Here is a 55,003-nt window from a genome sequence, read left to right as displayed (position 1 = left end):
CAAGGATCGGACGCACCCACCATCAACCCTTCCAGGCATCACAGTGAGGCAACTTCCCTACCTTACCACTCCCCGCCAGAATGTCAACTCGACAGCTACCTGCCGAACCGACCTGATCGGTGAGTGGGGGTGTTAATCCTAAGCGCTGCAGCGAGCTGTTTCAAGCTCGAAAACTGCGGCTAAGCTCAGGATCTGGTCCCGCTTGAGGCCGGGGAGCTCTTCGGCTCTCCCGCACCTTTGGGGTGACAAGTAAGTACTTTACGCAGGGCGGATACGGCTCGCAAATCCGTCTTGTCGTCCGGGCGTGTCGCGCTTGACTTCGGTGTTTCAGGACCGCAGCGCCTGCTCCACGTCGGCCAGAAGATCGGCCACATCCTCGATGCCGACCGACAGCCGCACGATGTTGTCGGGCACCTCGAGCGCGGTCCCGCGTACGGAGGCGTGCGTCATCTCGGACGGGTAGCCGATCAGCGACTCCACGCCGCCGAGCGACTCGGCGAGCTGGAAGACGCGCGTCGACTCCGCGAAGCGGCGGGCCGCGGGCGCTCCCCCGCTCAGGGCGACGGAGAGCATCCCGCCGAAGCCGCTCATCTGCGCCGCCGCGAGGTCGTGGCCGGGGTGCGTCGGCAGCCCCGGGTAGTACACGGCGTCGACGCCGGCGTGGCCGACCAGGGCCTCCGCGATCGCCTGCGCGTTCTCGCTGTGGCGCTTCATCCGCACGTCGAGCGTCTTGATGCCGCGGACCGTCAGCCACGCGTCGAGCGGGGCGGAGACCGCACCCGCCGCGAACTGGATGAACTGCGCCTTCTCGGCCAGCTCCTCCCCCGCGAAGACCAGGGCGCCGCCGATCACGTCGGAGTGGCCGCCGAGGTACTTGGTCGTGGAGTGCACCACCACGTCGGCGCCGAACGACAGCGGCTGCTGCAGCGCCGGCGAGGCGAACGTGTTGTCGACGACGACCACCGCGCCGGCCTCATGCCCGAGCGCCACCAGCGCGGCCAGGTCGCTCACCTTCATCAGCGGGTTGCTCGGCGTCTCGATCCACAGCATGCGCGTGCGCTCCGTGGCGAGGGCCGTGCGCACGGCGTGGAGGTCGGCGAGGTCGACCGTCGTGTTCCGGATGCCCCACGCACCGTGGATGCGCTCGATCAGCCGATGGGTTCCGCCGTAGACGTCGTTGCCGAGCACGATGTGATCGCCCGGGGTGAGCGCCGCACGGATGAGCGCGTCCTCGGCGGCCAGGCCGGAGGCGAACGACAGCGCCCGCACGCCGCCTTCGAGCGAGGCCAGCAGGGTCTCGAGCGAGGTGCGGGTCGGGTTGCCGGAGCGGCCGTACTCGTACCCGCCGCGGAGGCCGCCGATCCCGTCCTGCACGAACGTCGAGGTCTGGTAGATGGGCGGGATGATCGCGCCGGTCGTCGGGTCGAACTCCTGCCCGACGTGGATGGCGCGGGTCGCGAAGCCGTCGGCGTGCTGGGCGTCAGTCATGGCTGTCCTTGTGTCTCGAGAGCGGAAGGGAGGAGCGCGCGGCTACTCGCTGAGGAAGTTGAGGAGGTCCTGCCGGGTGAGCACCGCCACCGGCTTGCCGCCGTCGGTGACGAGCAGGGCGTTCGCGGTGGCGAGCGCCGCCCGCGCGGCGGAGACCGGCTCGTTCACGCCGATCAGCGGCAGGGGCTCGCCGAGGTGGGCGCCGACGGTGTCGCTCATCTGCGCCCGCCCGCTGAACACGGCGTCGACGAGCGAGGTCTCGTCGAGCGCGCCGGCGACCTCCCCCATGACGACAGGCGGCTCGGCCGTCAGCACGGGGAGCTGCGAGACGCCGTACTTATTCATGATCTGGATGGCGTCGCGCACGGTCTCGGCCGGGTGCGTGTGCACGAGGTCGGGGAGGTCGCCGCGCTTGGTCTTGATGAGGTCGTGCACCGTCGCCTCGTCGGGCACCTCGCTGAAGCCGTAGGACCGCATCCACTTGTCGTTGAAGATCTTGCCGAGGTAGCCGCGGCCGCCGTCGGGGAGGATCACGACCACGACGTCGTCGGCGCTGAGCCCGGCCGCCGCCCGGAGCGCCGCGACGACCGCCATGCCGCTGGAGCCGCCGACGAGGATGCCCTCCTCGCGGGCGAGCCGCCGCGTCATGTGGAAGGAGTCGGCGTCGCTGACCGGGATGACCTCGTCGACGACAGAGGGGTCGTACGCGCCCGGCCAGAAGTCCTCGCCGACGCCCTCGACCAGGTAGGGGCGTCCGGTGCCGCCCGAGTACACCGAGCCCTCGGGGTCGGCGCCGACGATGCGGACACGGCCCTCCGACACCTCCTTGAGGTAGCGCCCGGTGCCGGAGATCGTGCCGCCGGTGCCCACGCCCGCGACGAGGTGGGTGATGCGGCCGTCGGTGTCGCGCCAGATCTCGGGACCGGTGGTCTCGTAGTGGCTGCGCGGGCCGTTGGGGTTGAAGTACTGGTTGGGCTTGAACGCGCCGGGGATCTCCGCCGCGAGGCGGTCGGACACCGAGTAATAGGAGTCGGGGTGCTCTGGCGGCACGGAGGTCGGGGTCACCACGATCTCGGCGCCGTACGCCGTCAGCACGTTGCGCTTGTCCTCGCCCACCTTGTCCGGCAGCACGAAGACGCAGCGATAGCCGCGCTGCTGGGCGACGAGCGCGAGCCCGACCCCGGTGTTGCCGCTGGTCGGCTCGACGATGGTGCCGCCTGGCTTGAGCAGACCCTCCTGCTCGGCCGCGTCGATGATGCGCGACGCGATGCGGTCCTTGGACGATCCTCCGGGGTTCAGGTACTCGAGTTTGACGAGCACCGTGGCCGCGATGCCCTCGGTGAGCCTGTTGAGCTTGACGAGGGGCGTGTCGCCGACGAGGTCGACGATGGTCTCTGCGTACTTCACCCGACCCACGCTAACAGCGCGCCGGGAGCCTGGGGGCCGTGTTACCGCGCCGCCTAGAATCCCGGTATGCCCGTCTCCGACCTCTCGTCCGTGGCGCAGGACTATCTCAAGCTGATCTGGTCGGCCACCGAGTGGGAGGGCGACCCGGTCACGGTGAAGCAGCTCTCCGAGCGGATGGGCGTGCGGGCCGCGACGGTCTCGGACGCGATCCGCCGGCTCGCCGAGCAGGGGCTGGTCGCGCACGAGCCGTACGGCGGGATCGAGCTGACCGAGACGGGCAGACGGCACGCGGTGCAGATGGTGCGCCGGCACCGCCTGATCGAGACGTTCCTCGTCGCCGAGCTCGGCTACGGCTGGGACGAGGTGCACGACGAGGCGGAGGTGCTGGAGCACGCCGTGTCGGACGAGCTCGTCGACCGCATCGACCGCCGGCTCGGCCATCCGGCGCGCGACCCGCACGGCGACCCCATCCCGACGCCTGACGGAGAACCGCGGCGACCGGACGCGGTTCCGCTGCTGTCGGCGCCGGCCGGGCAGCCGCTCACCGTCGCGCGCATCTCCGATGCCGACCCCGCCGTGCTGCGCTACCTCGGCGAGCGCGGGCTGCGCCTGGACGCCGTGCTGGAGGTGGACGAGCACCGGGCGTTCGCCGGCGACATCACCGTGCGGGTGGGAGACGCGACGCTGGTGCTCGGGGCGACCGCGGCGGCCGCGGTGTGGGTCTCCACCGCCTGAGGCCCGACGCCGCCGTCGCTGCCCGCGTCGATCGGGCGTACCGTCACGAACATGACCACGCTCGTGGGTGCGCCGCCGTCCCGTGCCGTCGTCGCGACCAGCATCGCCGCCCTCGGCGTCGTCTTCGGCGACATCGGGACCAGTCCGCTCTACGCATTGAAGACGGTCTTCCTGCTCGACGGCGGCGCCGTCCGGGCCGACCAGGCCGACGTGTACGGCGTGATCTCGCTGATGTTCTGGAGCATCACCATCATCGTGTCGATCAAGTACCTCGGCATCCTGATGCGCGCCGACAACGACGGCGAGGGCGGGGTCATGGCCCTGGCGGCGCTGGCGCAGCGGCTCTACGCCAAGCGCGCCGGCCGCGCCGGGATGCTCGTGATCACCGGCATCGTCGGCGTCGCGCTCTTCTACGGCGACTCGATCATCACGCCCGCGATCAGCGTGCTCTCGGCGGTCGAGGGCCTCCACGTGGCGGCGCCCGCGATCTCGCACCTCGTCATCCCGGTCGCGGTCACCATCCTGGTCGTCCTGTTCGCCGTCCAGCGCTTCGGAACCGGCCGGGTCGGCGTGCTGTTCGGCCCCGTGATGGTGCTGTGGTTCCTCGTCCTGGCCGCCGCCGGGCTCGTCGCCGTCGTCCAGCACCCCGGGGTGCTGCTCGGCCTGTCGCCGACGTACGCGGTCGTCTTCGTCGTGGCGCATCCCGCCATCTCGTTCATCGCGCTGGGGGCGGTGGTGCTGGTGATCACCGGGGCGGAGGCCCTGTACGCCGACATGGGGCACTTCGGGCGGTCGCCCATCCGGCGCGCCTGGTTCGTCCTGGTCTTCCCGGCGCTCACGATCAACTACCTCGGTCAGGCCGCGCTCATCCTGCAGCACCCGGCAGCGAAGGCCAACCCGTTCTTCCTGCTGATCCCCGAGTGGGGGCGCCTGCCCGCAGTGATCCTGGCGACCGCGGCCACGGTGATCGCGAGCCAGGCGGTCATCTCGGGAGCTTTCTCGCTCTCCCGGCAGGCGGTGCAGCTCGGCCTGCTCCCCCCGCTCACCGTCCGGCAGACCTCAGAGCGCGAGGGCGGTCAGATCTACCTGCCGGCGATCAACATCCTGCTCTTCGTCGGCGTGATCGCCATCACGCTCGCCTTCGGCACCTCGGACCGGCTGTCCACCGCGTACGGCATCTCCGTCACGGGCGCTCTCGTCGTCGACACCCTGCTGCTGCTCCTGGTCGCGCGACCGCTGTGGAACTGGCGCCCCTGGAAGATCGTGCTCACGGCCGTCGTGATCGGCGGACTGGAGCTGACCTTCCTCGCCGGCAACCTCCCCAAGATCCCGAACGGCGGCTGGGTGCCGCTCCTCATCGCCGCCGCGATCATCGTCCTCATGACCACGTGGCGGCGGGGGCGTCAGCTGGTGCAGGAGGACAGGAAGATCAAGGAGGGGTCGCTCGCCCGGTTCATCGAGGACGTCGGCGCGAAGGACCTGCCGCGCGTGCCGGGCGTCGGCATCTTCCCGCACCCGAACAAGGACAGCACGCCGCTCGCTCTGCGCGCGAACGTCGAGCACAATCACGTGCTCCACGAGCACGTCGTCATCGTGTCGGTGAAGGTCGCACCCGTGCCGCACGTCCCGCGCGAGGACGCGTTCGTCTACGACGACCTCGGGTACTCGGACGACGGCATCGAGCACCTGGGCATCCGCTTCGGGTTCTCGGACGAGCCCGACATCCCGCGGGCACTCCGGGACGCCTGCGAGGCGGGCATCCTCCCGCTCACGGTCGAGGACATCGACGGCGCCTCCTACTTCATCTCCCGCGGCGCCATCCGCACCACGCGCTCGAAGAGCATGGTCCGCTGGCGGCGGTCCCTCTTCGTCGCGCTGGCCCAGAATGCGGCCAATCCCGCGTCCCGGTTCGGTCTGCCGTCGCTGCAGACGGTGACGATGGGCAGCGACGTCGAGATCTGAGCCGGCTACGGCGCCAGGGTCAGCACCACGAGCGCCAGGTTCAGGAGGACCACGAGCGCCGCGATGGCGGCTCCGGCGATGCGCACCCACATCCGGTCGACGTGCTCGCCCATGACGGCCCGCGACCCGGTGAGCCGCAGCAGCGGGATCATCGCGAAGGGGATGCCCAGGCTCAGGAAGACCTGCGACAGCACCAGCGCCCACGTCGGCTCGACGCCGAGGGCGAGGATGAGGACGGCCGGGATCAGCGTGATCACGCGACGCGCCAGCAGCGGGACGCGCAGGCGAAGGAGCCCGCCCATGATCGTGGCGCCCGCGTAGCTGCCGACCGAGGTGGACGCGAGGCCGGACGCGAGCAGGCCGATCGCGAAGATCACGCCGACCGCCGGTCCGAGGGCGGCCACGATGGCGGTGTGCGCGCCCTGGATGGTGTCGGTCCCGTCCACCCCGCGTAGCGAGGAGGCCGCCAGCAGCAGCATCGCGATGTTGACCGCGCCCGCGAGGAGGAGCGCGAGCACGACATCCACCCTGGTCGCCCGCAGCAGCTCGCGGAGCCTGCCGTGCTCGGCGGCGACGCCGTGCCGGTCGCGGGCGAGCGCCGAGTGGAGGTAGATGGCGTGCGGCATGACCGTCGCGCCGAGCATGCTCGCCGCCAGCAGGACCGTCGGAGCGCCGTCGAACCGCGGCACGAGACCGCCCGCGGCCGCGCCCCAGTCCACCGGGCTGACGAAGAGGCCGGCGAGGAAGCCGACCGCGATGACGCCGAGCAGCGCCAGGATGATCGCCTCGAACGGGCGCTGCCCGCGCCGCGACTGCACGGCGAGGATCCCGATCGCCGCCACGCCGACGATCACGCCGCCGAGCGGCAGCGGGAGGCCGAACAGCAGGTTGAGCGCGATGGCGCCGCCGATCACCTCGGCGATATCGGTGGCCGCGGCGACGAGCTCGGCCTGCACCCAGAAGGCGCGCCGCGCACCCGTCCCCAGTCGCGAGCCGAGCAGCTCGGGGAGGCTGCGGCCGGTGACCAGCCCGAGCTTCGCCGACTGGTACTGGATGAACACGGCGATGGCGTTCGCCGCGACGAGCACCCACACCAGGAGGTACCCGTAGCGCGCGCCCGCGGTGAGGTTCGCCGCGACGTTGCCGGGGTCGACGTACGCGATGGCCGCCACGAAGGCTGGTCCGAGCAGGAGGAGCAGGCGCAGCGGGGCGCGCGTCGTGCGCTCGCCCACGTCGACGGCCATTCCGCCTCCCTTGATCCGGATGTTAGGCAAGGCTAACACTCGCGGTCCGGCGGGGGAACCGGGCGGGATCGCCGCCCGGTCGGCGCTCAGCCCTCGGTCGGCGCCAGCACCGTCAGCAGCGACACGATGCGCCCGTCGGCGACGCGGATGACGTCGACGCCGCGCACGGCCGCCGCACCCTCCGGCCCGAAGGTCCAGGCCAGCACGCCGGCGCTCTCGGAGACGTACTGCACACCGTCCTCGGCGAAGGCGAAGTCCGCTGGCACCGAGGCGAGCAGCCCGGCCGCCTTCTGCTCGAGCGCGTCGCGCCCGCGCACCTCCCCCTCCGGGTCGGTGAAGACGACGTCCGCGGCGTAGACGCGGTCGATCGCCTCGCGCCGGCTGACGGCGTCGCGGTTGCCGAACACGTCGTGGAGGTTGGCATGGAGGAGGTCCTGAACGGAGGTCATGCCCGGAGCCTAGCGGTCGCCGTCATGCCCGATCGGGAGGCTCACTCCCGGTCCAGGACCGCACCCTCCGTCTGCTCCCGGTACAGCCGCGCGTAGACGCCCCCGACCTCCAGCAACTCGCGGTGGGTGCCGCGCTCGACGATGCGGCCGTGGTCGACCACGAAGATGACGTCGGCCGAGACGATCGTGGACAGCCGGTGCGCGATCGCGATGGTCGTGCGGCCGCGGGAGGCCGTGTCGAGCGCCTGCTGCACCACCCGCTCCGAGATGGTGTCCAGGGCGCTGGTCGCCTCGTCGAGGATGAGCACCTCCGGGTCCTTCAGCAGCACGCGCGCGATCGCGATGCGCTGCTTCTCGCCGCCGGACAGCCGGTAGCCGCGCTCGCCCACGATCGTGTCGTAGCCGTCGGGGAAGCTCGCGATGGTCTCGTGGATGTTGGCGCGGCGCGCCGCCTCCTCCAGCTCCTCCTGCGTGGCGCCGGGGCGGGCGTAGCGGAGGTTCTCGGCGATGGAAGCGTGGAACAGGTACGTCTCCTGGCTCACCACGCCGATGTGCGACACCAGGGAGTCCTGCTGCAGGTCGCGCAGCTCGGTGTCTCCGAACAGGATCCGGCCGCTGGTCGCGTCGTAGAAGCGCGGGATCAGGTACGAGACCGTCGTCTTGCCGGCGCCGCTCGGTCCGACGAAGGCGGCGAACTCGCCCGGCTCGATCACGAACGAGACGTCGTCGAGCGTGTTGCGCTCGCCCTCCCTGGCGTCGGGGTAGCGGAAGACGACGTGGTCGAACTCGATCCGGCCGAGGCCGCGCGACGGGTCGACGGGCACCGCGTCGGGCCGGTCGGCGATCGCCGGCTTCAGGTCCAGGTACTCGAAGATGCGCGCGAACAGCGCCGACGAAGTCTGCAGGTCGAGGGACACCCGCATCAGCGCGAGCAGCGGGAACAGCAGGCGCGCCTGCACGGTGGTGAAGGCGACGATCGTGCCGGCGGTGATGTCGGCCGCACCGCCGAGGATCAGCCAGCCCGAGATCAGGTACACGATCGCCGGGATGGAGGACAGGAAGATCTGGACCATGGCGAAGAACCACTGGCCGCTCATCGCCTGCGACACCTGCAGCCGGATCTGGTTGCGGTTCTCGTCCGAGTAGCGCTCGACCTCGGCGCCCTGGCGGTTGAAGCTCTTCGAGAGCAGGATGCCGGAGACGCTCAGCGTCTCCTGCGTGATCGCGGTCATGTCCGACAGCGACTCCTGCGTCTTGGTCGCGATCCTCGCCCGCACCTGGCCGACCCGGCGCTGCGCGATGACAAGGATCGGCATGAGGATGATCGCGACGATCGTCAGCTGCCAGTTCAGCAGGATCATCGCGACCAGGGCCGCGATCACCGTGACGGTGTTGCCGAGGATGCTCGACATCGTGTTGGTGAGCACGTTCGCCACACCGCCGACGTCGTTCTGCAGGCGCGACTGGATGATGCCGGTCTTGGTCCGCGTGAAGAAGCTGAGCTCCATCGCCTGGAGGTGCGAGAACAGCCGGACGCGCAGCGCCCCCATCACCTTGTTGCCCACCGACGCGGTCAGGTAGGTCTGCCACACCCCGAGCAGCGCCGAGCCGACGAACACGACGATCATCGCGATCACGATCTCGGTCAGCACGGGCAGGTTCGGGCCGCCTCCCGAGGGTGGGAACAGCCCCTGGTCGAAGGCGCGCTCGGTCAGCAGCGGCGGGATGACGGAGAGTGCGGCGCCCGCCAGCACCAGGACCATCGTGACGATGATCGCCATCCGGTGCGGCGCGAACAGCGCGACGATCCGGCGGAGCAGGTGCGGGATCCGCGGCGCTGTGGCGTTGAGTGCCCGCTGCGCCTCGGCGTCGCTCGCGCTCACCCGCGACCGCATGGGACCGCCGCCGCCCCCGCCGCCGGCACCGGCCATCCCGCGCATCCCGCTCACTGGGAAAGCGTAACCCCGTGCCCGGGGCCCCCTTCCGCGGGTGCGCTCAGAGCGGAACCGGCCGCGAGGTCGGCGCGGATGCCGTCGAGCACCGCGTGCACCGAGACCCGCTTGGCCTCGGTGTCGACCACGTTGGCCGGCACGGTGACGGTCAGCCCGGACCGGTAGAAGGCGCGGATGCGGAATCCGCCGGGCCACGCGTCGGCCCCGCCCACGTCCTCCCCGCCGTGCAGCTCGAAGCGCAGCAGTCCGGCCCGGCTCTCGACGCGCGTGACGACCCGGGGAGCCTCCTCGCCGTCGTCGATGACCTCCGCCGCGACGACCATGCCGTCGGTGAACACGCCGACCCGCAGCGTCACCGTCGAGAGGCCGCCCGCCGTGGCCGCGCCGAGGTAGATGATGCGCTGATCCCCCACCGCGAGCCGCAGCTGACGCAGCAGCACGGCGTACCACGCCGGATCCTCGTCGAGGATCTCGCGGAGCCCGCGCTCCCCCGTCAGCAGCTCGCGCAGCTGCTCGTCGATCACCGCGGTCTTGTCCATCCGCGTGCCCTCCTCCGGCCGGAAGCATTAACTAGCCTGGCTAGAATATAGGCTTCCTACGATCTGCGCCTGAGACCCTTTCGTTATGCAAGCGCTTTACGTAAACGCTTGCATGGCCCCTGGACGCGGGGGTAGCTTGGCCCCCGGGCGCACCCGCGCCTGCACCAAGAGCTCAATGAGGAGTGAAATGAAAGCAGCACGTCTCTCCGTGGTCGCAGGAGTGGCCCTGGTGGGCCTGGCTCTGGCGGGATGCACGGGCGGAGGTTCAGGAGGCAGCGGGGGCGGCGGAGACGCCAACTCGGGCCTCGACAGCAAGGGACCGATCACGTACGTGCAGGGCAAGGACAACTCCAACGTCGTCCGCCCCCTCATCGACAAGTGGAACGCGTCCCACCCGGATGAGAAGGTCACGTTCAAGGAGCAGACCGACAAGGCCGACCAGCAGCACGACGACCTCGTCCAGCACTTCCAGGCCAAGGACTCCAACTACGACGTCGTGGACGTGGACGTGGTCTGGACCGGTGAGTTCGCCGCCAAGGGCTGGCTGCAGCCGCTGACCGGCAAGCTGGAGATGGACAACTCCAAGCTGCTCGAGCCGACGGTCAAGTCGGGCACCTACAACGGCACGCAGTACGCGGCGCCGCAGACCTCCGACGGCGGCATCCTGTACTACCGCAAGGACCTCGTCCCCGAGGCGCCGAAGACGTGGGACGCGATGCTCAAGGACTGCGACATCGCCAAGGCGAAGGGCATCGGCTGCTACGCCGGCCAGTTCGCCCAGTACGAGGGCCTGACGGTCAACGTGGCGGAGGCGGTCAACACCAACGGCGGCGAGATCGTCGGCGAGGACGGCAAGACCGTGAAGGTCGACTCCGACGAGGCCAAGGCCGGGCTGACCCGCCTGGTCGACGGCTTCAAGAACGGGCAGATCCCGAAGGAGGCCATCACCTACCAGGAGGAGCAGGGCCGGCAGGCGTTCGAGGCCGGCAAGCTGATGTTCCTGCGCAACTGGCCGTACGTGTACAACCTGGCCAAGACCGACGGCGAGTCGACCGTGAAGGACACCTTCGGGATCGCGCCGCTGCCGGGCGTCGAGGAGGGCAAGCCGGGCGTCTCCAGCCTGGGCGGTCACAACGCGGCGATCAGCGTGTACTCCAAGCACAAGGCCACGGCGTTCGAGTTCCTGAAGTTCCTGCAGAGCGAGGAGACGCAGAAGTTCTTCGTGACGCAGGGCTCGCTGGCCCCCGTGGTCGCGTCCCTGTACGACGACGCCGACCTCAACACCCAGCTGCCGTACCTCTCGACCCTGAAGACCTCGATCGAGAACGCGGTGCCGCGGCCGGTCTCGCCGTTCTACCCGGCGATCACCAAGGCCGTGCAGGACAACTCCTACGCCGCTCTGAAGGGCGACAAGACGGTCGACGAGGCGCTGAAGGACATGGCCTCGGCCATCCAGACCGCCTCCGCCGGCTAGTCACCGGCCACAGCGCAACGCGCACCGGTCACCGGGCGGCGGGAACCCTCCCGCCGCCCGGTCCCTCACACCCATCAGCTTCCGGAGGCCGCACATGTCAACGTCGAACGTCGTCGCCCCGCCATCAACAACTGGCCGACCACCCGTCCGCCAGGGGATCAAGAAGAACCGCCGCCAGCAGAGCCGCTGGGCGCTCTACCTGATCCTCCCCACCCTCGTCCTGCTGGCCGTGGTCATCGGCTACCCGATCGTGCAGGCGATCATCATGTCGTTCGAGAAGGACGCGGGCCTCGACCCCGCGACCGGCCTGTTCGTGCAGGGCGGCTTCGCCGGGTTCGAGAACTACGCCCACTGGCTGTTTCAGCGCTGCATGGGCCCGGACGGCACCAGCATCCCCTGCCCGCCCGGCAACCTCGGCGCCGGGTTCTGGAACGCCACCTTCGTCACCTTCTTCTTCACCGTGACGACGGTGATCCTGGAGACCGTCCTCGGCCTCTGGTTCGCCCTCATCATGAACCGCGCCTTCCGCGGCCGCGGCTTCGTCCGCGCCGCGATCCTGATCCCGTGGGCCATCCCGACGGCCGTGACCGCCAAGCTGTGGTTCTTCATCTTCTCGGTCGCCGGTGTCGCGAACGCCGTCCTCAACACGCACATCCTCTGGACGAGCGACGAGTGGGCCTCCCGGTTCGCGGTCATCATCGCGGACACCTGGAAGACCACGCCGTTCATGGCGCTGCTCATCCTGGCCGGGCTGCAGATCATCCCCGAGGACGTCTACGAGGCGGCCAAGGTCGACGGCGCGAGCACCCTGCAGCGCTTCTGGCGCGTGACCATGCCGCTGCTCAAGCCGGCGCTCATGGTGGCCATCCTGTTCCGCGTGCTCGACGCGCTGCGGATCTTCGACCTGCCGTTCATCCTCACCGGCGGCGGCGGAGGCTCCGGCAATGCGACGACGACGCTGTCGATCCTCGTGATCCTCCAGATCAGGCAGGGCTTCAACAGTGCGGCCGCGCTCTCGACCATCACATTCATCATCATCTTCCTGGTCGCCCTGATCTTCGTCCGCCTCCTGGGGACGAACGTCGTGAGAACGCAGGAAGCCCAGCAGAAGGGGGCGAAGGCATGACCGCCACCGCCGGACCGGCCACGGCGACCGCCGAGGCGAGGGCTCTCCCCAGGACGCAGAAGCGCCGCGCCTTCCAGACCCGCCAGCGCAACCAGAGTCTCCGCACGGGCATTCAGGCCCTCGTGATCGTGCTCTGGTGCCTGCTGCCGTTCTACTGGATGGTCGTGACGTCGTTCCGTGATGTCGGCTACACCAACGACAACACGCCGTGGTTCACGCACGTGACCCTGGACAACTACGTCACCGCGTTCTCCACCCGGCTGGGCAACCATCTCGGGCAGGCGCTGCTGAACTCGCTGTTCATCGGCATCTGCGTGACGATCGTGTCCCTGGTCGTCGGCATCTTCGCCTCGTACGCGCTGGCCCGGCTGGAGTTCCGGATGAAGGGCATCGTGCTCGGGATCATCCTGGCCGCCTCGATGTTCCCGGGCGTCGCGCTGATCACGCCGCTGTTCCAGCTGTTCACCAACATCGGCTGGATGGGCACCTACCAGGCGCTGATCATCCCGCAGATCTCCTTCGCGCTCCCGCTGACGGTGTACACGCTGGTGTCGTTCTTCCGGGAGATGCCGTGGGATCTCGAGGAGGCCGCCCGCATCGACGGGTGCACGCAGGCGCAGGCGTTCCGCAAGATCATCCTGCCGCTGGCCGCGCCCGCCGTGTTCACGACCGCGATCCTGGCTTTCATCTCGTCGTGGAACGAGTTCCTGATCTCCAGCCAGCTGTCCTCGGACGCGACGCAGCCGGTCACGGTGGCCATCGCCTCCTTCACCGGCAGCCAGCCGCACCAGGAGCCGTACACGACCGTCATGGCCGCCGGCACGATCGTGACGGTGCCGCTGATCATCCTGGTGCTGATCTTCCAGCGCCGCATCGTCGCGGGCCTCACCGCCGGCGGCGTGAAGGGCTGATCGGAATGCGCTGGAACGACCCGCGCGAGGCGCTCGACGTCGGCATCGGCTTCGTCGCGTTCTTCGCGGTCGCGTTCTTCGCCATCACCGCCTGGTGCGAGCTCAGCGGGCAGCCGGCGCTGCTCTGGGCCGTCGTCACGCTCGTGCTCGTGCTCCTCCTCGTCGTCCTCTGGCAGGCGCGCCGCCGCGTGATCGCGGCGCGCCTGCGGGCGGAGGAGGACGCGGAGGCGGAGCGCGACCGGCTCGACCGCGGGCAGCTCGGCCGGCACTGACCACCGGCGGTGCGCATGCCAGGGATCGAGGAGGTCGCACGCGCGACCGGCGTCTCGACGGCCACCGTGTCGCGCGCGCTGCGCGGACTGCCCAACGTCTCGGACAAGACGCGGGCGGCCGTGCGGCGCGCCGCGGACGAGCTCGGCTACGTCGCCTCGTCGAGCGCGTCCGGCCTGGCGAGCGGCCGCACGCTGGCCCTCGGGGTGGTGGTGCCGTCGGTGAGCCGGTGGTTCTACACCCAGGTGCTGGAGGGCGTGGATGCGGAGCTGCGCGCGGCGAGCTACGACATGATCCTGTTCAACCTGGGCGGCCACCGCGGCGACCGGGAGCGGGTCTTCCACCGCAGCATCCTGCGCAAGCGCACCGACGCGCTCCTCGCGCTCTGCCTCGACTTCACGCCGGAGGAGCGTGAGCAGCTGGCCTCGGTCGGCCACCCGGCCATCGTGGTGGGCGGCCCGGTGATGGGGCTGCGCAGCGTCGGCATCGACGAGGAGGCGACGGCCAGGGCGGCGACGGAGCACCTCCTCTCGCTCGGTCACACCGACATCGCCCACCTCGGCGGCGAGGACGAGGAGGGCCTCAACAGCCAGGTGCCGATCGGCCGGCAGCGGGGCTTCGCGCAGGCGATGCGCGACGCGGGGCTGCCGGTGCGGCCCGAGTGGGTCATCCCGGGCGGCTTCTCCCTCCCCGCGGGGCGGGCCGCGATGAACCGGCTGCTCGACCGTCCGGGGCCGCGGCCGACCGCAATCTTCGCGGGGTCGGACGAGATGGCGTTCGGTGCGATCCTCGCGGCGGGCGACCACGGCCTCCGCGTGCCGGACGACCTCTCGGTGATCGGCATCGACGACCACGACCACGCGGCGTCGTTCGGGCTCACGACGATGGCGCAGAGCCCGTTCCAGCAGGGGGCGCAGGCCACGCGCATCCTGCTCGACGAGCTCGGCGGCGGCGAGCCGCTGGCCGGGTCGGTGCGGGCGACGGCGACGCTGGTGGTCCGCTCCTCGACCGCGCCTCCGCGCGCCGCGGAGCGGGGACCCTCCGCGACCTGACAGAATGGGTGTGCGCCCGCCTGGCCGAGCGCGCCTTTCGGGTAGGCGCGATCGTCGCCGGCGGACCGTCCGCGCGCACGACGTTCCTAGCGTCAGCGCGGGAAGAGCCGCCCCGACTAGGACGGGGCGGCTCTTCACATGTCCGGGCCCGGTGCTCGATTTGCGCCGAATCGCGGTTATGACGCGGCCAGAACCGCGATTTGGGCCAAATCTCGACGAGCGCGCGCGAGGGCGAGCGGGGGCGGGAGCGGGAGCGGGAGCGGGTCAGTCCGCGTCGGCGAGCGTCAGGAGCTCGGCCTCCTGCTCCACCGTCTCCTGCGGGGCGTCGACCCGGCGCAGGTGCTTGTGGCCGATGATCACGAGCGCCACGGCGATGAGCACCGATACGGCGCCGGCGTAGAACGGCATCGCCGGGCTGACCGCCTCGGCCAGGAGGCTCGCGGCGGGCGGGGCCACCGCGCCGCCGAGGAAGCGGACGCCGGAGTAGGCGCTCGACGCCACCGAGCGCGGCAGGTCGGTCGCCTCCATCACGCACTCCGTCAGCACGGTGTTCAGGATGCCGAGCAGCAGGCCGCCGACGATCACGCAGACGATCAGCGCGGCGAGGGAGGCGATGAAGAGCCCGGCGGCCAGCAGGTCGAGGGCGAGCAGCGGCATCACGATCCACAGCACGCGGGTGCGCGGGAGGCGGCCCGTGAGCAGCGGAGCGACCCACACCGAGGTGATCGCCAGCGCGACGCCCCAGCCGAAGAAGATCAGGCCGAGGGTGATCGCGTCCCCGACGCCCAGGTCGTTGAGCGCGAACGGTGTGTAGGCCAGCAGCACGAAGAAGCCGATGTTGTAGAACAGCGCGGCGGCGGCCAGGAAGCCCAGCGCCGGGCGGGCGAGCGCACGGAACGGCGCGGACAGCTTCGTCGGCGTCGGCTTCTCGGGGTTCTTCTTCAGCAGCACGACGATGGCGATGAAGCCGATGGCCATGAGGGTGGCCGTCCCGAAGAACGGGCCGCGCCAGCTCCAGCTGCCGAGCAGGCCGCCGAGCAGCGGGCCGATGGCGATGCCGAGACCGAGCGCGGCCTCGTAGAGGATGATCGCGGCGGACGTGCCGCCGGACGCCGCGCCGACGATCGTCGCGAGGGCGGTGGAGATGAAGAGCGCGTTGCCGAGGCCCCAGCCGGCGCGGAAGCCGATGATGCTCTCGACGCTGCCGGAGAGGCCGGCCGCGGCCGCGAACACGACGATGAGCGCGAGGCCGATGAGCAGCGTCTTCTTCGCGCCGATGCGGCTCGAGATCCAGCTGGTGAAGAACATCGCCAGGCCGGTGATGAGCAGGTAGCTCGTGAACAGCATCTCCGTCTCGGTCGGCGTCGCCTCCAGGCTGGCCGCGATGGCCGGGAGGATCGGGTCGACGAGGCCGATGCCCATGAAGGCGATGACGGACGCGAAGGCGACCGCCCAGACGGCGGTCGGCTGCTTGAGGATGTTGGCCGGTTTCTCGTGGGACATCGAGGGTGTTCTGCTCCTGTGGACGGTGTGGGTGGGTGAGGAAGGGCCCGGCGGACTCTGCGGGCTCAGCGGCCGGCGAGCGCAGCGGAGGCCGCGGTCGAGAGGTCGACGCGCGAGCCGATGAGCTCGACGGTGCTGCGCATCGCGGCCAGCTCGTCGTCGCTGAGGTCGGCGAACATCGGCACGAGCGCGGCGGACAGCTCGTCGCGCCAGCTCTGCAGCGCGTCGGCGCCCTTGGCGGTGATGGCGATCTGCCAGGCGCGCGCGTCGTCGGTGTCGGCGATCCGCTTCACCCATTCGGACTCGACGAGGTTGCGGACCAGCTTGGTCATGGTCGGCTGCGAGACGCGGCTGTGGGTGGCGAGCTCGCCGAGCCGCAGCGGGCCGGTGGTCTGCAGGACGCTGAGGGTGCGCCAGGTCGCCGGGGACTCGGTGCTTCCGGTCACGCGGGCGGCGAGCCGGGTGAGACGGTGGGCGGCGACCACCAGGTCGCCGAGAGTGTGACGCAGGTCGGTCATGCGGGCGTCGTCCGCGGGGAGGTTCTCGGGCATGCGAACCAGTTTATATAGCGCAGCTATGCAATTCAAGCGCGCGGTGGGGCGTTCGCACACGGCGAAGGCCGAGCGAGCGGCGCCAGTCGATTAGAGTGCAAGAACCGCAAAAGATATGTGAGATTGATATGGAAATCGTCGGACTGCTGCTGGGCGCAATTCTCATCGGGCTAGCGGCGCTGGGATGTTGGGTCGGAATCTTGCTCATTCGGACAGCCGTGGCCAATCTCCGGCACAGGGGGCGCCCGCGGCGACGCGACGAGCGAATTCGTGGGAGCGACGAACCCGCTCATGAGTGCGACGGACCCCACTCCTAGATCGCGCGCCGCCGCAGCCGGTTTCGGCGGGATGCCTTGGGGACCGAACCCTCTCTTCTTGCTCAGCAGTGGGGGTGTTCGCACACGGCGAAGGCCCGGGGTCTCCCCCGGGCCTCCTGTCGAACGACGGCGTCAGCCGGTCAGTCGATCGCCTTGTTGAAGCCGGTGACCGGCTGGTTCTCGTCGAACGCCGCCACCTTGCGGGTGAAGCCGCGCGTGATGAAGAGCAGGTACGCGAACCCGATCACGGCCCAGATCACGCCGCCGATCAGCGCGTCGGCGTGCAGATTGACCCACAGTATCCCGGTCAGGATCATGCCGATGCCCGGCAGCACGATGAAGCTGATGATGTCCTTCGGCGTGCGGCGGCGGCCCTTGCGGATCGCGAACCAGGCGATCACCGAGATGTTCACGAACGTGAAGGCGATCAGCGCGCCGAAGTTGATGAAGGCCGAGATCAGCTCCAGCGAGAACGCCATCGCCAGCAGCGACACCGCGCCGACCAGGATGATGTTGAAGGTCGGGGTCTGGGTCTTCGGGTTGATGTGGCCGAACACCCGCTTCGGCAGCACGTTGTTGCGGCCCATCACCAGCAGCATGCGGGCGACCGAGGCGTGCGACGCGAGGCCGGAGGCGACGGAGGCCGCGAAGCCGGCCGCCACCAGGATCGCCTGGAACACCGGGCCGCCGACCAGCAGGCCGATCTGCGGCAGCGGGTCGTCGGTGTACTCGCCGAACGGCTCGTTGGTCGGGAAGCGCAGCTGCGCGAAGTATCCCGCGATGAGGAAGATCGCACCGCCGATGAGCACGGTCAGCATGATCGCGCGCGGCATGACCCGCGGCGTCTTGGCCTCCTCGGCGTACATCGTCACCGCGTCGAAGCCGATGAACGAGAAGCACACCACCGTGGCGCCGGTCAGCACCGCCCCGAGCGTCACACCGTCGTGGATGAACGGCTTGAACGAGGCGACCGTGCCGTCGCCCTGGCCCTGCATGAGCTGCGCGAACACGATCACGACGAAGACGGCCATGACGGCGACCGCGAACACCAGCAGGATCATGTTGACGTTGGAGGTCCCGCGCATCGTGAAGTAGATGAGCGTGGTGGCGCCGGCGCAGTAGAGCACGACCCAGATCCAGCCAGGGACGGCCGGGAAGAGCTGCTCCAGGTAGAGCCGGATGATGAGCGCGTTCACCATCGGCAGCAGGATGTAGTCCAGCAGCGAGGTCCAGCCCACCATGAAGCCGAGGTTCGGGTGGATGGACTCGCGCACGTAGGTGTACGCCGAGCCCGCGCTCGGGATGGCGCCCGCCATCTTGCCGTAGCTCACGGCCGTGAACAGCATCACGATGAGCGCCATGAGGTACGCGGCCGGCACGACCCCGTTCGTCTCATCGGACACGATGCCGAACGTGTCGAACACCACCGTCGGTGTCATGTAGCCGAGGCCGAGGCCCACAATCGCCCACAGTCCGAGATTCCGCCGGAGCGTTACGCCCTTCGTGGCGCTGGCGGGCCTGGTCGTCGTCACTATCATCCCCCTCGGGGTCGGGACCGGTCCACGATGACCGGCCTTCCGTTTAAGAACAGTGTGCCGACTATATCCGAAGTCGAATCGCTTTTTTACCAAGGAAAACGCACCAGGCTGCGTGAACGGCTTCGGAAAGCGCCGTTCACGCAGCCCTGGACGGTTCGACGGGTCACTCCACCGGGAGCCATACCCGCATCGTCGACGGCCCCCGTTCGGCCCACGAGTGGTACGGGACCAGGGCGATGGCGGCCTCGTCCGCGGAGCCGTCCGCACGACCCTCCACGTCGCCGCCGTACGGCCACGGCTCGTCGTGCCGCGGTCGCCGCCGGACCTGCACCCGCACGTCGTCGCCCTCGAGCACCGGCGCGCGGGCCGGGTCCACCGCGACGTCGGCGACATCGTCCGCCAGCGCTCCGAGGTCGACCGACTCCAGCGCGTACACCACCGGCCCGCGCTCGACGGCGACGCTGCCGCGCACCGCGTCGATGCGCGGGTCCGGCCAGGTGAACCGCGGTGCGAGCGGCAGCTCCAGGGTCACGACGTCGCCCGCCAGGAAGCGGCGTCGCACGTGGGCGTACCCCGGCTCCGCAGCGGCGCTCTCGACCGCACGTCCTCCCGAGTCCACCCGCACGGAGGCGCCGCTCGCCCATGCGGGGACCCGCAGGGACAGCGTCCACTCGTCGGCGGAGTCGGCCAGCACCTCCACCTCGATCCTGCCGTCGAGCGGGTAGCCGGTGCGCACCTCCAGCTCGATCCGGCGATCCCCGTCGAGCGTCGTCGCGATGCGGGCGGGCGCGTACTGGTGGAGCTGGAGGCCGTCGGCCGACGCCGTCGCGAGGTACGCGTCGAGGCTGGCCAGGGTCCGCGCCACGTTGGGCGGGCAGCACGAGACGCCGAACCACGGCGCCCTGAGCGACGCCTCGGCGCGCGGAGAGGCGACGTCAGGGTCTGCGGGCGCACCGGGGCTGCGCCGGTGCAGCGTGTTCGCGTAGTAGAACGCGGTGCCCTCGTGCGACGGCGACGTGGCGACCACGTTGTAGAGGGTGCGCTCCACCAGGTCGGCGTACCGCGCCTCCCCCTCGGCCAGCAGCAGCCGCCAGCTGAACTGGACGGAGGCGATGCCCGCACAGGTCTCGGAGTACGCCCGGTCCGGCGGCAGCTCGAAGTCGTCGCCGAAGGCCTCGTCCTGGTGGTGCGAACCCTGGCCGCCGGTGATGTACGTCCGCCGGGCGACGGTGTTCTCCCACTGCCGGCGCAGCGCCGCCTGCAGGCCGCGGTCGGCCGTCTCGGCGGCGACGTCGGCGGCGCCGGAGGCGAGGTAGTTGGCCCGCACGGCATGGCCGCGCAGCACGTCCGCCTCCCGCACCGGGATGTCGTCCTGGTAGTACGCCCTCCCCCACTCGATGTCGCGCAGCACGCCGGAGCCGCGGCGCTCGACGAACAGCCGCGCCTGCTCCAGGTACCGCGCGTCGCCGGTGACGCGGCCCAGCTCGACCAGCGCGGTCTCGACCTCGGGGTGCCCGCAGACCGAGCGGATCCCGTCCTCGCCGAAGGTGGCGCAGATCAGGTCGGCGAGCCGCACGGCGATGCCGAGCAGGCCGTCGTCGGCTCCCGGCCTGGTGCGCTCGCGCGCGACCGCCGCCTGGAAGAGGTGACCGGCGCAGTAGAGCTCGTGGCCCCACTCCAGCTCGGTCCAGCGCGGCGGCTGACCCGGACGGCCGAAGGCGGTGTCGAGGTAGCCGTCCGGCTCCTGAGCCGCCGCCACCCGTGCGACGACCGCGCGGAAGCGGGCCTCGAGGCCGGCGTCGGCGTTGCGGCCCAGCTCCCAGGCGACGGCCTCCAGGTACTTGTAGACCTCGGAATCCGAGAACTCGCGCCCCCGTCTGCCCTCCGGCAGCGTCCCGGCGGCGGCGAGGTCGAAGTTCGGCAACCAGCCCTCGCGCTCCAGCCAGTGCTCGATGTGCGGGAGGGTGGCCTCCGCGTTCACCCGCTGGCGTTCGCCCCAGAAGCCGCCGGTGATGGCGACTTCGCCGAGGCCGAGCGGGCGCAGCAGGGTGCTGGTCGGGACGGCGGGGGCGACGGCGCGGCGCAGGCCGGGCGCGACGGCGCCCGCGCGGTCGGTGTCGGTGATCGTCATGGTCATCCTTTGAAAGCGCCGGACATGAAGCCGCGGACGTAGTGACGTTGGAGGAGCAGGAAGAGCAGGATGCACGGCACGGCGAGCACGACGACGCCGGCCTCGGTGGCGCCGTAATCGACGACGCCCTGCACCTGACCGCGGAGGTTCGAGATCGCGAGCGGCAACGTCATCCTGTTGGAGTCGTTGATGAGGATGAGCGGCGCGATGAAGTCGTTCCACGCCGCAAGGAAGGCGAACAGCCCGACCGTGATCAGCCCCGGCTTGACCGCGGGCAGCAGCACGCGGCGCAGCGCGCCGAAGCTGGAGCAGCCGTCGACCAGCGCGGCCTCGTCGAGCTCGCGCGGGATCGCCTCGAACGAGATCCGCATCATGAACGTCGCGAACGGCAGCTGGAACATGGTCAGCACCAGCGCCACCCCGACCAGCGAGTTCGACAGCCCCACGAGGTTCAGCAGGACGTAGAGCGGTATCAGGAGGGTCGCGTACGGGACCATCAGGATCGCCAGCGTGGTCATGAACAGCACGTTCTTGCCCGGGAACCGGAACCGCGCGAAGGCGTACCCGCCCAGCGTCGACACCACGAGCGTGAGGAGCACCGTCAGCAGCGAGACGAACAGCGAGTTGCCGAGGTACACCCAGACACCCGCCTGGTACTGCGCGAGGGTCGCGTAGTTGCCGAGTCCCCAGCCGCTCGTCTGGTTGGTGCCGGCGCGCGGCGCGATCGACGAGACGGCCGTCCAGATCAGCGGGTACAGGAAGATGAGCGCGAGCCCGCCGGTCAGCACCCAGTAGGGGGTGCGCACGGCGATGCCCATCAGCCGCGTGCGCTGCGGCCGGCGGTCGCCGCGTCGCTCGGCGGCGGGAGGCGCCTCCCGCCTGGTGCGCGTGGTCAGCACGTCCGCGGTCATACGGCGTCCTCCTTCTGGCCGAACGCGCGGATCTGCGCGATGTTGATGATCACCAGGGCGATGAGCACGATGACGGAGAGCGCACCGGCGACGCCGAGGTTGTTCGGGCCCTGGAAGGCGACGCTGTAGATCAGCTGCACGACCGTGATCGTGCTGTTGTCAGGGCCGCCCTTGGTCAGGATGTAGAACTGCTCGAACGCCAGCAGCGACCCCGTCACGCACATCACCGTGGTGAGCGCGAGCGTCGGGCGCAGCAGCGGCAGCGTCACGCTCCGGAACGTCTGCCACCTCCCGGCGCCGTCGATCCTGGCCGCCTCGTACACCTCGTCGGGGATGCCCTGGAGGCCCACCAGCATCAGCAGCATGTAGAAGCCGGCGTACCTCCAGACGATCAGGAACACCGTCGACCAGAGCGCCCCGGCGGGGGTGCCGAGGAACGTGAAGCCCCACGCCTTCATCAGGTCCGCGAACGGGCCCGCGATCGGCGAGTAGAGCACGTAGAAGAGCAGGGAGGCGGAGGCCAGCCCCAGCGCGCTCGGGATGAGGATCGCGGTCCGCAGGAACCCCTTCCACCGCGTCGACTCCTGCACGAGCAGCGCGAGCCCGAGGGCCAGCGCCAGCAGGATCACCGTCGTGATGACGGTGTAGAGCACCGTGAACGCGATGGAGTCCGCGAAGAACCGGTTGTTCACGGCGTCGACGTAGTTGTCCGGGAGGTTCCAGCCCTGGTTCCCCCCGAGCAGCGGCCAGTCGGACCCCGACATCTGCAGCACCAGCAGCAGCGGGAGGAGGAACAGCAGGAGGACGAAGAGGGTGGCGGGGGCGGCGTACAGCCACCCCCCCCACCTCTCCGACGAGGGGCGTCGTCTGCTCAGCCGGCGGGCGGCCGGTGCGCGAAGTGTGGTGGTCACTGCGATAGCACCGCCGTGATCTCCTTGTTGTCCGCGTCGACCGACTTCCCGTCGCTGAGCACGGCGTCGCGGACGAGCGTGAGCCAGGGGCTGCTCGGAGCGTTGAACGCCTGCTGGAAGTTGAGCGAGAACGGCGTCTCGCCCTTGCCGGCGACCTCGTTGATCGTGACGAGCCGCGGATCCTTCTCGGAGTACTCGTTCTTCGCCAGGTCGGAGCGCGAGACCACGTCGTTGTCCTTGGCGAGGACCCCGACCCGCGCGTCCTCCGACATCATCCAGTTGAGGAAGTTCCAGGCCTGAGCAGCCTTCTTCGAGTCCTTCGAGATGCCGATACCGTCGCCGCCCACGAAGGTGGAGGCTCCGCCCTTCGGCCCGGGGATGCCGGAGACGCCCACGTCGAACGGCGTCGACGAGAGCAGGGTGGCCGGGTAGAACATCAGGCCGACCTTCCCCTCGGTGAAGCCGGCGGTCCAGGTGGGACCGGCCTCGTCCTTCGAGGACGGGAGGACGGCGCCCGAGTCCCAGAGGTCCTTCCAGGTGCTGTAGACCTTCTTGGAGGTGTCGCTGTCGAGGAGGGACGTCGTGCCGTCCTCGTTCATCACCTGCTGGCCGTCGGCCCACATCGTCGGGAACCAGGTGAAGACCAGGCAGCCGCCGCAGTTGAGGCCGGTGGCCGTGCCGTAGGTGTCCGGCTTGTTCAGCGCCTGGATCTTCTTGGCCGCCGCGGCGAACTCCTCGAGGTTCGCCGGCGCCTTGTCGGGGTCGAGCCCGGCCTCGGTGAAGAGCTCCTTGTTCCAGAACAGCATCGACAGGTCGAGGACGAACGGGAGCACGTGCTCCTTGCCGTCGGCGGTGCCGGCCTTGAGGTGGCCCTGGTTGATCGCGTCCTTGTAGTCGAGGCCGTCGATCTGCGCGCTGATGTCCTGGAAGAGGCCCTGCTTCACCCAGTTCGGCACGTAGACGATGTCGGCCGCGAACAGATCCGGGAGGCCGCCGGACCCGGCCGCAGCGCCCACCTTGGCGACGTAGTCGTCGTTCGGCACGACGGTGAGGTCGACCTGGTTCTTGTGGCTCTTGTTGTAGGCCTCGACCAGGAGCTTGGCCTGCTTCTCCAGCGGCGCCCTGGTCCAGAGCGTGAGCTTCGAGCCGTCGTCGGTCCCCGCCTTGGGGATGTCGCCACCCGACGACCCTGAGCCGTTGCCTCCGGAGCAGGCGGCGAGCGTGATCGCGAGCGCCGCCGCGACGACCGTCGCCGCGATGCGCCTGCTGCGGCGTGTGAACATGTTCATTGCATCTCCTCGTCACTGAGTGGGACACGTGCTGGTGACCTTCGGCTTGAAAAAACCGAAAAGGCTTTCGGCCAGTAAAGCGGCTCGCTTATCCGCTTGTCAATGAGAAATTCTGTGCTAGGTTTTCGGCATCTCCGAAAAGAGGTGGGCATGAAACGCACAGGGGCGGCCGCCAAAGCGGCCACGCTCGGCGATGTGGCGAGCAGGGCCGGCGTCTCCCTGGCCACGGCCTCCAAGGCCATCAACGGCCGCGACCAGGTCGCGCCGCGCACGAGGGCGCGGGTGATCGCCGCCGCCGAGGAGCTGGGCTTCACGCCGAACGCGCTGGCCCAGAGCCTCACCGCCGGCCGTACGGGCACCGTCGGACTGCTCACGAGCGACCTCGAAGGCCGCTTCGTCATCCCGATCCTGATGGGAGCCGAAGACGCGTTCGGCGCCGGCCAGGTCAACGTGTTCCTGTGCGACGCCCGCGGGGACGCGATCCGCGAGCAGCACCACATCCGCGCCCTGCTCAACCGCCGGGTCGACGGGATCATCGTGGTCGGCAGGCAGACCGACCCCCGACCATCGCTCGGTCACGAGCTCCCCGTGCCCGTCGTGTACGCGTACTCCCCCTCCGACGACCCGACCGACCACTCCCTCACCCCGGACAACCGGATCGGCGGCCGGATGGCGGTCGAGCACCTGATCGCGTGCGGACGCTCCCGCATCGCCCACATCAGCGGCGACCCGTCGTACGCGGCCGCGCAAGACCGCGACCGCGGGTTCCACGACGCCATGCGCGACGCCGGTCTGGAGCAGGTCGGCCACACCATGTTCTCCGCGTGGACGGAGGTCTGGGGGCGCGACGCCGCGTCGATGCTGCTGCGCAGCCACCCCGAGATCGACGGCATCGTCTGCGGCTCCGACCAGATCGCCCGCGGCGTGCTCGACACCCTGCGCGATCTCGGGAGGTCGGTGCCCGGCGACGTGGCCGTGATCGGCTACGACAACTGGGAGGTGCTGGCCACCAACTCCCGCCCCGAGCTGACCAGCATCGACAACAACCTGGAGGAGCTCGGCCGGCTGGCCGCTCGCCGGCTCTTCGACGCGATCGCCGGGCGCGCGCCAGCACCCGGCACCGAGTATCTGCCGGTGAAGCTCACGATCCGCGGGTCGACCATCCCGCACCAGTGACGCAGGCGACGACGCCCGAACGACGACGGACCGGCGCCGCCCGCGGGCGACGCCGGTCCGGCGTGTTCACTGATTACCGCAGGTACCGGTCGTAGAGGAGGGTCCTGCGGCACAGATCCGGCGGGTGCGAACCGCTGTCGCGGTCGTCCCCGTGGAGCAGCGCGGAGGCGAATCCGCGCAGGTGAGCGGCGTAGGCACGCCACTGGCTGGTGTTCATGGTGATTCTCTTTCGGTGATGCGTCCTTGCACACCGATCCACGCGGGCAGGCGTGATCGGACGCGGGTGGGTGAGCACCCGCGCACCGGAACCGCGCCCCCGCCCGCGTCCGCGAATCACGCGTTAACGCACGGAGGGCGCCGCCCCGTCATGGGGGCGACGCCCTCCACAACGCGGACACTCTCTTACGGGAGGAGTCCGCGTCATGCTGCGCTCAGCGAGCGCTGCGGCCGATCAGCCTTTCGGTAATGCGCCCCGATCCCGGGGCGGGCATCACTTCAGGGTGACGGTGGCGCCAGCCTCTTCGAGCTGGGCCTTGGCCTTGTCAGCGGTCTCCTTGTTGGCACCCTCGAGCACGGTGCTCGGAGCGCCGTCAACGAGGGCCTTCGCCTCACCGAGGCCGAGGCTGGTGAGGGCGCGCACCTCCTTGATGACCTGGATCTTCTTGTCACCGGCGGCCTCGAGGACGACGTCGAAGGAGTCCTTCTCCTCGACCTCTTCGGCAGCGGCGCCCGCACCACCGGCGGCCGGAGCGGCCACGGCGACGGGGGCGGCGGCGGTGACCTCGAAGGTCTCCTCGAACTTCTTCACGAACTCGCTGAGCTCGATGAGCGTGAGCTCCTTGAACGCGTCGAGCAGCTCCTCAGTCGAAAGCTTTGCCATTGTTCTCTCCTTAGTGTGTGTGGTTACTCACCGCTGGCCTGGTCCGTACGGACTCAGGCAGCGGACTCCTGCTTCTCACGCAGCGCGTCGACCGTGCGAACGGCCTTCGAGAGCGGTGCGTTGAACAGATATGCGGCTCCGAACAGCGAGGCCTTGAAGGCGCCGGCCAGCTTGGCCAGCAGAACCTCACGGGACTCGAGGTCGGCGAGCTTGCCTACCTCTTCTGCGGTCAGCGGGTTACCGTCGAAGTAACCGCCCTTGACCACCAGCAGAGGGTTTGCCTTGGCGAAGTCACGCAGCGACTTCGCGACGGCGACAGGGTCACCGTGCACGAAGGCGATCGCGGACGGGCCAACGAGCTCCTCGTCGAACGACGAGATGCCCTTGTTGTTGGCCGCGATCTTGGTCAGCGTGTTCTTCACCACGGCGTAGGTCGCGTGCTCACTGATGGACTTGCGCAGCGTCTTGAGCTGAGCAACAGTGAGACCGCGGTACTCGGTCAGCAGAACGGCGGTCGAGCTCTCGAACAGTCCCTCGAGCTCGGCGACCGTGGCTTCCTTGTTCGCCATGGCCTACTCCTCAATCTTCTTCGTCGCACACCGCGGGAGCGATGTGCGCACCTCGACCGCTGGCAAAGAAAAAAGCTCCGGCGCAGGGCACGGAGCTGGCGACGCAGTGAGACTGCGAGACTGACTTCATACACCTGCGCGGGCCTCCACCTGAGTGGAACTTCGGACGTGCGAACACGTCGACCAGCGGTCTTCGGCTCCGGGTAGCTTACGCGACCGGTTCCGGCTGACGCAAATCGGCGGCCTCCTGCGGCGCCAGCGGCAGCGTCACCGTGAACACGGTGTCCCCCGGGACGCTCTGCACCGAGACCTCGCCGCCGTGCGCCTCGACGACGGCCCGCACGATGGCCAGCCCGAGCCCGGTGGATCCGGTGGCGCGGTTGCGTGAGGTGTCGCCGCGGGCGAAGCGCTCGAAGAGGGTCTGCTGCAGCTCCTCCGGGATGCCGGGGCCGGTGTCGGCGACGGTCACCACCGCGCGGTGCGCCGCGTCGTCGACCGCCAGGCCCACGGTGACCGCGGTGCCCTCCGGGGTGTGGACACGTGCGTTCGCGAGCAGGTTGACGACCACCTGGTGGAGGCGGGGGGCGTCGCCGAGCACCTCCACCGGCTCGTCGGGCAGCTCGATCCGCCACTCGTGCCCGGGGCCGGCGGCGTGGGCGTCGCTGACCGCGTCGATGAGCAGCAGCGAGAGGTCGACGGGATCGTGGTCCAGCTCGCGGCCCTCGTCGAGGCGCGCGAGCAGCAGGAGGTCCTCCACGAGGGAGGTCATGCGGGTCGCCTCGGACTCGATCCGGCCGATGGAGTGCGTGACGTCTTTCGGGAGCTCGTGCGGCGCCCGGCGGGTGAGCTCCGCGTAGCCGCGGATGGAGGCGAGCGGCGTCCGCAGCTCGTGGCTCGCGTCGGCGACGAACTGCCGCACCTTCTGCTCGCTGGCCTGGCGCGCCGTGAGCGCGGAGGCCACGTGGCCGAGCAGGTTGTTGAGCGCGGAGCCCACCTTGCCGACCTCGGTGTGCGGGTCGGTGTCCTCCTCCGGGACGCGCACCGCCAGGGCGACGTCGCCGCGGTCGAGCGGCATCGCTGCCACCTGCTCGGCCGTTCCCGCCACCCGCTCCAGCGGCCGCATCGCCAGCCGCACGATGAAGCTCGCGATCAGGAACGCGAAGATGAGCCCCGAGAGCGTGACCAGCAGGATGACCAGCGCGAGCCTCCCGACGGTCGCGTTCACATCGCTCAGCGGCAGGCCGATGATCACGCTGTCGCCGTTGTCGAGCTGCGCCGCCGCCACCCGGTACGAGCCGAGCGCCGAGCCGAGGTCGACCGTGCGCGGCTGCCCGTCGGAGGGCACCTTCAGCAGCGGCAGCGTGTCGATCGGCACCTGCTCCGGCTGGAGCGGCTGGTTCGGCGCGCTTGTCCGGTCGGCGAGGATCACGGGCGGGAACAGCAGGCCGCCGTTCTCGCTCCGGACGGCGCCGAGCGTCCCGGTCTGCTGACCGGGTGTCGCGACAACGCCGGCGGCGTCCGGGATGGTCGGCCCGCCGCCGTTGATGCGATCGGCCGCGTGCTCGCCGCGCTGCAGCGCCGACGTGAGCTGGCCGTCGAGCCGCTGCATGAGGTAGCCCTGCAGCGCGAAGACGCTGACGGTCCCGATGATCGTGCCGAGCACGGCGAGCATCGCGACGACGACGAGGACGACGCGGCTGCGGAGGGTCCAGGAGCGGAAGTGCCGGAACCGGTCGAACTGCTCGCGGAACCCGCCCGCGCGGGTCACGCCCGCCGGGCGGGTGGTGGTCACTGTGCTGCCCCGGTCACTGTGCCGCCTCGATCACTGGGCCGCCTTCACCATGTACCCGGCGCCGCGGACGGTGTGGATCATCGGGGCGCGGCCGGCATCGATCTTCTTGCGCAGATAAGAGATGTAGAGCTCGACCACGCTGGACGAGCCGCCGAAGTCGTAGCTCCACACCCGGTCGAGGATCTGCGCCTTGCTGAGCACGCGGCGCGGGTTGCGCATCAGGAAGCGCAGCAGCTCGAACTCGGTCGCGGTGAGCTGGATCAGCTCCCCGTCGCGGTGCACCTCGTAGCTGTCCTCGTCCAGCACCAGGTCGCCGACGATGAGCACGGGGTCGTCCTGGTCGGCGACAGCGGCCCGCGACCGGCGGAGCAGCCCGCGGAGGCGCGCGACCAGCTCCTCCAGGCTGAACGGCTTGGTGACGTAGTCGTCGCCGCCGGCGGTGAGACCGGCGATGCGGTCGTCGAGCGAGTCCTTCGCGGTGAGGAAGAGGACGGGCGCCTCGTTGCCGTCGGCCCGCATCCGCGACAGCACCTGGAGGCCGTCGATGTCGGGGAGCATGATGTCGAGCACGATCACGTCGGGCTTGAACTCGCGCGACAGCTGCAGCGCCTGCTGGCCGTTCGAAGCCGTGCGCACCTCCCAGTCCTCGTAGTGCAGCGCCATCGCCAGCAGGTCGGTAAGCGTCGACTCGTCGTCGACGACGAGCACGCGGATGGAGCTGCCGTCGGCGCGACGGAGGAGGACTCGGGGCTGGGTGGAGGCGCTGGTGGCGGCGCGAGCGTTCATGGTCACCTTTCCCATTATGAGGAGCCCGATTGACGCCGACTATGCGAAACCTATGGACCGTCTGTGAGCCTTCCGGGGCGGTCGGTCGAGGGGGACGGAAACCCGTCACAGCAGACCCATAGCCCGGCCACAGTGCCCCGAAAAGCGGCCTCTCTAGCGTCCGGAACGAACTCATCCGACCCACGACAGCAAGAGATGGAAGCACATGTTCGGGACCTATCTGAGGCGTGAACTGCAGGGCCGCCGCAAGCAGACGGTGATCGTCGCGATCGGCATGGCCCTCGCGATCGCACTGGTGATCATTGTGAACGCGGTGTCCGCCGGCGTGAAGGAGGCGCAGGCCAGCGTCCTCCAATCCGTGTACGGCGTCGGGACGGACATCACCGTCTCGATGCCGGCGACCGCGGGCAGCGGCACCCCGCAGGCCGGCGGCGGCCGGTTCGACTTCGGCGCCGGCGAGGGGACGGACACCGGCAGCGGCCGCGCCGTCGACACGTCGCGGCTGGAGCCGGAACGGGGCACGACGGTGATGGACGCCTCCACGCTGACGACCGCGAAGAAGGTGGACGACGTCTCGGCAGCGGCCGGCGTGCTCGCCCTCAACAACACGAGCTTCAGCGGGACGCTGCCCGACTTCCAGCAGATGCGGTCGCAGGGCGGCCAGACCGGGGAGCAGTCCGGCGAGCAGTCCGGCGGCGCGGTTCCGCAGCCGGCGCCGACGGGCGGCGCTGACGGTGCGGGCGGGAGCTCGTTCAACGTCGACTCCTTCTCGGTCCTCGGCCTCGACCCGGCCGGCGCGTCGGTCGGCCCGCTCGCGTCCGTCACGCTGACCGACGGCCGCACGTTCACCAAGGCCGACGTCGGCAAGGACGTGGTGGTGCTCGACGCGAGCTACGCGAAGTCGGCGAGCAAGGCCGTCGGCGACACGGTCACGATCGGCGGCACCGCGTTCACCGTGATCGGCATCGTCAGCGCCAGCGGGTCGGACGCGACCACCGCCTCCAACGCCTACATCCCGCTGGACGTCGCCCAGAAGCTGTCCGGGCAGACGGACAAGATCTCGTCGATCTACATCACCGCCGCCTCCTCCGGCGACATCGCACAGGTCAAGACGGACTTGTCGAAGGCCATCTCGGGCGCGACCGTCAGCACGCAGGCCGACCTGGCCTCCAGCGTCTCCGGCTCGCTCGGCAGCGCCGGCTCGCTCATCGCCAGCCTCGGCACGTGGCTCTCGGTGATCGTGCTCGCCGCCGCGTTCCTCATCGCGATCCTCTTCACCATCTCCGGCGTCACCCGCCGCACCCGCGAGTTCGGCACCCTCAAGGCCATCGGCTGGTCGAACCGGCGGATCGTCGGGCAGGTCGCCGGGGAGTCCGTCGTGCAGGGCGTCATCGGCGGCGTCGTGGGCGTCGCGGTGGGCCTCCTCGGCATCCTGATCGTCAACCTGGTGTCGCCCACGCTGACCGGCAGCGTCAGCTCCGGCTCCGCGCGTGCCACGGGTGCAGGAGGCGCGGCCGGTGCCGCGGCGAACGGCTCGGTCCCGACGAACGCGCCGGGCGGCGGGTTCGCCGGCGGATTCGCTGCGGCACGGCAGGCCGCCGCGTCGACCACCGATGTCGTGCTGCACGCGCCCGTGACTCTCTGGATCATCGTCGGCGCCGTCGCCCTCGCCGTGCTCGGCGGGCTGATCGCCGGAGCCATCGGCGGCTGGCGCGCCTCGCGGCTGCGCCCCGCCGCCGCCCTGCGATCGGTCGCCTGACGCGGCGCACCCTCCACCCTCCACCCCGTCGACGCTCGACCACGAAGGAAGTCACCCGTGTACACGCTCACGAACGTCACCAAGAAGTACAGCCAGTCCAAGCGCGAGGTCGTCGCGCTGAAGGACGTCACCCTCGAGATCCCGGACGGCCAGCTCGTCGCCATCCAGGGCCCGACCGGCGGCGGCAAGTCGACGCTGCTGCAGATGCTGGGCGCGCTGGACCGGCCGACCTCCGGCTCCATCGAGCTGGGCGCCACCAGCCTCTCCGGGCAGCGCGACGGCAGACTGACCGCCGTCCGCGCCACCGAGATCGGGTTCGTCTTCCAGGGCTTCAACCTCATCCCGACGCTCACGGCGCAGGAGAACGTGGAGACCGCGCTCGCCCCGCTGCGGGTGGGCGGCGAGGAGCGCAAGCGCCGGGCGGCGGAGGCTCTGGCGTCGGTCGGCCTCGCGGACCGGGGCAACCACCTCCCGTCCGAGCTCTCCGGCGGTCAGCAGCAGCGCGTCGCGATCGCCCGCGCGCTCGTGAAGAACCCCGAGGTGCTGCTGGCGGACGAGCCCACCGGCAACCTCGACGAGGAGACCCGCGACGAGATCATGGACCTGCTGGAGGGGCTGTGGCGCGACCGCGGGCTGACCGTGGTCATCGTCACGCACGACACGGCGGTCGCGAAGCGGGCGCAGCGCCGCCTCCACCTCAAGCACGGGGAGGTGAAGGAGGTCGCCTAGCCCGGCCTGGCCCTCAGCCCTCGGTGCGGATCACGATCATCCCCTGCGCCTCGGCGAGCGCCACGGCCTGGCGCTCGTCGATGGTGGCTCCGCGGAGGATGACGTCGTTCCACTCGATGCCGGTCAGGTCGCTCCCCGTGAGGTCGGCTCCGGTGAGGTCGGCTCCGGTCAGCTCCGCGGCGGAGAGGTCGCAGCCGGTGAAGGCGGCGTCGGTGCAGACGGCTCCGCCCAGGTCGGCCTCGCGGAGCCGCACCCCGGTGAAGGTCACCCCGCTCAGCTCGGCCCGCGTGAGCCCGGCGAAGGCCCAGGACCCGCCCTCGACCGTGAGGAGCGGGAACTCGCACCCGGTGAACGTGCTGCCGGTGAGCTTGCAGCGGCGGAACGTCGCGTTGAACAGGTTGCAGTACTCGAAGCGGCAGTTCACGAACGCCGAGTCGGTGTGCTCGCTGACGTTGAACCGGACGCGTCGGAAGGTGCAGTCCGTGAAGACCGCACCTTCCGTCGTCGCCTCGGTGAGGTCGACGTCCATGAACTCGACGCCGGTGTACTCGACGCCGCCGAGCTCACGGCCGTACCAGTCCTGACCCTGGATGGTCTCCATGCGGCGAGCCTAGCCGCGCGGTCAGTCCTGGTTGCTGAACGCCGCGTCGAAGGAGGCCGTCGGCTGCTTCCAGAGCAGCGAGCGGATGTAGCCCACCGCCTCCTTGGCGCCGTGGAGGCGGTCCATCCCGGCGTCCTCCCATTCGATCGAGATGGGGCCGGTGTAGCCGATCGACTCGAGCGCCCGGAAGGCGTCCTCCCACGGCACGTCGCCGTGCCCGGTCGAGACGAAGTCCCAGCCGCGGCGCGGGTCGCCCCAGGGCAGGTGCGAGCCCAGCACGCCGGCGCGCCCGTTGCGCGGCCGCAGCCGGGTGTCCTTGCAGTCCACGTGGTAGATCCGGTCCTTGAAGTCGACGATGAAGCCGACCGGGTCGATGTCCTGCCACATCATGTGCGAGGGGTCCCAGTTGAAGCCGAAGGCCTCCCGGTGGTCGATGGCCTCCAGCGTCCGGACGCTGGTCCAGTAGTCGTAGGCGATCTCGGACGGGTGCACCTCGTGCGCGAACCGTACGCCCTCGCCGTCGAAGACGTCGAGGATCGGGTTCCAGCGGTCGGCGAAGTCCTGGTAGCCACGCTCGAACACCTCGGCCGGGACCGGCGGGAACTGGGCGACGTAGGGCCAGATGCTCGACCCGGTGAAGCCGACGACCGTGTCGACGCCGAGCTTGCGGGCGACCTTCGCGGTCAGCTTGAGCTCTTCGGCGGCACGGCGGCGGACGCCCTCGGGGTCGCCGTCGCCCCACACCCTGGAGCCGACGATCGCCTGGTGGCGGAAGTCGATGGGGTCATCGCACACCGCCTGTCCCTTGAGGTGGTTGGAGATGGCCCAGACCTTGAGGCCGTACTTGTCGAGGAGGTCGATCCGGCTCTGCAGGTACGCGTCGTCCTCCGCGGCCCGCCAGACGTCGAGGTGCTCGCCGGAGCAGGCGATCTCGAGCCCGTCGTACCCCCACTCGGCGGCGTACGCGGCGACCTCTTCGAGGGTGAGGTCGGCCCACTGGCCGGTGAACAGGGTGACCGGGTGCGTGCGGCCCGATTCTGCGTCAGTCATTGTTCCGTTCCCATCTCGATCCAGGTGCCCGCCTCGGCCGAGTCGAGCACGGCGTCCGTGATCCGCACGGCACGCAGGCCGTCGGCGAAGCCCGGCAGGCCCTCGGGGGTCTCGCCGGCGATCGCGGCGTAGCTGTCCGCGACGAACGCGTTGAACGCGTCCTGATACCCCTGCGGGTGCCCGGACGGCACGATGCAGAGCCGCGCCGCGTCGGCGCTCAGCTGGTCGGCGTCGCGCGGCACCACCGTGCTGCCGGCCCGGCGGCCGACCCAGAGCGTCTCCGGCTGCTCCTGGTCGAAGGCGATGCTCTCATCGGTGCCCGCGATCTCGAGCCAGAGCCGGTTCTTGCGCCCCGGCGCGACCTGCGACACCAGGAGGGTGCCGAGCGCACCGCCGGCGGTCTCGACTACCACTGCGACGGCGTCCTCCGTGGTGATGGCCGAGTGGGCGGCCCGCTCGGCGAAGACGGTGCGCTTGGTCGCGGAGACCCGGGTGACCCGGTCGCCGGAGACGAACTCCACCAGGTCGACGAGGTGCGAGCCGATGTCGGCGAACGCACGCGAGCGCCCGCCCTGGGCCGCGTCCACGCGCCAGTTGTCGTCTCCCGACCCGAGCAGCCAGTCCTGGAGGTAGGAGGCGTTGATGCTGAGCACCCGCCCCGCCTCGCCGGACGCGAACCGCGCCCGCGCCTCCCGGACCATCGGATGGAACCGGTAGACGAACGGGACGGTCGCCACGCGACCCTCCGCCGCCGCGACCAGCCCCTCGGCCTCGGCGGTGGAGGTGGCGAGCGGCTTCTCGCACACCACGTCCTTCCCGGCCGCGAGCACGGCGGCGGCCTGCTCGGCGTGCAGCGCGTTGGGCGTGGTCACGTGGACCACGTCGATGGCGTCATCGGCGAGGAGCTGCTCGAGCGAGTCGTACGCGCGCGTGACGCCAAGCCGATCGGCGGCGGCGGCCGAGCGCTGCGGGGACGACGACACGATGCCGGCGACCTCCGCGCGCGCCGCGCGGATGGCACGGGAGTGGACCTCGGCCATGAACCCGCCGCCCACGATCGCCGCCCGCAGCCGCTCCCCCGCCCGGCTCTCGTCGCGCCGGGTGAGGCCACCGTTGACCTCGCTGCTTGCGGAGTCGGTCATGCGAGCGTGGCCTCCCGCGGGTTCCAGTCCTCCGGCAGGGCGGGAGCGACCTCCACGGTGCTCTCCACCTCCACCGGCACACCCGACGTGCCCGCCTCGATGGTCGCGACCATCACGTCGAGCACGTGGAACGCCTGCTCACCGGAGGCGCGCTCGGGCACCCCGGCCCGGATCGCGCGCGCCAGCTCCACGACGCCCGTCCCACGGGTGGAGGTGGACCCGGTCGACGGGACGGTCTCAACGCCGTCGTTGCCATGCACGAGCAGCTCGCCCTCGAAGGTGTTGGGGTCGGGCACCTCGATGGTGCCCTCGACGCCCGCGACCTCGAACAGTGTGCGACCGAGCTTGGAGTCGAAGCTGAAGACCGCCTGCGCCGTCTGCCCGCTCTCGAACTGGTAGAGGGCACTGACGTGCGTGGGAACCGTGACGGCGAACTCCTCGCCCGCTCGCGGTCCGGAGCCGATGCGCCGCGTCTCCTGCGCCTTCGACGCGACCGCGCTGACGCGGGCGACCGGGCCGAACAGCTGGACGAGCGCGGTCAGGTAGTACGGACCGAGGTCGAAGAGCGGTCCGGCGCCCTCCTGGAAGAGGAAGTCCGGGTTGGGGTGCCAGCGCTCGGGACCGGGGTTCTGCAGCAGGGTCAGAGCGGTCAGCGGTGCGCCGATCGCACCGCTCTCGACCAGCCGGCGGGCCGTCTGGATGCCGGCGCCGAGGAACGTGTCGGGTGCGGTCGCGACCCGGAGCCCCTTGGCGTGGGCGGTCTCGAGCAGCTCGGTCCCGCTGGCGCGGTCGAGCGCGAACGGCTTCTCGCTCCACACGTGTTTGCCCGCGGCGAGCGCCTGCAGCGCCACCTCGACGTGCACGCGCGGGATGGTGAGGTTGACGACGATCTCGACGCCCTCGTCGGCGAGCAGCTCCTCCACCGTGCCGGAGGCCGGCACACCGTACTTCTCGGCCTGCGCGCGGGCGCGGTCGAGGTCGATGTCGGCGACGAACCGCACGTCGAGGTCGGGGAACGAGGTGAGGTTGCCCAGATACTCGTTGCTGATGACACCGGCGCCGATCACGCCGACGCCCACCCGCCCGGCGCTCATGCGAGGCCCTTCGAGGTGAGGAAGGCGTAGCTGTCGGCGACGGCCTGGAAGCGGTCGCCGCGCGAGTCGTCGAGCTCGATCACGCGGAGCGCCTGCGGGGCGGCGGCGATGATCCGCTCGATCGGCAGCGATCCCTGGCCGACGGCGACCTGGTCCTTGGTCTCTGTCGTGCCCGGCCCGTCTTTCACGTGCAGCGCGACGACGCGCTCGCCGAGCCGGGGCAGCAGCTCCACCGGGTCGTGGCCGCCGACGGCGACCCAGTACGTGTCGACCTCGAGCACCACCTCGGGTGCGAGCTTCGAGGCGAAGAACTCCAGCGCCGTCGTGCCCTCCACGGTGCTCTCGAGCTCGTGCGCGTGGTTGTGGTAGCCGACCCGGACGCCGTGCTTGGCGGCGACCTCGGCCGCGGCGTTCAGCTGGTCGGCGATGGCGGCGACGTCGTCGGCCGACTGCCAGCGCTCTGGCGCGACGTACGGGTCGATGACCGTCTCGATGCCGAGCGCCTTGGCGGCCTCGAACACCTCGTCGACGTCGCCGCCGATGAAGCCCTGGTGCGTGGTCGGCGCAGTGAGCCCCGCCTCGCGCAGACCGTCGCGGAGGGCGTCACCGAACGACAGGAAGGCGAACGGCTCGACCTGGGTGAAGCCGATGTCGGCGATGCGGCGCAGGGTGCCCGCGGTGTCCTCGGAGAGAAGCTCGCGGACCGTGTACAGCTGTACGGAGAGTGTGGACGTCGACATGGTCTCCTCGTCGAGTGTGCGGTGGTGTTCGGTGGTCTGTCGCCGGCCGGCCGGATGCTCGCGGCCGCGGGGGTGAGTCCATTGAATCCGACCCTTCTGCCGGATGTCAATCAAAAGTCGACGTAATGAAAGCATTCTTTGGTCGCCTCTCCGGCGGTGTGGTTCAATACCGGCATGACCGACAGCCCGCGCGAATCCGTGCTCGTCGCTGCGGACGCCGCCGAGCTGCTGGCGATCCTGCGCGACGGCATCCCGCGCACGCGCGCGCAGCTGGCGGAGCTGACCGGCATGGCGCGCTCGACCATCGCGACCCGCATCGACACCCTCATGACGGCGGGCCTGGTCGCACCGGCCGGTGACGACGTGTCGAGCGGGGGGCGCCCTCCCGCCCGCATCCGCTTCTCGCCCGAGTCGCGCCTGGTGATCGCGATCGACCTCGGCGCAACGCACGGTGTCGTCGCCCTCGCCGACCTCGCCGGCAGCATCAAGGTCAGCGAGTCCACCAGGCTCGCGATCGAGGACGGCCCCGAGGTCATCCTGGACTGGGCGCTCGAGACCGCCCAGCGGCTGTTCGAGGACACCGGCCGCCCGTTCACCGACGTGATCGGCGTCGGCATCGGCGTGCCCGGCCCGGTCGAGCACTCGACCGGCGTGCCCGTGAGCCCGCCGATCATGCCCGGATGGGACCGCTTCGACATCCCCACGTACGTGCGCCGCATCTTCGACGTGCCCGTGCTGGTCGACAACGACGTGAACCTGCTCGCGCTCGGCGAGCAGTACGTCCACTGGCCGGACGAGACCGACCTGTTCTACGTGAAGGTCGCGACCGGCATCGGCGCCGGCATCATCAGCGGCGGGAGGCTGCAGCGCGGCGCGATGGGCTCGGCGGGCGACCTCGGCCACGTCCGCGTGCCGTTCGGCAGCGACACCCCCAGCCACGGTGCCCAGGACGCCGACCTCGAGGCCCTGGCGAGCGGCCCGGCCATCGCCCGCGCCCTCACCGCCGCCGGCTTCCCCGCCTACACCAGCGGGGACGTGGTCGACCTGGCCCGCACGGGCAACCCGCACGTCCACGAGGCGATCCGGCAGGCGGGGCGAGACCTCGGCGCCGTCGTCGCGACCTGCGTGAACCTCCTCAACCCGTCGATGGTCGTCGTCGGCGGGAGCATCTCGCGCGTCGGTGAGCAGCTGCTCGCCGGCATGCGGGAGGTCGTCTACCAGCGGTCGACGCCGCTGGCGACCCAGCACCTCACGATCACGCAGTCGCGCTCCGGCGAGACCGGCGGCGTGATCGGCGCGGCCATCATGGTGGTCCAGAAGGCGCTCGACACCGAGTCGGGCGTGCCGCGCACCCTCTTCCGCTGAGCCTCCCCGACGAAGCCTCCCCCCGACGAAAGGACTCCCCGATGAGCACCTCCGCACACTCCCCGCTGCGCGCAGGCGTGGTCGGCCTCGGCTGGGCCGGTCAGCAGCACATGGCCGCGTACGACAGCCTCCCCGGCGTCGAGCTCGTGGCCATCGCCGGCATGGAGGACGGCCCCCGTGCCGAGCTCGGCGAGCGCTACGGCGTCGAGCGCACCTACCGCGACTGGCAGGAGCTCGTGGCCGACGGCGGCCTCGACGTGGTGAGCGTCGCGGTCCCGACCTTCCTGCACGCACCCATCACCGTCGCCGCGCTCGACGCCGGCGTGCACGTGCTCAGCGAGAAGCCGATCGCGCGCACGGCCGACGAGGCGGCGAGCATGGTCGACGCGGCCCACCGCGCGGGCCGCGTGCTGGAGGTGGCGTTCAACCACCGCAGGCGCGGCGACATCGAGGCGCTGAAGGCCGCGATCGACGCCGGGCAGATCGGCCGGCCGTACCACGCTCGCGCCGTCTGGCTGCGGCGGGCCGGCATCCCCGCCCTCGGGAGCTGGTTCACCAACCGCGAGATGGCGGGCGGCGGGCCGCTCATCGACATCGGCGTGCACGTGCTCGACTACGCGCTGCACCTGTTCGGCGATCCGCGCGTGACGGCCGTCTCGGCGGTGACGCACGCAGAGCTCGGCGTCCGCGGCCGCGGCGGTGCGACGGCCGCGAAGCAGCAGGTCGGCTCCGCCTACGAGGTGGAGGACCTCGCCAGCCTCCTGCTGCGCCTCGAGGGCGGCGGCTCGATCGTCATCGAGACCAGCTGGGCCGCCTACCGGCCCGCCGGCGACGAGTTCGGCATCACGCTCTACGGCACCGAGGGCGGAGCCGACCTGCGCGTCGTCGACTACGCGCCGGCCGGGGAGCTCACGATCTTCACGGGCGACGGCGAGGAGACCGAGGACGTCCGAGTCGCCGCGGATCCCGGCCGTGGTCATCTCGCGGTGGTGGAGACCTTCCTCGAACACGTGCAGGACGAGTCCGGCTGGACGCGCTGGGACGGGTCGCTCGCCCTCGACCGCGCCCGTGTGATCGACGCGGCCTACGAGTCGGCGCGCATCGGCGCGGAGGTCCGGCTCGACCCGCCGACGACGGGCACGGACTCCGCATCCGCGGCGGCCGGGGCGACACCCGCCGACGCGTCGGCACCGGACGCGGCCGCACAGCACGCCGCCGCACCGGACGCGGCCGCCCTGCCGACGACCGCGTTCCTCCCGAACAGCACAGACGAAGGAGCCTGACATGACCGCCCTGCGCGTAACCGTGTGGAACGAAGGCGTCCACGAGATCACCCAGCCCGAGATCGCCGCGATCTACCCCGACGGCATCCACGGCGCCATCGCCGCGGGACTGCAGGAGGTGCTCGGGGATGACGTGGCCGTGCGCACCGCCACGCTCGCCGATCCCGAGCACGGCCTCACCGAGGAGGTGCTCGCCGACACCGACGTGCTGCTCTGGTGGGGCCACATCGCCCACGACCAGGTGGCGGACGAGGTCGTGGAGCGGGTGCGGCAGCACGTGCTCGGCGGCATGGGCCTCATCGTGCTGCACTCCGGCCACTTCTCGAAGATCTTCATCCGGATGCTCGGCACCACCTGCTCGCTGCGCTGGCGCAACCCGGAGGGCGGCGAGCGCGAGCTCGTCTGGACGGTGAACCCGACGCATCCCATCGCCGAGGGGGTCGAGCAGCCGATCGTCATCGATGCGCAGGAGATGTACGGCGAGTTCTTCGACATCCCGACGCCCGACGACCTGGTCTTCATCAGCTCCTTCACCGGCGGGGAGGTGTTCCGCTCCGGCGTGACCTTCACCCGCGGGCGCGGCCGCATCTTCTACTTCTCCCCCGGCGACCAGGAGTACCCGGTGTACTTCCACCCGCAGGTGCGGCGCGTGCTCGCGAACGGCGTGCGCTGGGCGGCGCCGGCGGCGGGACCGCGCGAGGCGCCGGCCGTCTCGAACCCGCAGCCGGTCTGAGCCGGCCGAGGAGATCGCCGTGACCGCCGCGCTGCCCGCACCCCGCCATCCCGATCCGGCCGACGCGCCCGCCCTGCGCTGGGGCGTGCTCGGCCCGGGCGCCATCGCCGCCGACTTCACCGATGCCCTGCACCGGCACACCACGCAACGGGTCGTCGCGTGCGGATCCCGCTCGGCCGAGCGCGCAGGCGCCTTCGCCGCCGCCCACGGCGTGGAGCGCGCCCACGGCTCCTACGAGGAGCTGGTCGCCGATCCCGCCGTCGACGTCGTCTACGTCGCGTCGCCGCACAGCGAGCACCTCGAGCACGCCCTCCTCGCCATCGCGGCGGGCAAGCACGTGCTGATCGAGAAGCCGATGGCGCCGACCGCCGCGCAGGCCCGCACCATCGTCGAGGCCGCGCGCCGGGCCGGGGTCTTCGCGATGGAGGCGATGTGGACGCGCTACCTGCCGCAGACCGACATCGCCCGGCAGCTGCTCACCGACGGCGCACTCGGCGAGATCCGGGTGGTCACCGCCGACTTCGGCTTCCCGGCGGCGTACGACCCGGAGGGGAGGCTGTGGAACCCGGCCCTCGCCGGCGGGGCGCTCCTCGACCTCGGCGTGTACGTCGTCTCGTTCGCCTCGTTCGCGCTCGGGACGCCCGCGAGCATCATCGCGACCGGGAGCCTCGCCCCGACCGGGGTGGACGAGCAGGTGTCCCTGCTCCTCGGCACCGCGGGCGGAGCGCACGCGCTGCTGAGCACCGGCCTGCGCGCCGCGACCCCGAGCCTCGCCACCATCTGCGGCGCCGAGGCTCGGATCGAGTTCGCGTCGCCGTTCTGGGGCCCGAGCGGGCTGCGCCTGCACCCCGCCGACGGCTCGGCACCCGTCGGCTGGACCGATCCCTACGGCCGGCCCCACCGCGACGGGATGTCATACGAGGCCGCCGCGCTCGCCCGCTACGTCGCGGATGGCCGGACCGAGTCGCCGCTGCATCCCCTCGCCGAGGTGGTCACCACGCTCGACACGCTGGACGAGGCGCGCCGCCAGGTGGGGGCCGCGGGCGTGGGATGACGCGCTCGCGGCGATGGCGCGGCAGAATGGACGGGTGCTCGACTTCGCTCCGCCCCGTGACGCCGACCTGTACCGGCCGGGCGTCCTGGCGGATCTCGGCCCTGCGCGTCCCTCCGCTCCCGCGCCGGTGCCGGTCATCCCGGCGGTCCCGGGCGCGACGGGCCACCTCGCCCGCGTCGTCGCGCGCTCCAGCGACCGTGTCGGCTGGCTGCGGGCGCGCAGCCGCGGCATCACCGCGACCGACGTCGCCAAGCTGTCGACGCCCCGGTCGGTGAAGGCGGCCGCCTACGACAAGCTGCACGGCAGCGGCTTCGGCGGCAACATGTTCACCCAGCACGGCCGGGTGCGCGAGCCGGAGATCGCCGGCTGGGTGGCCGCGACGCACGGCATCCACCCCTCCGACGTGCTGTTCCACGCCGAACGCGACCGCCGGCATCTCGCCACGCCCGACGGCCTGATCGTCCGCGAGAGCGGCCGCATCGAGCTGGCCGAGATCAAGACGACGAACAAGCCGTTCCGCAGCATCCCGCGCCCCTACCTGCGCCAGATCTGGTGGCAGCAGTACGTTCTCGGCGCCGAGCGCACGCTCTTCGTCTGGGAGCAGCACGACGGCTTCGTCCCGCTGCACGAGGAGCCGGAGTGCCGCTGGGTCGACCGCGACGACGCGGAGATCGCCAAGCTCGTCTCGCTCGCGGCGGACCTCATCGAGGTGCTGCGGCAGGCCACCTCGGCACCGGCGCAGCGCCTCTAGACGACCGCCTCCGCAGCCTCCGGACCGTCGGCGAGCGGCTCCGGGACGACGGCCACCGCGTCCAGCCCGCCCGGCATCACTGCGCCCGGCACGACTGCACCCGGCACGACTGCACCCGGCACCAGCGGCACCCGCGCCAGCGCGACGGAGTACACGGCGATCCAGAGGATCGCCACCGTGGTCCCGATCAGCTCCAGCCAGGCGCCGACGTCGGTCGCGACGTGCACGATCGCGAGCATCCCGCCGACGATGGTGATCGCCGCCACAGCGACGCAGCTCACGAGAGACACGCGGGACACCCGTGGCAGCCGCGTCGCGAAGGCCACCTGGAGCATCGCGAAACACGCCGCCGCGAAGCCGAGCACGGCCGACACGGTGTGCAGGAGGTCCTGCGCCGTCGACCGCGGGTCCGCGAGCGGGACCGGACAGTTCGCCGTGCAGGTCACCTGCGACGCGACGACGAAGCACACGGCGGCGAAGCCCAGCGACAACGCCGGCGCCCACCGGTCGAGCCAGCGGACCGAGGAGCGCACATGCCCGCTCGCCAGCGCGATGGCGAAACCTCCCGCCGCGATCAGCAGCAGCGCGACCGCGAAGACGGCGGCGGTCGGCGCGCCCTGCGCACCGATCTCGCTCACGTACACCGGCCGGTCGATGGTCAGCCGGGCCGCCCAGATGAGGGCGAGGCCGCCCAGCACGCACGCCGTGCCGATCGCGAGCAGCGCGGGCGCCGCCCGCCGCCGGCCGTGCACGAGTGCCGGGGAGGTGAACGCCACTCGCGCGATCAGCAGCAGTCGACGCACGGTTGGGCTCCTTCACCGGCTCGGGGCGTACGGTCGAAGCATCCTAACCGGTCCCCCGCTGGACACGTCCTGGGGGTATGCGAAACAGACTGTTCACACGCGGTCGCTCCCGCGTAACACCCGGGAAGCATTGCCGGGATTGACTGGAGGCACCGCACGCGAGCGGCCTGCGACGACGAGGGGAACGACCGATGACGATGCCGACCACGATGCGGGCCGCCCTTCTCGATGCGCCCGGCGAGCCCGAGGCGCTGCGCGTGGGCGAGCTCCCGGTGCCCGACAAGGTGAACGCCGAGTTCCTCATCAAGGTGGTCGCGTCGAGCATCAACCCGATCGACGCGAAGACGCGGGCCGGGCGCGGCGTGTTCGGGGCCATCCACCGGTTCCCGGCGGTGCTGGGCCACGATTTCAGCGGTGTGGTCGTGGAGTCGCCGTACAGCGCGCACCCCATCCGCCCGGGCGACGAGGTGTTCGGGATGGTCATGGTCCCGCGCTACAGCGGAAGCTACGCCGAATACGTGTCGGTCCCCAGCCTGAGCGTGGTGCGCAAGCCCTCCACTCTGTCGCACATCGAGGCGGCCGCCGCACCCGTGGCCGCGCTCACCGCGTGGGGCATGGTGGTGGAGGTGGCCAAGGCCCACGAGGGTCAGCGCATGCTCATCCACGCCGGCAGCGGCGGGGTCGGGCACTTCGCGGTGCAGTTCGCGTCGTACTTCGGCGCGCACGTCATCGCCACGGCCTCCGGCTCGAACGTGTCGTGGCTGCGGTCCCTCGGCGCCGCCGAGGTCGTCGACTACACGACAACGCGCTTCGAGGACGTCGCGCGCGACGTCGATGTCGTGATCGACCTCGTCGGCAACGTGCACGACGACACGGGCACCCGCTCGCTCACCGCCCTGCGCCCCGGTGGCCTGATCGTCAACGCGCCCACCGGGAGCTGGCCGGGCTTCGCCGAGGAGGTCGAGGCGGCGGGGATGCGCGGCACCGACTACAAAGTCGCACCCGACGGCAACACGCTCGCCGTGATCGCGCGACTGCTGGGCTCGGGGAACGTCCGCGTGCACGTCGACGAGATCTTCCCGCTCGACCGCATCGCCGAGGCGCATCGGGCGATCGAGGGCGGCCACACCCGCGGCAAGATCGTCGTGAAGGTGGCAGAAGGCTAGCCTCCCGGACCTAGGCCGGCACCGCCGAGGGCAGCAGCGCCCGCTCCATCACCCAGTCGTCCTCCCAGCGGTCGCCGACCAGGAACCGCTTGGACCCGACCCGCTCGAAGCCGTGCTTGGCATAGAAGCGCTGCGCCCGCGCGTTCAGCTCGTTGACGCCCAGCCACAGGCCAGCGGCGCCGCACTCCGCCGCGACCCGCATGCTCTCGGCCATCAGCCTCCCCGCGATGCCCGCGCCGTGGTGACCGGGCAGCACGTAGCACTTGCTGAGCTCGGCGGTGGGGAGGATGCGGACGGCCGCGCGCGCGTCGGCGTCGTGCGGCGCCCCCAGATTCAGCAGCGTGTAACCGACGGCCGTGCCGTCGAGCTCCTCCGCCAGCAGCAGCCGGCGAGCAGGATCGGCGAGGTACTCCGCGAAGCGCTCGACCGACAGGACGCTCGCGATGAACGCCGCCTTGGCGGCGTCGGTGGTGTGCGGCGGGCAGGCGAGCGGGAAGGTGGCGGCGGCCACGGCGGCCAGCGCCTCCTCGTCGCCGCGACAGGCGGGGCGGATGCGGACGGTCACCGCTCCAGCGTAGCCGCCGCGTGATCCTTCCGGCCCGGATGCGCCCCGCACGGCGACCGGCCGCCTCCCGACCGGGAGACGGCCGGTCGATGGCCCCGCTACGGAGGGGCCGTACTAGTGGCGGCCGTGCGCCACCAGGCTCAGCAGGTCGAACGACACGTCGCCGAGGCCGGTCACCGGGTCGTAGCCCTTGGCGGTCTTGAGCGAGGTGTCCTGATCGAACGAGACGAGGTAGCTGTTGCCGCTCGTCGCGCTGGTGTAAGCCACCGCCTGGGTCGGGTTCTGCGGCAGCACGTCGCGGAACGCGTTCGGCAGCACGCGGTCGACCGCGTACAGCGTCGGGTTGGCGAAGCCGATGGTCGTCTTCGTCGCCTGCTGCACGATGGCGATCTGCGCCGCGACGATCGGCGAGGCCAGCGACGTTCCGCCGTAGGTCTCGTTGATGTAGTCGCCGGTCGCGAGCGTCTCGTCGTCGATGATCGGCCGGATGCCGATCAGGAACCCGGTGTACGGGTCGGCGAGGGCAGCCACGTCCGGCGAGACCCGCATCCCGTTCGCCAGTGCGGCGGGAACGATGCCGCGCTGGTAGTCGGGCTGCGCGAACACCGCGCTCGCGCCTCCACCGGCTCCGCCGACGAAGCGGGTGCCTGGCAGCGGCTCGGCGTAGCTCAGGCTGCCGTCCGGGTTCTTCACGATCTGGTCGACCGTGTCGCCCCAGCCCGTCTCGTAGGCGATCTTGCCGTTCTTGTCGATCGCCATGCTGGTGCCGCCGACCGAGGTGACCCACGGCGAGGACGCCGGGAAGTCCGGCGACGGGTAGCCGAGGTTCGCCTCCTCGTCGCCGTTGTCACCGCTGGAGAAGTAGAGCCCGATCCCCTCGCCCGCAGCCTGCAGCTGGAGGTTGACCTCGCCCTGGATGACGTCGGCCGGGACCGCCTCGCCCAGGTTGCCGTAGCTGTTGCTCACGATGGTGGCCAGCTTGTTGTCGAGGATCTTCGACATGGCCACGTCGAGGCCGCCGCCGCAGTTGGTGCCGCCGACGTAGAGGATGCGGGCGCCGGGAGCGACCGCGTGCACCGACTCGACGTCGAGGGTCTGCTCGCCCTGCCAGCCGCTCGGGTACTGGCACAGGGCCTGATCGGTGAAGGCGCTGGCCGGGGGCACCAGCTGCTGGTAGCTGGAGTTGGTGAGCCCGGGCTCGCCGTTCTGTTGGCTGTAGGTGTTGACGTCCTTGACGATCGTGGGGCTGGCGTACGCGTCGATGATCGCGACCGTCTGCCCGCTGCCGTTGACGCCCTTCTTGGACAGGTCCGTCAGGCCGTACGCGCTGCGCAGCTGCTGCGGGGTGTACCCGCAGTTGTAGGTGCTGTACTGCGTCTGCCCGTTGTACGCGGGCGGCACGGTGACGACGTGCTCACCGATGTAGTGCGAGCACGGCGTCTCGATGACGGGAGCCGCTGCCGCCGCCTGCTTGCGTGCCACCTGCGGTTCTCCGGAGGGGCCGAGGTCGCCCTGCTGGATCGACTCCGGGCGGGTCAGCGTGCGCGACTGCTCGATGCTCACGCCCGACACCTTCGCGCCGATGGCGGCGGGGAGGGACGGCGCGCTCGCCGGTGCGACGAGCTGCCGGCCGGCGTAGTCGAACGCGTGCAGCGACGTGCCGAAGATCGAGCCCAGCTGCTCCGGCGTGCCGCGGAACACGACGTACTGCCGGCTGTCGGGGACGGCGGTGATCGTGAGACCGGCCGCCTTGAGGAAGTTGACGACCGCGTCGGAGTCGGCCTTGGTCGGCGAGAACCGCTTGATCCACTGCTGCGGGCTGAGCGCCTTGCGGTAGCCGGCGATGGCCGGGTTCGAGACCTGCTTGGCCAGCGCCTCCGCCCCGGCCTGGTCGCGCAGCGGGAGGTAGATCTCGCCCTCCACCGTCTGATCGGCGGGCGCCGCCCCTGCGTCGTTCGCGGCGGTCGCCCACGAGGGGACCGAATCGGCGTAGGTCACCCGGTCGGCGGCCTGCGCGGCGGATGCTCCCGCCAATGACAAAGCCACCACGGCGCTCGTGGTGGCGATGATTCCGAGAGCTCTCTTGTGGAGTGCTCGTGTGGTGCGAAGGGTCATGGAAACGTCCTCTTTCCTTCGGGCGGACTCGGCTGTGAGCCGGCGCGCGGCGCGCGTTGAGAACAGACACTAGACCCGCTCGTTCTACCACCACAAGACGGGTAGACAGGTCCGTCACAGTGATTGACGACCATGAACGTTTTCTCAGGGACGGACGACCCGGTGGAACGGCGAAGGCCCGCCCCACCGGAATGCGGTGGGACGGGCCTTCGAGACGCGCGGAAGCGGGTCAGATCGCGTTGACGTCCAGCGGGATGCCGGGGCCGAACGTGGTCGACACGGCGCCCTTCTGGATGTAACGACCCTTCGCGGCGGACGGCTTGAGACGCACGACCTCCTCGAGGGCGGTCTTGATGTTCTCGTCGAGCTGCTCAGCGGTGAAGCCGGCCTTGCCCACGACGAAGTGCACGTTGGCGTGCTTGTCGACGCGGAACTCGATCTTTCCGCCCTTGATGTCCGAGACGGCCTTGGCGACGTCGGGGGTGACGGTGCCGGTCTTCGGGTTCGGCATCAGGCCGCGCGGGCCGAGCACCTTGCCGAGACGACCGACCTGGCCCATGAGCTCCGGCACGGCGACCGCCGCGTCGAAGTCGGTGTAGCCGCCGGCGACCTTCTCGATGAGCTCGGCGCCGCCGACCTCGTCGGCACCGGCCGCGATCGCGGCCTCGGCCGCCGGGCCGTTCGCGAACACGATGACGCGGGCGGTCTTGCCGGTACCGTGAGGAAGGATGACGGTACCGCGGACCATCTGGTCGGCCTTGCGCGGGTCGACGCCGAGCTTCAGCGCGACCTCGACGGTCGAGTCGAACTTGCTGGAGCCGGTCTCACGCGCGAGCGCGACGGCCTCCGACGGGGTGTAGAACTTTCCGGCCTCGATCTTCTCGGCCGCGGCCCGGTAGGCCTTGGACTTCTGTGCCATGTGGTTTCTCCTTACGAGAATGTGGTGCGAGCCTGGCCGGCTCTGCCACGGATGTCTGTGGAGGTCGGGGCCTTACGCCTCGACGGTGATGCCCATCGAGCGGGCCGTGCCGGCGATGATCTTCGACGCCGCGTCGACGTCGTTGGCGTTGAGGTCGACCATCTTCTGCTCGGCGATCTGGCGCACCTGCTCCTGGGTCAGCTTGCCGACCTTGGTGGTGTGCGGGACGCCGGAGCCCTTGGCGACGCCGGCGGCCTTCTTGATCAGCTCGGCGGCCGGCGGGGTCTTCAGGACGAACGTGAACGAGCGGTCCTCGTACACGGTGATCTCGACCGGGATGACGTTGCCGCGCTGCGACTCGGTCGCCGCGTTGTACGCCTTGCAGAACTCCATGATGTTCACGCCGTGCTGACCCAGCGCCGGACCGATCGGCGGGGCGGGGTTGGCGGCGCCGGCGTTGATCTGAAGCTTGATCAGACCGGTGACCTTCTTCTTCGGTGCCATGTCTCTTCCTTCTTTGTTGTTCGAGCGGCGTGGGACTGCGCCCGTGCTGCTCTCCCGGTTTCTCGGCCCTTCCGAGACCCGGTGATCGTAGAAAAACTTCGGGGGTCTAGAGCTTCGTGACCTGGTCGAAGCTGAGCTCGACCGGCGTCTCGCGCTCGAACAGCGACACGAGCACGGTGAGCTTGCCGCTCTCCGGCTTGATCTCGCTGATCGACCCGGGGAGGCCCGCGAACGAGCCCTCCTTGATGGTGATGGTCTCGCCGATCTCGAAGTCGACCTCGGCGGGGATGACGCGCGCGGCGGCCTTCTGGCCCTTGGCGGCGCCCTTGGCCGGGGCGGCGTCGACCTGGACGAGGCTCTTCAGCATCGAGAAGGCCTCCTCGAAGCGGAGCGGCGTCGGGTTGTGCGCGTTGCCCACGAAGCCGGTGACGCCCGGCGTGTGGCGGACGACCGACCAGCTGTCCTCGTTGAGGTCCATGCGGACGAGCACGTAGCCGGGGATGCGCACGCGGTTGACCATCTTGCGCTGGCCGTTCTTGATCTCGACCACGTCCTCCATGGGGACCTGCACCTCGTAGATGTAGTCCTCCATGTTCATCGAGACCATGCGGTTCTCGATGTTGGACTTCACGCGGCGCTCGAAGCCGGCGTACGAGTGGATGACGTACCACTTGCCGATCTTGGAGCGGAGCTCAGTGCGGAACGCCTCGTAGGGATCGGCCGTGGCCTCCTCCTCCTCGTCCTCGACGGCCTCTGCGGCGGCCTCGGCCTCGTCCTCGCTGTCGACCTCGAGGGCCTCGTCGACGGCGCGGTCGGCCTCGGGGTCGACCGCCTCCGCCATCGCGTCGAGCACGGCGTCGAGGTCGATCTCGGTGCCGTCGTCGGCGACGACGTGCAGCGCCTCGTGCTCGGCGGCGTCGGACGCCTCGTCCTCGCTCGCGAGAACGTTGCCGGTCTGCGCCTCGTCGTCTTCGGAGGACTGCTCGGCAGCGGGGGCCCAGTCCACGTCGTCGCGATTGGTCTCAGACACTGAATTCATTCCATTTCTGTCGGGGAGGCCTCTCGGCCAGGGGGGAGGTGGCTAGGTCGGGTTTCCGAAGACCCAGACCACACCCAGACCGAACACCCAATCCAGGAACGACACCAGGGCCATCATGATCACGACGAAGACGAGGACGACCCCCGTGTAGCTGAGGAGCTCCTTGCGCGTCGGCGTGACGACCTTCTTGAGCTCGCCGATGACCTGTCGGATGAACAGGGCGATCCGCGCGAAGGGGTTGCGCCGTGCAGCGCGCTCCTTCTTCGCGTTGGCGACGATCTCCTCGCTCGGCTCGTCGATTACTTTTCGGGCCACCTCGTTAACACCTTTCGTGGGCCGGCATCACCTGCCGACTTGCAGGGCGGACAGGAATCGAACCTGCAACCTGCGGTTTTGGAGACCGCTGCTCTGCCAATTGAGCTACCGCCCTAGGGAGACGAATCGCGAAGCCGCTCACGTTCCCGATCCAGGCTAACGGATCGCGCATCCGAAAGTGCTCGGAGTGCTCGATCCCGCCGGGACGTCCGGTGGTCGCCTCAGGAGACGAGCTTCGGAAAAAGGGCGCAGAAAAGCTTGGCAGATTCAACCACCGCGTCAAGTGTACGGGACGCGGCGCGTGCCGCGCAAAGCAGCTCGCTCAGAGCAGCTTGCGCTCCAGCGCCCAGGCGGTCAGCTCGTGCCGGGAGGACAGCTGGAGCTTGCGGAGGACGGCCGAGACATGCGTCTCGACCGTCTTGATCGAGATGAACAGCTCGGCGGCGACCTCCTTGTACGCGTAGCCGCGCGCGATCAGCCGCATGACCTCCCGCTCGCGCGCCGAGAGCCGGTCGAGCTCGTCCGTGGACTCGGCCTGCTCCCCCGCCGCCGCGCCGAAGGCGTCCAGCACGAAGCCCGCGAGCCGCGGGGAGAAGACCGCATCGCCGCCGGCGACGGCGACGACCGCGTCGCTGACCTGCCCGCCGGAACTGCCCTTCGTGAGGTAGCCGCGGGCTCCGGCCCGGATGACGCCGACGACGTCCTCCGCCGCGTCCGACACGCTCAGCGCGAGGAACCGGGTGTCCGGGCAGGCGGCGGCCGTGCGGCGCACCACCTCCGCTCCCCCGCCTCCCGCGCCGCCGGGGAGGTGCACGTCGAGCAGCACCACGGCGGGACGGGAGGCGGTGATCGCGGCGACCGCGGCCTCCACGTCGGCCGCCTCCGCCACCACGCGGACGCGCTCGTCGAGGTCGGCCCTCAGCCCGGACCGGAAGATCGAGTGGTCGTCCACGATCACGACCGTGATGGGGTCTGCGACGGCAGCCTGCGTGCTGTCGCCGGTGGTGCTGTCGGTCATGGCGTCTCCCTCCCGGAGTCGTCGGCGAAGGGGACCTCGATGCTCAGGTGGACCTCGGTGCCGGTGGGCCGGGACGTCACCGTCGCCTGGCCTCCCGCACGTCGCATGCGCCCGATGATCGACTCGCGCACGCCGAGCCTGCCCTCGGGGAGCGCCTCCACATCGAAGCCCTGCCCGCGGTCGCGCACGAACACGTCGACGGAGCCCGACGCGGCCTCCACGTACACGGAGACCTCGCCGCCCGCGTGCCGCGCGGCGTTCAGCATCGCCTCGCGTGCGGCGGCCGCGAGCTCGGGCGGGGCGTTCCGCACCGCCTCCCCCACCGTCACGATGTCGAAGTGCACGCCGTGGTCGACCTCCAGCGCGGCCGCGGCGGAGTGCAGCTCGGCGGCGAGGTCGCCCTCCTCGCGGTCGGGCGCGTGCGCGGCGTCGGCGTACAGCCAGTCGCGCAGCTCGCGCTCCTGGGCCCTGGCGATGCGGCCGACCTCGCTGGCCGCGCCCGCACGGTTCTGGATCAGCGCGAGGGTCTGGAGCACCGAGTCGTGGAGGTGCGCGGCCATCTCGGCGCGCTGCTCCTCCTTGATGCGCGCCGTGCGCTCGGCGATCAGCTCGCGCCAGAGCCGGAGCGCCCACGGCGCCACGAGCACCGCGGCGCCGGCGAACGCGGACGCGACGATGCCGAGCCAGAGCGGGCCCGTGCCTCCGTCGTTCTGCAGCACGCCGAGCACCAGCGCCAGGCCGACCAGAAAGGCGCCGGCGGTGAGCCGGAACGCGGTCGCGCTGAGTGGTGCGGGCATCAGGCTGTCGTCCTCCACGAGCTGATCCCAGCTGACGGCGGACACGATGAGCAGGATCGCGGCGACGAGCGCGCCGCCGCCCGCCCCGGACGAGCCTGCCGCGACGAGCACGACCGCGACGAGTCCGGAGGCGGCGCCGGCCACGCCGAGCACCCACGGGACGTGCACACGGCGGCGCACCCCGTCCGCCGGCTCATCGGCGGCGGCCGGCCGCAACGGGGTGAGCGCCCAGAGCCAGAGATAGAGCAGGATGCCGGCGCCGCCCAGCAGCGACGTCCCGGCGAAGATCCAGCGCACCGCCGTGACCGGCCAGCCCAGGTGGTCGGCGACCGCCACAGACACGCCCCCGATCACGCAGTCGCGCGGGCGGGCCAGCGGGACGCGCGACTCACGCCGGGGCGCGCGGCTCGGCGCACCGCCGGCGACGGGCACGGTCGGGGTCATGACCAGAATCCAAGCAGACCCCGGGCCGGGCGCACAGTCCGGCCGCCGCGGAATCAGGGTCCGCTCAGGGTGTCACCCCATGTCGGGAAGGCCGGCGGGCGCGCCAGGATCGAACCATGTCACATCACGGCTCGACTCCTCCGCCGCCGCCCCACGGCGCCACCGGCGGCACCGGCTCCCCCTCTTCGCCCTACGGCGACCCCTACCGCGGTCCGTACGGCGGCCCGCAGACCGGCCTCTCCGGCCGCGGAACGCGCTTCTTCGACTGGATGCGCGGCCTCGGCGTCGTCAGGGCGGACGGCTGGATCGGCGGCGTCTGCGCGGGCGTCGCCTACCGCATCGGGATCGACCCCCTGATCGTGCGCGGCATCGTCGTCGTCGCCGCTGTGCTCGGCGCGCCGATGCTGCTGCTCTACGCGGTCGCCTGGGCGCTGCTGCCCGACCGCGACGGCCGCATCCACCTGCAGCGCCTGTTCGAGGGCGACGTCCAGCCTCCCATCGTCGGCATCGGCGTGCTGCTGGTGCTGTCGCTTCTGCCGTGGTCGAGCGGACTCTGGTGGTTCGGCGGACCATGGGGCATCGACCAGGGCTGGGGCGAGATCGTCGGCCGCCCCGATCACCACCGATGCCGCACGCGATGCGACCGCCGAGACGGTTCCGCTGCCCGCGGACGCCGGTGTCGAGCGCCCGACGCTCGACATCGCGGCCGAGCCGAGCGCGCCTCCCGCGCCCGGGGCCGACGCCAGCGCGTCCGACGTCGCCGACTGGCAGGCGCGCCAGGCCCAGTGGAAGGTCGAGCACGCGCAGTGGAAGCAGCGGCTGGACGCCGACATGCGGGCCGTCAAGGCGCAGCGGGCGGCCGAGCTGCGGTCGCAGGCGGCGGAGGCGGCGGCCAGGTCCGCCGCGCAGCGACGCGCCTACCGGGCGGCCAATCCGCGGGTCGGCGCCGGGATCGGCTGGCTCACGATCGGGCTGGCCCTCATCGCCGGCGCGCTGACGTCGGCGCTCTGGACGACCCTGACCGGCCTGTCCGGTTACAGCCTGACCGCCTCCCTGGCCGCGGCAACGCTCGTCATCGGCGCCGTGGTGCTGATCGCGGGGCTGGCGCGGCGCCGCAGCGGCTTCCTGATCACGCTCGGCATCATCCTCGCCGTGCTGACGGGCGCGAGCGCGTTCGTGCCGGAAGGCCCGCGCCTGGCCTTCGACCCGTCGGCCGTGACGCCGGCGGACGCGAACGGCTGGACGCTGCAGCTCGACGACCTCCACCTCCACCTCGAAGGGAACTGACGAATGACGAACGGGAACCCCGACGAGGGGCGCATGGACGCCGATCGGGCACCTCTGGCGGACGAGACGGCGCAGACGGCGCAGACGGCTCCCACGGTGCCGCTTCCGCCGGCCGAGCCGTGGCTGACGACGGCGGCGTTCGACACGATGGACTCCTCAGACCGGTCGCGACCCGCGGGGCGGCCGCCGGTGCGCTGGGGCGGCGTGGTGTGGGGGCTGCTGCTCGTGCTCTTCGCGGGCGGGACGCTGTGGGTGCTCTCCGCGCCGGCGCGGCTGGTCGCATGGGACCTGTGGGTCTCGACGCTGACGCCGGCCACCGCGTGGGCCCTCGGGATCGCCGTGGTGGGGCTGGTGATCGTCGTGTCCGGCCTGCTCGGGGCGATCCGGTCGGCACAGCGGAGGAGGGCGCAGGAGCGCGCCTGACCTTGCCGCCTCCACTCTCCACAGCTCCCAGACGGCTCCGACTTCTCCACAGATCGCCCCCGCGGCGCCTGGAGCGTCGGAGCCGTCTGCGAGCATGACAGGCATGAGCACCACCAGAGAGCACGCCGTCACCCTCCTCCGCACCCTCGTCGGGCATCCCGATGCCGACTTCCACGAGGGGCAGTACGAGGCGATCGCCGCGCTCGTCGACGACCGGCGGCGCGCGCTCGTGGTGCAACGGACCGGCTGGGGCAAGTCGGCGGTCTACTTCGTCGCGACGATGCTGCTGCGGGAGCGCGGCGCCGGCCCCACCATCCTCGTCTCGCCCCTCCTCGCGCTGATGCGGGATCAGGTCGCCGCCGCGGAGCGCGCCGGCGTGCGAGCGGTGACGATCAACTCGGCGAACCGCCACGAATGGACCGACGTCGCCGCACGCCTGGCCGAGGACTCCGTCGATGTGCTGCTCGTCTCACCGGAGCGACTGAATAATCCCGACTTCCGCGAGCAGCACCTGCCCGATCTCGTGGCCCGCAGCGGGCTCCTCGTCGTCGACGAGGCGCACTGCATCTCGGACTGGGGGCACGACTTCCGGCCGGACTACCGGCGGCTGCGCGACCTGATCGCCGCGCTGCCCGGAGGAGTGCCGGTGCTCGCCACCACCGCGACGGCGAACGAGCGCGTGGTGGCCGACGTCGTCGAACAGCTCGGCAGCGCCGCGCACGGCGACGTCCTCACGATCCGCGGCCCGCTGGCCAGGCGGTCGCTGCGGCTCGGCGTGCAGACCCTCCCGGATGCGACGTCACGCCTCGCGTGGCTGGCCACCAACATCGGGGCGCTCCCCGGGAGCGGCATCGTGTACACGCTGACCGTGTCCGCGGCGGAGGACACCGCGCGCGTGCTGCGGCGGGCCGGGATCGATGCGCACGCCTACACCGGCCAGACCGATACGGCCGAGCGCGAGGAGCTCGAGGGCAGGCTGAAGCGCAACGAGGTGAAAGCGCTGGTCGCCACGAGCGCGCTCGGGATGGGGTTCGACAAGCCCGACCTCGGGTTCGTGGTCCATCTCGGCGCCCCCTCCTCACCCGTCGCCTACTACCAGCAGGTGGGCCGCGCGGGGCGTGCGACCGAGAACGCCGACGTGCTGCTGCTGCCGGGGCCCGAGGACCGCGCCATCTGGCAGTACTTCGCCACGGCCTCCATGCCCTCGGAGGAGAAGGCGAACGCGGTGCTCGCAGAGCTCGGCAGCGAGCCGCTCTCCACCCGGGCCCTCGAGAGCAGGGTCGACCTGCGCGCGACGACGCTCGAGCTGCTGCTGAAGGTGCTCGATGTCGACGGCGCGGTCCGCAGGGTCTCCGGCGGCTGGGTCTCGACCGGCGCGCCGTGGAGCTACGACCGCGACCGCTACGAGCGCATCGCCGCCGCGCGCGAGACGGAGCAGGCGGCCATGCTCGAGTACGAGTCCACCGGCGAGTGCCGCATGCAGTTCCTCCAGCGCTCCCTCGACGACCCGGCGGCGGCGCCCTGCGGACGCTGCGACAACTGTGCGGGCGTCTGGTACCCGAGCGCGATCGCCGACGACGTCAGCGGGTCCGTCTCCGCGGTGCTCTCGCGTGCCGGGGTGGAGGTCGAGCCGCGCAAGCTGTGGCCCACCGGGGCCGACCGCCTGGGTGTGCCGGTCCGCGGCAAGATCGCGCCGGACGAGCAGGCGCGCGCGGGCCGGGCGCTGGCGCGGCTGACGGACCTCGGCTGGGGCGGGAGGCTGCGCGAGCTGCTGTCGGACGATGCCCCGGATGCGCCCTGCCCCCCGGAGGTGCTGGCCGCCTGCATCCGCGTGCTCGCCGACTGGGACTGGGAGGAGCGGCCGGTGGCGGTCGCCACGGTGCCGTCGCGCCGGCGTCCGGCCTTCACCGAGTCGCTCGCCAGGGGCCTCGCCGACGCGGGGAGGCTGGCCTATCTGGGCGCGCTGGCGCCACGGGGCGGCGGCCCGTCGGGCGCCCCCGGCGGAAACAGCGCCTTCCGGCTGGCGGGCGTGTGGGATCGGTTCGACGCCGGTGGTCTCGCCATCCCCTCCACCGGGCCGGTGCTCCTCGTGGACGACCTCATCGACAGTCGTTGGACCATGACAGTGGCCGCACGGGAGCTGCTCCGAGCGGGCGCTCCCGCCGTGCTGCCGTTCGCGGCCGGCGTGCGCGGCTAGCCGTCATGCCGAGATTTCCCGCGCCGGCGGTCGGACCGGCGGCGCGGTCATCGTCGCGCCGCCGGAGCTGCCCGGGCGTGGCGTCAGATGAAGTCGCCGCCGCCGAAGTCTCCGCCGCCGAAGTCGCCGAAGCCCCCACCGTCGCCG

The 55,003-nt window shown here is 70.9% G+C and carries 51 protein-coding genes, 1 tRNA gene and 1 pseudogene; 20 read left to right on the top strand and 33 right to left on the bottom strand.

Annotation, left to right across the window (positions count from 1 at the left end; all coding sequences use genetic code 11):
• Nucleotides 1-327 precede the first annotated feature (327 nt).
• Entirely contained in the window at nucleotides 328-1,488 is a 1,161-nt protein-coding gene (locus tag ACR9ZG_RS03265) for a cystathionine gamma-synthase (RefSeq protein ID WP_481283385.1), read from the bottom strand.
• A 42-nt stretch (nucleotides 1,489-1,530) separates the two neighbouring features.
• Entirely contained in the window at nucleotides 1,531-2,895 is a 1,365-nt protein-coding gene (locus tag ACR9ZG_RS03260) for a cystathionine beta-synthase (protein ID WP_481283384.1), read from the bottom strand.
• A 66-nt stretch (nucleotides 2,896-2,961) separates the two neighbouring features.
• Between ACR9ZG_RS03260 and ACR9ZG_RS03255 the strand changes: the two genes are divergently transcribed.
• Entirely contained in the window at nucleotides 2,962-3,630 is a 669-nt protein-coding gene (locus ACR9ZG_RS03255) for a metal-dependent transcriptional regulator (RefSeq protein ID WP_481283383.1), read from the top strand.
• Nucleotides 3,631-3,681: 51 nt separating this feature from the next.
• The gene (locus ACR9ZG_RS03250) at nucleotides 3,682-5,592 is read left to right on the top strand and encodes a potassium transporter Kup (RefSeq protein ID WP_481283382.1); all 1,911 of its coding nucleotides are present in this window, start codon (nucleotides 3,682-3,684) and stop codon (nucleotides 5,590-5,592) included.
• Nucleotides 5,593-5,597: 5 nt separating this feature from the next.
• On the opposite strand, the gene ACR9ZG_RS03245 is transcribed toward ACR9ZG_RS03250, so the two are convergent.
• From ACR9ZG_RS03245 to ACR9ZG_RS03230, 4 genes are all read right to left on the bottom strand, one after another.
• Nucleotides 5,598-6,836 carry an Nramp family divalent metal transporter gene (locus tag ACR9ZG_RS03245; protein ID WP_481283381.1) on the bottom strand — a complete coding sequence of 413 codons (1,239 nt, stop codon included), beginning with the start codon at nucleotides 6,834-6,836 and terminating at the stop codon, nucleotides 5,598-5,600.
• 86 nt (nucleotides 6,837-6,922) lie between these two features.
• Nucleotides 6,923-7,285, bottom strand: coding sequence for a nuclear transport factor 2 family protein (locus ACR9ZG_RS03240; RefSeq protein ID WP_481283380.1), 363 nt, complete (start codon nucleotides 7,283-7,285; stop codon nucleotides 6,923-6,925).
• A 41-nt stretch (nucleotides 7,286-7,326) separates the two neighbouring features.
• A complete protein-coding gene (locus tag ACR9ZG_RS03235) occupies nucleotides 7,327-9,225 on the bottom strand; it encodes an ABC transporter ATP-binding protein (protein ID WP_481283388.1) in 1,899 nt (632 codons plus the stop codon).
• Nucleotides 9,226-9,230: 5 nt separating this feature from the next.
• A complete protein-coding gene (locus ACR9ZG_RS03230; protein WP_481283379.1) occupies nucleotides 9,231-9,776 on the bottom strand; it encodes a hypothetical protein in 546 nt (181 codons plus the stop codon).
• A 187-nt stretch (nucleotides 9,777-9,963) separates the two neighbouring features.
• On the opposite strand from ACR9ZG_RS03230, the gene ACR9ZG_RS03225 reads away from it, so the two are divergent.
• The 5 genes from ACR9ZG_RS03225 (at nucleotide 9,964) to ACR9ZG_RS03205 (ending at nucleotide 14,609) form a co-directional block, all read left to right on the top strand.
• On the top strand, nucleotides 9,964-11,250 hold the full coding sequence (locus ACR9ZG_RS03225; RefSeq protein WP_481283378.1) for an ABC transporter substrate-binding protein: 1,287 nt from the start codon (nucleotides 9,964-9,966) through the stop codon (nucleotides 11,248-11,250).
• A gap of 94 nt (nucleotides 11,251-11,344) precedes the next feature.
• The gene (locus ACR9ZG_RS03220) at nucleotides 11,345-12,376 is read left to right on the top strand and encodes a carbohydrate ABC transporter permease (protein ID WP_481283377.1); all 1,032 of its coding nucleotides are present in this window, start codon (nucleotides 11,345-11,347) and stop codon (nucleotides 12,374-12,376) included.
• Nucleotides 12,373-13,287, top strand: coding sequence for a carbohydrate ABC transporter permease (locus ACR9ZG_RS03215; RefSeq protein ID WP_481283376.1), 915 nt, complete (start codon nucleotides 12,373-12,375; stop codon nucleotides 13,285-13,287). Before ACR9ZG_RS03220 ends, ACR9ZG_RS03215 begins: the two co-directional genes overlap by 4 nt.
• A 5-nt stretch (nucleotides 13,288-13,292) precedes the next feature.
• The gene (locus tag ACR9ZG_RS03210; RefSeq protein WP_481283375.1) at nucleotides 13,293-13,559 is read left to right on the top strand and encodes a hypothetical protein; all 267 of its coding nucleotides are present in this window, start codon (nucleotides 13,293-13,295) and stop codon (nucleotides 13,557-13,559) included.
• A 15-nt stretch (nucleotides 13,560-13,574) separates the two neighbouring features.
• The gene (locus ACR9ZG_RS03205) at nucleotides 13,575-14,609 is read left to right on the top strand and encodes a LacI family DNA-binding transcriptional regulator (RefSeq protein WP_481283374.1); all 1,035 of its coding nucleotides are present in this window, start codon (nucleotides 13,575-13,577) and stop codon (nucleotides 14,607-14,609) included.
• Between the two features lie 264 nt (nucleotides 14,610-14,873).
• Here the strand turns inward: ACR9ZG_RS03205 and ACR9ZG_RS03200 are convergent, their stop codons facing one another.
• From ACR9ZG_RS03200 to ACR9ZG_RS03170, 7 genes are all read right to left on the bottom strand, one after another.
• Nucleotides 14,874-16,112: an MFS transporter gene (locus tag ACR9ZG_RS03200; protein ID WP_481283373.1), complete on the bottom strand. Its 1,239-nt coding sequence runs from the start codon at nucleotides 16,110-16,112 to the stop codon at nucleotides 14,874-14,876.
• A gap of 65 nt (nucleotides 16,113-16,177) precedes the next feature.
• The gene (locus ACR9ZG_RS03195) at nucleotides 16,178-16,663 is read right to left on the bottom strand and encodes a MarR family winged helix-turn-helix transcriptional regulator (RefSeq protein WP_481283372.1); all 486 of its coding nucleotides are present in this window, start codon (nucleotides 16,661-16,663) and stop codon (nucleotides 16,178-16,180) included.
• 457 nt (nucleotides 16,664-17,120) lie between these two features.
• Complete coding sequence (locus tag ACR9ZG_RS03190; RefSeq protein WP_481283371.1) at nucleotides 17,121-18,512, bottom strand: APC family permease; 1,392 nt, start codon at nucleotides 18,510-18,512, stop codon at nucleotides 17,121-17,123.
• 169 nt (nucleotides 18,513-18,681) lie between these two features.
• A complete protein-coding gene (locus ACR9ZG_RS03185; RefSeq protein ID WP_481283370.1) occupies nucleotides 18,682-20,649 on the bottom strand; it encodes a glycoside hydrolase family 127 protein in 1,968 nt (655 codons plus the stop codon).
• A gap of 2 nt (nucleotides 20,650-20,651) precedes the next feature.
• Nucleotides 20,652-21,560, bottom strand: coding sequence for a carbohydrate ABC transporter permease (locus ACR9ZG_RS03180; RefSeq protein ID WP_481283369.1), 909 nt, complete (start codon nucleotides 21,558-21,560; stop codon nucleotides 20,652-20,654).
• Entirely contained in the window at nucleotides 21,557-22,471 is a 915-nt protein-coding gene (locus ACR9ZG_RS03175; RefSeq protein ID WP_481283368.1) for a carbohydrate ABC transporter permease, read from the bottom strand. Before ACR9ZG_RS03175 ends, ACR9ZG_RS03180 begins: the two co-directional genes overlap by 4 nt.
• The gene (locus ACR9ZG_RS03170) at nucleotides 22,468-23,760 is read right to left on the bottom strand and encodes an ABC transporter substrate-binding protein (protein ID WP_481283367.1); all 1,293 of its coding nucleotides are present in this window, start codon (nucleotides 23,758-23,760) and stop codon (nucleotides 22,468-22,470) included. The genes ACR9ZG_RS03175 and ACR9ZG_RS03170 overlap by 4 nt, the downstream gene beginning before the upstream one ends.
• 150 nt (nucleotides 23,761-23,910) lie before the next feature.
• On the opposite strand from ACR9ZG_RS03170, the gene ACR9ZG_RS03165 reads away from it, so the two are divergent.
• Nucleotides 23,911-24,936, top strand: a complete 1,026-nt coding sequence (locus ACR9ZG_RS03165) for a LacI family DNA-binding transcriptional regulator (RefSeq protein ID WP_481283366.1) — start codon at nucleotides 23,911-23,913, stop codon at nucleotides 24,934-24,936.
• A 73-nt stretch (nucleotides 24,937-25,009) separates the two neighbouring features.
• On the opposite strand, the gene ACR9ZG_RS03160 is transcribed toward ACR9ZG_RS03165, so the two are convergent.
• The 5 genes from ACR9ZG_RS03160 to ACR9ZG_RS03140 form a co-directional block, all read right to left on the bottom strand.
• Nucleotides 25,010-25,153, bottom strand: coding sequence for a hypothetical protein (locus ACR9ZG_RS03160; RefSeq protein ID WP_481283365.1), 144 nt, complete (start codon nucleotides 25,151-25,153; stop codon nucleotides 25,010-25,012).
• 273 nt (nucleotides 25,154-25,426) lie between these two features.
• Nucleotides 25,427-25,816 (bottom strand): 50S ribosomal protein L7/L12, encoded by a 390-nt coding sequence (gene rplL / locus ACR9ZG_RS03155; protein WP_018189800.1) that lies wholly within the window; start codon nucleotides 25,814-25,816, stop codon nucleotides 25,427-25,429.
• Nucleotides 25,817-25,869: 53 nt separating this feature from the next.
• Complete coding sequence (gene rplJ, locus ACR9ZG_RS03150; RefSeq protein WP_481283364.1) at nucleotides 25,870-26,385, bottom strand: 50S ribosomal protein L10; 516 nt, start codon at nucleotides 26,383-26,385, stop codon at nucleotides 25,870-25,872.
• Between the two features lie 208 nt (nucleotides 26,386-26,593).
• Nucleotides 26,594-28,177, bottom strand: coding sequence for a sensor histidine kinase (locus tag ACR9ZG_RS03145; RefSeq protein ID WP_481283363.1), 1,584 nt, complete (start codon nucleotides 28,175-28,177; stop codon nucleotides 26,594-26,596).
• 30 nt (nucleotides 28,178-28,207) lie between these two features.
• On the bottom strand, nucleotides 28,208-28,963 hold the full coding sequence (locus ACR9ZG_RS03140) for a response regulator transcription factor (RefSeq protein WP_481283387.1): 756 nt from the start codon (nucleotides 28,961-28,963) through the stop codon (nucleotides 28,208-28,210).
• Nucleotides 28,964-29,168: 205 nt separating this feature from the next.
• Here ACR9ZG_RS03140 and ACR9ZG_RS03135 point away from each other — a divergent pair, with 205 nt between their 5' ends.
• Nucleotides 29,169-30,722: an ABC transporter permease gene (locus ACR9ZG_RS03135; RefSeq protein ID WP_481283362.1), complete on the top strand. Its 1,554-nt coding sequence runs from the start codon at nucleotides 29,169-29,171 to the stop codon at nucleotides 30,720-30,722.
• A 57-nt stretch (nucleotides 30,723-30,779) separates the two neighbouring features.
• A complete protein-coding gene (locus tag ACR9ZG_RS03130; protein ID WP_481283361.1) occupies nucleotides 30,780-31,451 on the top strand; it encodes an ABC transporter ATP-binding protein in 672 nt (223 codons plus the stop codon).
• A gap of 13 nt (nucleotides 31,452-31,464) precedes the next feature.
• Here ACR9ZG_RS03130 and ACR9ZG_RS03125 read toward each other — a convergent pair whose 3' ends face one another.
• Genes ACR9ZG_RS03125 through ACR9ZG_RS03105 form a run of 5 tightly spaced genes read right to left on the bottom strand, consistent with a single transcriptional unit; the run spans nucleotide 31,465 to nucleotide 36,078 of the window.
• The gene (locus ACR9ZG_RS03125) at nucleotides 31,465-32,052 is read right to left on the bottom strand and encodes a pentapeptide repeat-containing protein (RefSeq protein WP_481283360.1); all 588 of its coding nucleotides are present in this window, start codon (nucleotides 32,050-32,052) and stop codon (nucleotides 31,465-31,467) included.
• A 21-nt stretch (nucleotides 32,053-32,073) separates the two neighbouring features.
• Nucleotides 32,074-33,102 (bottom strand): sugar phosphate isomerase/epimerase family protein, encoded by a 1,029-nt coding sequence (locus ACR9ZG_RS03120; RefSeq protein ID WP_481283359.1) that lies wholly within the window; start codon nucleotides 33,100-33,102, stop codon nucleotides 32,074-32,076.
• A complete protein-coding gene (locus ACR9ZG_RS03115) occupies nucleotides 33,099-34,244 on the bottom strand; it encodes a Gfo/Idh/MocA family protein (RefSeq protein WP_481283358.1) in 1,146 nt (381 codons plus the stop codon). Before ACR9ZG_RS03115 ends, ACR9ZG_RS03120 begins: the two co-directional genes overlap by 4 nt.
• Nucleotides 34,241-35,338, bottom strand: a complete 1,098-nt coding sequence (locus tag ACR9ZG_RS03110) for a Gfo/Idh/MocA family protein (RefSeq protein ID WP_481283357.1) — start codon at nucleotides 35,336-35,338, stop codon at nucleotides 34,241-34,243. The genes ACR9ZG_RS03115 and ACR9ZG_RS03110 overlap by 4 nt, the downstream gene beginning before the upstream one ends.
• Complete coding sequence (locus tag ACR9ZG_RS03105; protein WP_481283356.1) at nucleotides 35,335-36,078, bottom strand: sugar phosphate isomerase/epimerase family protein; 744 nt, start codon at nucleotides 36,076-36,078, stop codon at nucleotides 35,335-35,337. The genes ACR9ZG_RS03110 and ACR9ZG_RS03105 overlap by 4 nt, the downstream gene beginning before the upstream one ends.
• 174 nt (nucleotides 36,079-36,252) lie before the next feature.
• On the opposite strand from ACR9ZG_RS03105, the gene ACR9ZG_RS03100 reads away from it, so the two are divergent.
• The 5 genes from ACR9ZG_RS03100 to ACR9ZG_RS03080 are packed head-to-tail and all read left to right on the top strand — an operon-like array spanning nucleotide 36,253 to nucleotide 41,264.
• A complete protein-coding gene (locus tag ACR9ZG_RS03100) occupies nucleotides 36,253-37,443 on the top strand; it encodes an ROK family transcriptional regulator (RefSeq protein ID WP_481283355.1) in 1,191 nt (396 codons plus the stop codon).
• 41 nt (nucleotides 37,444-37,484) lie between these two features.
• Nucleotides 37,485-38,726: a Gfo/Idh/MocA family protein gene (locus ACR9ZG_RS03095; protein WP_481283354.1), complete on the top strand. Its 1,242-nt coding sequence runs from the start codon at nucleotides 37,485-37,487 to the stop codon at nucleotides 38,724-38,726.
• A gap of 1 nt (nucleotide 38,727) precedes the next feature.
• Complete coding sequence (locus ACR9ZG_RS03090; RefSeq protein WP_481283353.1) at nucleotides 38,728-39,459, top strand: ThuA domain-containing protein; 732 nt, start codon at nucleotides 38,728-38,730, stop codon at nucleotides 39,457-39,459.
• 19 nt (nucleotides 39,460-39,478) lie between these two features.
• Nucleotides 39,479-40,513 carry a Gfo/Idh/MocA family protein gene (locus ACR9ZG_RS03085; protein WP_481283352.1) on the top strand — a complete coding sequence of 345 codons (1,035 nt, stop codon included), beginning with the start codon at nucleotides 39,479-39,481 and terminating at the stop codon, nucleotides 40,511-40,513.
• A gap of 34 nt (nucleotides 40,514-40,547) precedes the next feature.
• Nucleotides 40,548-41,264 carry a YqaJ viral recombinase family protein gene (locus ACR9ZG_RS03080; RefSeq protein WP_481283351.1) on the top strand — a complete coding sequence of 239 codons (717 nt, stop codon included), beginning with the start codon at nucleotides 40,548-40,550 and terminating at the stop codon, nucleotides 41,262-41,264.
• On the opposite strand, the gene ACR9ZG_RS03075 is transcribed toward ACR9ZG_RS03080, so the two are convergent.
• Nucleotides 41,261-42,067, bottom strand: a complete 807-nt coding sequence (locus ACR9ZG_RS03075) for a DUF998 domain-containing protein (RefSeq protein ID WP_481283350.1) — start codon at nucleotides 42,065-42,067, stop codon at nucleotides 41,261-41,263. The genes ACR9ZG_RS03080 and ACR9ZG_RS03075 overlap by 4 nt on opposite strands.
• Nucleotides 42,068-42,264: 197 nt before the next feature.
• On the opposite strand from ACR9ZG_RS03075, the gene ACR9ZG_RS03070 reads away from it, so the two are divergent.
• Entirely contained in the window at nucleotides 42,265-43,233 is a 969-nt protein-coding gene (locus ACR9ZG_RS03070) for an NADP-dependent oxidoreductase (protein ID WP_481283386.1), read from the top strand.
• Nucleotides 43,234-43,243: 10 nt separating this feature from the next.
• On the opposite strand, the gene ACR9ZG_RS03065 is transcribed toward ACR9ZG_RS03070, so the two are convergent.
• The 9 genes from ACR9ZG_RS03065 to ACR9ZG_RS03025 all read right to left on the bottom strand — a co-directional run bounded on the left by ACR9ZG_RS03065 (nucleotide 43,244) and on the right by ACR9ZG_RS03025 (nucleotide 50,949).
• The gene (locus tag ACR9ZG_RS03065) at nucleotides 43,244-43,798 is read right to left on the bottom strand and encodes a GNAT family N-acetyltransferase (protein WP_481283349.1); all 555 of its coding nucleotides are present in this window, start codon (nucleotides 43,796-43,798) and stop codon (nucleotides 43,244-43,246) included.
• Between the two features lie 114 nt (nucleotides 43,799-43,912).
• On the bottom strand, nucleotides 43,913-45,913 hold the full coding sequence (locus ACR9ZG_RS03060; protein WP_481283348.1) for a S53 family peptidase: 2,001 nt from the start codon (nucleotides 45,911-45,913) through the stop codon (nucleotides 43,913-43,915).
• 229 nt (nucleotides 45,914-46,142) lie between these two features.
• On the bottom strand, nucleotides 46,143-46,832 hold the full coding sequence (rplA, locus tag ACR9ZG_RS03055) for a 50S ribosomal protein L1 (protein WP_481283347.1): 690 nt from the start codon (nucleotides 46,830-46,832) through the stop codon (nucleotides 46,143-46,145).
• 72 nt (nucleotides 46,833-46,904) lie between these two features.
• The gene (rplK, locus tag ACR9ZG_RS03050; RefSeq protein ID WP_121259230.1) at nucleotides 46,905-47,336 is read right to left on the bottom strand and encodes a 50S ribosomal protein L11; all 432 of its coding nucleotides are present in this window, start codon (nucleotides 47,334-47,336) and stop codon (nucleotides 46,905-46,907) included.
• A 106-nt stretch (nucleotides 47,337-47,442) separates the two neighbouring features.
• Entirely contained in the window at nucleotides 47,443-48,366 is a 924-nt protein-coding gene (nusG, locus tag ACR9ZG_RS03045) for a transcription termination/antitermination protein NusG (RefSeq protein ID WP_481283346.1), read from the bottom strand.
• A gap of 51 nt (nucleotides 48,367-48,417) precedes the next feature.
• On the bottom strand, nucleotides 48,418-48,690 hold the full coding sequence (gene secE / locus ACR9ZG_RS03040; RefSeq protein ID WP_481283345.1) for a preprotein translocase subunit SecE: 273 nt from the start codon (nucleotides 48,688-48,690) through the stop codon (nucleotides 48,418-48,420).
• Between the two features lie 42 nt (nucleotides 48,691-48,732).
• A tRNA-Trp gene (locus tag ACR9ZG_RS03035) sits at nucleotides 48,733-48,805 on the bottom strand.
• A 207-nt stretch (nucleotides 48,806-49,012) separates the two neighbouring features.
• Nucleotides 49,013-49,708, bottom strand: coding sequence for a LuxR C-terminal-related transcriptional regulator (locus ACR9ZG_RS03030; protein ID WP_481283344.1), 696 nt, complete (start codon nucleotides 49,706-49,708; stop codon nucleotides 49,013-49,015).
• Nucleotides 49,705-50,949, bottom strand: coding sequence for an ATP-binding protein (locus ACR9ZG_RS03025; RefSeq protein ID WP_481283343.1), 1,245 nt, complete (start codon nucleotides 50,947-50,949; stop codon nucleotides 49,705-49,707). The genes ACR9ZG_RS03030 and ACR9ZG_RS03025 overlap by 4 nt, the downstream gene beginning before the upstream one ends.
• Nucleotides 50,950-51,065: 116 nt before the next feature.
• On the opposite strand from ACR9ZG_RS03025, the pseudogene ACR9ZG_RS03020 reads away from it, so the two are divergent.
• The 4 genes and pseudogenes from ACR9ZG_RS03020 to ACR9ZG_RS03005 form a co-directional block, all read left to right on the top strand.
• Nucleotides 51,066-51,332, top strand: a pseudogene (locus ACR9ZG_RS03020) (PspC domain-containing protein); the annotation flags it as partial.
• 448 nt (nucleotides 51,333-51,780) lie between these two features.
• Nucleotides 51,781-52,236 carry a hypothetical protein gene (locus ACR9ZG_RS03015; RefSeq protein WP_481283342.1) on the top strand — a complete coding sequence of 152 codons (456 nt, stop codon included), beginning with the start codon at nucleotides 51,781-51,783 and terminating at the stop codon, nucleotides 52,234-52,236.
• 3 nt (nucleotides 52,237-52,239) lie between these two features.
• On the top strand, nucleotides 52,240-52,659 hold the full coding sequence (locus ACR9ZG_RS03010; protein WP_481283341.1) for a hypothetical protein: 420 nt from the start codon (nucleotides 52,240-52,242) through the stop codon (nucleotides 52,657-52,659).
• A gap of 94 nt (nucleotides 52,660-52,753) precedes the next feature.
• Nucleotides 52,754-54,856 carry a RecQ family ATP-dependent DNA helicase gene (locus ACR9ZG_RS03005; protein ID WP_481283340.1) on the top strand — a complete coding sequence of 701 codons (2,103 nt, stop codon included), beginning with the start codon at nucleotides 52,754-52,756 and terminating at the stop codon, nucleotides 54,854-54,856.
• The last annotated feature ends 147 nt before the right edge of the window (nucleotides 54,857-55,003 follow it).

It is taken from the genome of Leifsonia sp. KNZ12-8B, from assembly GCF_056755495.1.
This window is presented reverse-complemented; position numbering and strand designations above follow the sequence as displayed.

Bases quoted from the DNA above. Each gene is read 5' to 3' on its own strand.
- ACR9ZG_RS03120 (WP_481283359.1), bottom strand. From the start codon at position 33,102: ATGACTGACGCAGAATCGGGCCGCACGCACCCGGTCACCCTGTTCACC.
- ACR9ZG_RS03255 (WP_481283383.1), top strand. From the start codon at position 2,962: ATGCCCGTCTCCGACCTCTCGTCCGTGGCGCAGGACTATCTCAAGCTG.
- ACR9ZG_RS03205 (WP_481283374.1), top strand. From the start codon at position 13,575: ATGCCAGGGATCGAGGAGGTCGCACGCGCGACCGGCGTCTCGACGGCC.
- ACR9ZG_RS03235 (WP_481283388.1), bottom strand. From the start codon at position 9,225: ATGCGCGGGATGGCCGGTGCCGGCGGCGGGGGCGGCGGCGGTCCCATG.
- ACR9ZG_RS03250 (WP_481283382.1), top strand. From the start codon at position 3,682: ATGACCACGCTCGTGGGTGCGCCGCCGTCCCGTGCCGTCGTCGCGACC.
- ACR9ZG_RS03110 (WP_481283357.1), bottom strand. From the start codon at position 35,338: ATGAGCGCCGGGCGGGTGGGCGTCGGCGTGATCGGCGCCGGTGTCATC.
- ACR9ZG_RS03245 (WP_481283381.1), bottom strand. From the start codon at position 6,836: ATGGCCGTCGACGTGGGCGAGCGCACGACGCGCGCCCCGCTGCGCCTG.
- ACR9ZG_RS03170 (WP_481283367.1), bottom strand. From the start codon at position 23,760: ATGAACATGTTCACACGCCGCAGCAGGCGCATCGCGGCGACGGTCGTC.
- ACR9ZG_RS03165 (WP_481283366.1), top strand. From the start codon at position 23,911: ATGAAACGCACAGGGGCGGCCGCCAAAGCGGCCACGCTCGGCGATGTG.
- ACR9ZG_RS03015 (WP_481283342.1), top strand. From the start codon at position 51,781: ATGCGGGCCGTCAAGGCGCAGCGGGCGGCCGAGCTGCGGTCGCAGGCG.
- ACR9ZG_RS03125 (WP_481283360.1), bottom strand. From the start codon at position 32,052: ATGGAGACCATCCAGGGTCAGGACTGGTACGGCCGTGAGCTCGGCGGC.
- ACR9ZG_RS03140 (WP_481283387.1), bottom strand. From the start codon at position 28,963: ATGAACGCTCGCGCCGCCACCAGCGCCTCCACCCAGCCCCGAGTCCTC.
- rplJ (WP_481283364.1), bottom strand. From the start codon at position 26,385: ATGGCGAACAAGGAAGCCACGGTCGCCGAGCTCGAGGGACTGTTCGAG.
- ACR9ZG_RS03225 (WP_481283378.1), top strand. From the start codon at position 9,964: ATGAAAGCAGCACGTCTCTCCGTGGTCGCAGGAGTGGCCCTGGTGGGC.
- ACR9ZG_RS03100 (WP_481283355.1), top strand. From the start codon at position 36,253: ATGACCGACAGCCCGCGCGAATCCGTGCTCGTCGCTGCGGACGCCGCC.
- ACR9ZG_RS03070 (WP_481283386.1), top strand. From the start codon at position 42,265: ATGCCGACCACGATGCGGGCCGCCCTTCTCGATGCGCCCGGCGAGCCC.
- ACR9ZG_RS03010 (WP_481283341.1), top strand. From the start codon at position 52,240: ATGACGAACGGGAACCCCGACGAGGGGCGCATGGACGCCGATCGGGCA.
- ACR9ZG_RS03005 (WP_481283340.1), top strand. From the start codon at position 52,754: ATGACAGGCATGAGCACCACCAGAGAGCACGCCGTCACCCTCCTCCGC.
- ACR9ZG_RS03265 (WP_481283385.1), bottom strand. From the start codon at position 1,488: ATGACTGACGCCCAGCACGCCGACGGCTTCGCGACCCGCGCCATCCAC.
- ACR9ZG_RS03210 (WP_481283375.1), top strand. From the start codon at position 13,293: ATGCGCTGGAACGACCCGCGCGAGGCGCTCGACGTCGGCATCGGCTTC.
- ACR9ZG_RS03185 (WP_481283370.1), bottom strand. From the start codon at position 20,649: ATGACGATCACCGACACCGACCGCGCGGGCGCCGTCGCGCCCGGCCTG.
- ACR9ZG_RS03090 (WP_481283353.1), top strand. From the start codon at position 38,728: ATGACCGCCCTGCGCGTAACCGTGTGGAACGAAGGCGTCCACGAGATC.
- ACR9ZG_RS03160 (WP_481283365.1), bottom strand. From the start codon at position 25,153: ATGAACACCAGCCAGTGGCGTGCCTACGCCGCTCACCTGCGCGGATTC.
- ACR9ZG_RS03115 (WP_481283358.1), bottom strand. From the start codon at position 34,244: ATGACCGACTCCGCAAGCAGCGAGGTCAACGGTGGCCTCACCCGGCGC.
- ACR9ZG_RS03195 (WP_481283372.1), bottom strand. From the start codon at position 16,663: ATGCCCGAGAACCTCCCCGCGGACGACGCCCGCATGACCGACCTGCGT.
- ACR9ZG_RS03240 (WP_481283380.1), bottom strand. From the start codon at position 7,285: ATGACCTCCGTTCAGGACCTCCTCCATGCCAACCTCCACGACGTGTTC.
- ACR9ZG_RS03025 (WP_481283343.1), bottom strand. From the start codon at position 50,949: ATGACCCCGACCGTGCCCGTCGCCGGCGGTGCGCCGAGCCGCGCGCCC.
- ACR9ZG_RS03200 (WP_481283373.1), bottom strand. From the start codon at position 16,112: ATGTCCCACGAGAAACCGGCCAACATCCTCAAGCAGCCGACCGCCGTC.
- ACR9ZG_RS03230 (WP_481283379.1), bottom strand. From the start codon at position 9,776: ATGGACAAGACCGCGGTGATCGACGAGCAGCTGCGCGAGCTGCTGACG.
- ACR9ZG_RS03180 (WP_481283369.1), bottom strand. From the start codon at position 21,560: ATGACCGCGGACGTGCTGACCACGCGCACCAGGCGGGAGGCGCCTCCC.
- ACR9ZG_RS03105 (WP_481283356.1), bottom strand. From the start codon at position 36,078: ATGTCGACGTCCACACTCTCCGTACAGCTGTACACGGTCCGCGAGCTT.
- rplL (WP_018189800.1), bottom strand. From the start codon at position 25,816: ATGGCAAAGCTTTCGACTGAGGAGCTGCTCGACGCGTTCAAGGAGCTC.
- ACR9ZG_RS03095 (WP_481283354.1), top strand. From the start codon at position 37,485: ATGAGCACCTCCGCACACTCCCCGCTGCGCGCAGGCGTGGTCGGCCTC.
- rplA (WP_481283347.1), bottom strand. From the start codon at position 46,832: ATGGCACAGAAGTCCAAGGCCTACCGGGCCGCGGCCGAGAAGATCGAG.
- ACR9ZG_RS03135 (WP_481283362.1), top strand. From the start codon at position 29,169: ATGTTCGGGACCTATCTGAGGCGTGAACTGCAGGGCCGCCGCAAGCAG.
- rplK (WP_121259230.1), bottom strand. From the start codon at position 47,336: ATGGCACCGAAGAAGAAGGTCACCGGTCTGATCAAGCTTCAGATCAAC.
- ACR9ZG_RS03030 (WP_481283344.1), bottom strand. From the start codon at position 49,708: ATGACCGACAGCACCACCGGCGACAGCACGCAGGCTGCCGTCGCAGAC.
- ACR9ZG_RS03215 (WP_481283376.1), top strand. From the start codon at position 12,373: ATGACCGCCACCGCCGGACCGGCCACGGCGACCGCCGAGGCGAGGGCT.
- ACR9ZG_RS03060 (WP_481283348.1), bottom strand. From the start codon at position 45,913: ATGACCCTTCGCACCACACGAGCACTCCACAAGAGAGCTCTCGGAATC.
- ACR9ZG_RS03220 (WP_481283377.1), top strand. From the start codon at position 11,345: ATGTCAACGTCGAACGTCGTCGCCCCGCCATCAACAACTGGCCGACCA.